Origin of the sequence: Flaviaestuariibacter amylovorans, assembly GCF_039541815.1 — a bacterium.
Lineage (GTDB): Bacteria > Bacteroidota > Bacteroidia > Chitinophagales > Chitinophagaceae > Flavisolibacter > Flavisolibacter amylovorans.
In genome coordinates this window covers 1-55,023 of record NZ_BAABGY010000020.1, presented here as the reverse complement: position 1 = coordinate 55,023, position 55,023 = coordinate 1, and the positions used below count along the sequence as shown (strand labels likewise).

Annotated in this window: 57 protein-coding genes (1 of these 57 only partly in view); 16 read left to right on the top strand and 41 right to left on the bottom strand. The window is 60.8% G+C overall.

The features are described 5' to 3' along the window. A protein-coding gene (gene dusB, locus ABD937_RS23340) for a tRNA dihydrouridine synthase DusB (protein WP_345258472.1) crosses the window boundary here: on the top strand, positions 1 to 471 show its final stretch. It extends 561 nt beyond the left edge of the window; only the last 471 of its 1,032 coding nucleotides appear in the window; its start codon lies off the left edge, out of view; it ends in the stop codon at positions 469 to 471. A gap of 287 nt (positions 472 to 758) precedes the next feature. Here dusB and ABD937_RS23335 read toward each other — a convergent pair whose 3' ends face one another. Both ABD937_RS23335 and ABD937_RS23330 read right to left on the bottom strand, forming a co-directional pair. Next, positions 759 to 2,246, bottom strand: coding sequence for a PAS domain-containing sensor histidine kinase (locus ABD937_RS23335; protein WP_345258471.1), 1,488 nt, complete (start codon positions 2,244 to 2,246; stop codon positions 759 to 761). 345 nt (positions 2,247 to 2,591) lie between these two features. Next, the gene (locus tag ABD937_RS23330) at positions 2,592 to 3,596 is read right to left on the bottom strand and encodes a bifunctional methionine sulfoxide reductase B/A protein (protein WP_345258470.1); all 1,005 of its coding nucleotides are present in this window, start codon (positions 3,594 to 3,596) and stop codon (positions 2,592 to 2,594) included. A gap of 170 nt (positions 3,597 to 3,766) precedes the next feature. Between ABD937_RS23330 and ABD937_RS23325 the strand changes: the two genes are divergently transcribed. After that, the gene (locus ABD937_RS23325) at positions 3,767 to 4,450 is read left to right on the top strand and encodes a porin family protein (protein WP_345258469.1); all 684 of its coding nucleotides are present in this window, start codon (positions 3,767 to 3,769) and stop codon (positions 4,448 to 4,450) included. A gap of 302 nt (positions 4,451 to 4,752) precedes the next feature. Here ABD937_RS23325 and ABD937_RS23320 read toward each other — a convergent pair whose 3' ends face one another. The 15 genes from ABD937_RS23320 to ABD937_RS23250 form a co-directional block, all read right to left on the bottom strand. After that, on the bottom strand, positions 4,753 to 5,217 hold the full coding sequence (locus tag ABD937_RS23320) for a DUF1801 domain-containing protein (RefSeq protein ID WP_345258468.1): 465 nt from the start codon (positions 5,215 to 5,217) through the stop codon (positions 4,753 to 4,755). A 153-nt stretch (positions 5,218 to 5,370) separates the two neighbouring features. Further along, a complete protein-coding gene (locus ABD937_RS23315; protein ID WP_345258466.1) occupies positions 5,371 to 6,441 on the bottom strand; it encodes a 3'-5' exonuclease in 1,071 nt (356 codons plus the stop codon). A gap of 80 nt (positions 6,442 to 6,521) precedes the next feature. Next, positions 6,522 to 7,109 (bottom strand): hypothetical protein, encoded by a 588-nt coding sequence (locus ABD937_RS23310; protein WP_345258465.1) that lies wholly within the window; start codon positions 7,107 to 7,109, stop codon positions 6,522 to 6,524. Then, a complete protein-coding gene (locus ABD937_RS23305) occupies positions 7,100 to 7,474 on the bottom strand; it encodes a cupin domain-containing protein (protein ID WP_345258464.1) in 375 nt (124 codons plus the stop codon). Before ABD937_RS23305 ends, ABD937_RS23310 begins: the two co-directional genes overlap by 10 nt. Next, the gene (locus tag ABD937_RS23300) at positions 7,471 to 8,073 is read right to left on the bottom strand and encodes a GNAT family N-acetyltransferase (RefSeq protein ID WP_345258462.1); all 603 of its coding nucleotides are present in this window, start codon (positions 8,071 to 8,073) and stop codon (positions 7,471 to 7,473) included. Before ABD937_RS23300 ends, ABD937_RS23305 begins: the two co-directional genes overlap by 4 nt. Continuing rightward, entirely contained in the window at positions 8,070 to 8,591 is a 522-nt protein-coding gene (locus tag ABD937_RS23295) for a DinB family protein (RefSeq protein ID WP_345258461.1), read from the bottom strand. The genes ABD937_RS23300 and ABD937_RS23295 overlap by 4 nt, the downstream gene beginning before the upstream one ends. A 100-nt stretch (positions 8,592 to 8,691) precedes the next feature. Then, positions 8,692 to 8,889 (bottom strand): hypothetical protein, encoded by a 198-nt coding sequence (locus tag ABD937_RS23290; RefSeq protein WP_345258459.1) that lies wholly within the window; start codon positions 8,887 to 8,889, stop codon positions 8,692 to 8,694. A gap of 45 nt (positions 8,890 to 8,934) precedes the next feature. Continuing rightward, positions 8,935 to 10,095, bottom strand: coding sequence for a vWA domain-containing protein (locus ABD937_RS23285; protein WP_345258458.1), 1,161 nt, complete (start codon positions 10,093 to 10,095; stop codon positions 8,935 to 8,937). A gap of 46 nt (positions 10,096 to 10,141) precedes the next feature. After that, positions 10,142 to 11,311 (bottom strand): hypothetical protein, encoded by a 1,170-nt coding sequence (locus ABD937_RS23280; protein WP_345258457.1) that lies wholly within the window; start codon positions 11,309 to 11,311, stop codon positions 10,142 to 10,144. 124 nt (positions 11,312 to 11,435) lie between these two features. Further along, a complete protein-coding gene (locus ABD937_RS23275) occupies positions 11,436 to 11,771 on the bottom strand; it encodes a hypothetical protein (protein WP_345258456.1) in 336 nt (111 codons plus the stop codon). Positions 11,772 to 11,983: 212 nt separating this feature from the next. Next, positions 11,984 to 12,577: a glutathione peroxidase gene (locus ABD937_RS23270; RefSeq protein ID WP_345258455.1), complete on the bottom strand. Its 594-nt coding sequence runs from the start codon at positions 12,575 to 12,577 to the stop codon at positions 11,984 to 11,986. Between the two features lie 435 nt (positions 12,578 to 13,012). Beyond that, complete coding sequence (locus tag ABD937_RS23265; protein WP_345258453.1) at positions 13,013 to 14,392, bottom strand: aldehyde dehydrogenase; 1,380 nt, start codon at positions 14,390 to 14,392, stop codon at positions 13,013 to 13,015. 414 nt (positions 14,393 to 14,806) lie between these two features. Beyond that, positions 14,807 to 16,132 (bottom strand): alpha-amylase family glycosyl hydrolase, encoded by a 1,326-nt coding sequence (locus ABD937_RS23260; protein ID WP_345258452.1) that lies wholly within the window; start codon positions 16,130 to 16,132, stop codon positions 14,807 to 14,809. A gap of 54 nt (positions 16,133 to 16,186) precedes the next feature. Further along, the gene (locus ABD937_RS23255) at positions 16,187 to 16,420 is read right to left on the bottom strand and encodes a hypothetical protein (protein WP_345258451.1); all 234 of its coding nucleotides are present in this window, start codon (positions 16,418 to 16,420) and stop codon (positions 16,187 to 16,189) included. 488 nt (positions 16,421 to 16,908) lie between these two features. Then, positions 16,909 to 17,196, bottom strand: coding sequence for a membrane lipoprotein lipid attachment site-containing protein (locus ABD937_RS23250; protein ID WP_345258450.1), 288 nt, complete (start codon positions 17,194 to 17,196; stop codon positions 16,909 to 16,911). Positions 17,197 to 17,264: 68 nt separating this feature from the next. On the opposite strand from ABD937_RS23250, the gene ABD937_RS23245 reads away from it, so the two are divergent. Both ABD937_RS23245 and ABD937_RS23240 read left to right on the top strand, forming a co-directional pair. Continuing rightward, a complete protein-coding gene (locus ABD937_RS23245; RefSeq protein WP_345258449.1) occupies positions 17,265 to 17,954 on the top strand; it encodes an alpha/beta fold hydrolase in 690 nt (229 codons plus the stop codon). A gap of 26 nt (positions 17,955 to 17,980) precedes the next feature. Then, positions 17,981 to 18,430 carry a GNAT family N-acetyltransferase gene (locus ABD937_RS23240; protein ID WP_345258448.1) on the top strand — a complete coding sequence of 150 codons (450 nt, stop codon included), beginning with the start codon at positions 17,981 to 17,983 and terminating at the stop codon, positions 18,428 to 18,430. A 139-nt stretch (positions 18,431 to 18,569) separates the two neighbouring features. Here the strand turns inward: ABD937_RS23240 and ABD937_RS23235 are convergent, their stop codons facing one another. Then, the gene (locus tag ABD937_RS23235) at positions 18,570 to 19,085 is read right to left on the bottom strand and encodes a GNAT family N-acetyltransferase (RefSeq protein WP_345258447.1); all 516 of its coding nucleotides are present in this window, start codon (positions 19,083 to 19,085) and stop codon (positions 18,570 to 18,572) included. A 107-nt stretch (positions 19,086 to 19,192) separates the two neighbouring features. On the opposite strand from ABD937_RS23235, the gene ABD937_RS23230 reads away from it, so the two are divergent. Then, positions 19,193 to 19,744 carry a pyruvoyl-dependent arginine decarboxylase gene (locus ABD937_RS23230; protein ID WP_345258446.1) on the top strand — a complete coding sequence of 184 codons (552 nt, stop codon included), beginning with the start codon at positions 19,193 to 19,195 and terminating at the stop codon, positions 19,742 to 19,744. A gap of 383 nt (positions 19,745 to 20,127) precedes the next feature. Here ABD937_RS23230 and lptB read toward each other — a convergent pair whose 3' ends face one another. Next, positions 20,128 to 20,910 carry an LPS export ABC transporter ATP-binding protein gene (gene lptB / locus ABD937_RS23225; protein ID WP_345258444.1) on the bottom strand — a complete coding sequence of 261 codons (783 nt, stop codon included), beginning with the start codon at positions 20,908 to 20,910 and terminating at the stop codon, positions 20,128 to 20,130. Positions 20,911 to 21,459: 549 nt separating this feature from the next. Between lptB and metF the strand changes: the two genes are divergently transcribed. Continuing rightward, positions 21,460 to 22,416, top strand: coding sequence for a methylenetetrahydrofolate reductase [NAD(P)H] (gene metF / locus ABD937_RS23220; protein ID WP_345258443.1), 957 nt, complete (start codon positions 21,460 to 21,462; stop codon positions 22,414 to 22,416). Between the two features lie 37 nt (positions 22,417 to 22,453). After that, positions 22,454 to 23,020, top strand: coding sequence for a hypothetical protein (locus ABD937_RS23215; protein WP_345258442.1), 567 nt, complete (start codon positions 22,454 to 22,456; stop codon positions 23,018 to 23,020). Positions 23,021 to 23,132: 112 nt separating this feature from the next. Here the strand turns inward: ABD937_RS23215 and ABD937_RS23210 are convergent, their stop codons facing one another. Next, positions 23,133 to 25,055, bottom strand: coding sequence for a peptidylprolyl isomerase (locus ABD937_RS23210; RefSeq protein ID WP_345258440.1), 1,923 nt, complete (start codon positions 25,053 to 25,055; stop codon positions 23,133 to 23,135). A gap of 5 nt (positions 25,056 to 25,060) precedes the next feature. Continuing rightward, positions 25,061 to 26,572 carry a DUF5106 domain-containing protein gene (locus ABD937_RS23205; RefSeq protein WP_345258439.1) on the bottom strand — a complete coding sequence of 504 codons (1,512 nt, stop codon included), beginning with the start codon at positions 26,570 to 26,572 and terminating at the stop codon, positions 25,061 to 25,063. A 206-nt stretch (positions 26,573 to 26,778) separates the two neighbouring features. Here ABD937_RS23205 and ABD937_RS23200 point away from each other — a divergent pair, with 206 nt between their 5' ends. Continuing rightward, positions 26,779 to 27,384, top strand: coding sequence for an energy transducer TonB (locus ABD937_RS23200; protein WP_345258437.1), 606 nt, complete (start codon positions 26,779 to 26,781; stop codon positions 27,382 to 27,384). Between the two features lie 55 nt (positions 27,385 to 27,439). Here the strand turns inward: ABD937_RS23200 and ABD937_RS23195 are convergent, their stop codons facing one another. The 7 genes from ABD937_RS23195 to ABD937_RS23165 form a co-directional block, all read right to left on the bottom strand. Continuing rightward, entirely contained in the window at positions 27,440 to 27,919 is a 480-nt protein-coding gene (locus ABD937_RS23195) for a GyrI-like domain-containing protein (RefSeq protein ID WP_345258436.1), read from the bottom strand. 538 nt (positions 27,920 to 28,457) lie between these two features. After that, positions 28,458 to 28,916, bottom strand: coding sequence for a GNAT family N-acetyltransferase (locus tag ABD937_RS23190; protein WP_345258435.1), 459 nt, complete (start codon positions 28,914 to 28,916; stop codon positions 28,458 to 28,460). A gap of 338 nt (positions 28,917 to 29,254) precedes the next feature. Next, a complete protein-coding gene (locus ABD937_RS23185; protein ID WP_345258434.1) occupies positions 29,255 to 29,815 on the bottom strand; it encodes a hypothetical protein in 561 nt (186 codons plus the stop codon). 97 nt (positions 29,816 to 29,912) lie between these two features. Further along, positions 29,913 to 30,335: an inner membrane protein YiaA gene (gene yiaA, locus ABD937_RS23180; protein ID WP_345258433.1), complete on the bottom strand. Its 423-nt coding sequence runs from the start codon at positions 30,333 to 30,335 to the stop codon at positions 29,913 to 29,915. Positions 30,336 to 30,528: 193 nt separating this feature from the next. Next, on the bottom strand, positions 30,529 to 31,911 hold the full coding sequence (locus ABD937_RS23175; protein WP_345258432.1) for a serine hydrolase: 1,383 nt from the start codon (positions 31,909 to 31,911) through the stop codon (positions 30,529 to 30,531). 332 nt (positions 31,912 to 32,243) lie between these two features. Beyond that, entirely contained in the window at positions 32,244 to 32,807 is a 564-nt protein-coding gene (locus ABD937_RS23170; protein WP_345258431.1) for a Crp/Fnr family transcriptional regulator, read from the bottom strand. Between the two features lie 199 nt (positions 32,808 to 33,006). After that, positions 33,007 to 33,528, bottom strand: coding sequence for a toxin-antitoxin system YwqK family antitoxin (locus ABD937_RS23165; RefSeq protein ID WP_345258430.1), 522 nt, complete (start codon positions 33,526 to 33,528; stop codon positions 33,007 to 33,009). Positions 33,529 to 33,652: 124 nt separating this feature from the next. Between ABD937_RS23165 and rlmD the strand changes: the two genes are divergently transcribed. The 5 genes from rlmD (at position 33,653) to cysS (ending at position 40,162) form a co-directional block, all read left to right on the top strand. Further along, positions 33,653 to 35,143, top strand: a complete 1,491-nt coding sequence (rlmD, locus tag ABD937_RS23160) for a 23S rRNA (uracil(1939)-C(5))-methyltransferase RlmD (RefSeq protein WP_345258428.1) — start codon at positions 33,653 to 33,655, stop codon at positions 35,141 to 35,143. Beyond that, the gene (locus tag ABD937_RS23155; protein ID WP_345258427.1) at positions 35,140 to 35,868 is read left to right on the top strand and encodes a rhomboid family intramembrane serine protease; all 729 of its coding nucleotides are present in this window, start codon (positions 35,140 to 35,142) and stop codon (positions 35,866 to 35,868) included. Before rlmD ends, ABD937_RS23155 begins: the two co-directional genes overlap by 4 nt. Positions 35,869 to 36,207: 339 nt before the next feature. Next, positions 36,208 to 37,131, top strand: a complete 924-nt coding sequence (locus ABD937_RS23150) for a rhomboid family intramembrane serine protease (protein ID WP_345258426.1) — start codon at positions 36,208 to 36,210, stop codon at positions 37,129 to 37,131. 188 nt (positions 37,132 to 37,319) lie between these two features. Continuing rightward, positions 37,320 to 38,441 carry an endonuclease/exonuclease/phosphatase family protein gene (locus tag ABD937_RS23145; RefSeq protein ID WP_345258424.1) on the top strand — a complete coding sequence of 374 codons (1,122 nt, stop codon included), beginning with the start codon at positions 37,320 to 37,322 and terminating at the stop codon, positions 38,439 to 38,441. Positions 38,442 to 38,668: 227 nt separating this feature from the next. After that, positions 38,669 to 40,162: a cysteine--tRNA ligase gene (cysS, locus tag ABD937_RS23140; protein WP_345258423.1), complete on the top strand. Its 1,494-nt coding sequence runs from the start codon at positions 38,669 to 38,671 to the stop codon at positions 40,160 to 40,162. A 174-nt stretch (positions 40,163 to 40,336) separates the two neighbouring features. On the opposite strand, the gene mnmC2 is transcribed toward cysS, so the two are convergent. After that, the gene (gene mnmC2 / locus ABD937_RS23135) at positions 40,337 to 41,032 is read right to left on the bottom strand and encodes a tRNA (5-methylaminomethyl-2-thiouridine)(34)-methyltransferase MnmC2 (protein WP_345258421.1); all 696 of its coding nucleotides are present in this window, start codon (positions 41,030 to 41,032) and stop codon (positions 40,337 to 40,339) included. A 93-nt stretch (positions 41,033 to 41,125) separates the two neighbouring features. Here mnmC2 and ABD937_RS23130 point away from each other — a divergent pair, with 93 nt between their 5' ends. Together ABD937_RS23130 and ABD937_RS23125 are read left to right on the top strand one after the other, a co-directional pair. Further along, positions 41,126 to 41,911, top strand: a complete 786-nt coding sequence (locus ABD937_RS23130; RefSeq protein WP_345258420.1) for a nucleotidyltransferase domain-containing protein — start codon at positions 41,126 to 41,128, stop codon at positions 41,909 to 41,911. Positions 41,912 to 42,030: 119 nt separating this feature from the next. Further along, on the top strand, positions 42,031 to 42,630 hold the full coding sequence (locus ABD937_RS23125) for a DNA-3-methyladenine glycosylase family protein (RefSeq protein WP_345258418.1): 600 nt from the start codon (positions 42,031 to 42,033) through the stop codon (positions 42,628 to 42,630). Positions 42,631 to 42,959: 329 nt separating this feature from the next. Here ABD937_RS23125 and ABD937_RS23120 read toward each other — a convergent pair whose 3' ends face one another. The 3 genes from ABD937_RS23120 to ABD937_RS23110 are packed head-to-tail and all read right to left on the bottom strand — an operon-like array spanning position 42,960 to position 45,633. Next, complete coding sequence (locus tag ABD937_RS23120) at positions 42,960 to 43,622, bottom strand: metallophosphoesterase family protein (protein WP_345258417.1); 663 nt, start codon at positions 43,620 to 43,622, stop codon at positions 42,960 to 42,962. A 14-nt stretch (positions 43,623 to 43,636) separates the two neighbouring features. Then, positions 43,637 to 44,512, bottom strand: coding sequence for a hypothetical protein (locus ABD937_RS23115; protein ID WP_345258416.1), 876 nt, complete (start codon positions 44,510 to 44,512; stop codon positions 43,637 to 43,639). Then, on the bottom strand, positions 44,509 to 45,633 hold the full coding sequence (locus ABD937_RS23110) for a dipeptide epimerase (RefSeq protein WP_345258415.1): 1,125 nt from the start codon (positions 45,631 to 45,633) through the stop codon (positions 44,509 to 44,511). The genes ABD937_RS23115 and ABD937_RS23110 overlap by 4 nt, the downstream gene beginning before the upstream one ends. An 85-nt stretch (positions 45,634 to 45,718) precedes the next feature. On the opposite strand from ABD937_RS23110, the gene ABD937_RS23105 reads away from it, so the two are divergent. Beyond that, positions 45,719 to 46,258: a Riean_0653 family protein gene (locus ABD937_RS23105; protein WP_345258413.1), complete on the top strand. Its 540-nt coding sequence runs from the start codon at positions 45,719 to 45,721 to the stop codon at positions 46,256 to 46,258. Between the two features lie 257 nt (positions 46,259 to 46,515). Here the strand turns inward: ABD937_RS23105 and ABD937_RS23100 are convergent, their stop codons facing one another. The 9 genes from ABD937_RS23100 to obgE form a co-directional block, all read right to left on the bottom strand. Beyond that, a complete protein-coding gene (locus tag ABD937_RS23100) occupies positions 46,516 to 47,055 on the bottom strand; it encodes a hypothetical protein (protein ID WP_345258412.1) in 540 nt (179 codons plus the stop codon). A 67-nt stretch (positions 47,056 to 47,122) separates the two neighbouring features. Then, positions 47,123 to 47,692 (bottom strand): hypothetical protein, encoded by a 570-nt coding sequence (locus tag ABD937_RS23095; RefSeq protein ID WP_345258410.1) that lies wholly within the window; start codon positions 47,690 to 47,692, stop codon positions 47,123 to 47,125. A gap of 110 nt (positions 47,693 to 47,802) precedes the next feature. Further along, positions 47,803 to 48,471, bottom strand: coding sequence for a hypothetical protein (locus ABD937_RS23090; RefSeq protein WP_345258409.1), 669 nt, complete (start codon positions 48,469 to 48,471; stop codon positions 47,803 to 47,805). A gap of 11 nt (positions 48,472 to 48,482) precedes the next feature. Continuing rightward, positions 48,483 to 48,776: a hypothetical protein gene (locus ABD937_RS23085; protein ID WP_345258408.1), complete on the bottom strand. Its 294-nt coding sequence runs from the start codon at positions 48,774 to 48,776 to the stop codon at positions 48,483 to 48,485. Positions 48,777 to 49,086: 310 nt separating this feature from the next. Further along, on the bottom strand, positions 49,087 to 49,569 hold the full coding sequence (locus ABD937_RS23080) for a hypothetical protein (protein ID WP_345258407.1): 483 nt from the start codon (positions 49,567 to 49,569) through the stop codon (positions 49,087 to 49,089). Between the two features lie 199 nt (positions 49,570 to 49,768). Further along, entirely contained in the window at positions 49,769 to 50,164 is a 396-nt protein-coding gene (locus ABD937_RS23075) for a DUF2251 domain-containing protein (protein WP_345258406.1), read from the bottom strand. A gap of 405 nt (positions 50,165 to 50,569) precedes the next feature. Continuing rightward, positions 50,570 to 52,744 (bottom strand): S46 family peptidase, encoded by a 2,175-nt coding sequence (locus ABD937_RS23070; RefSeq protein ID WP_345258404.1) that lies wholly within the window; start codon positions 52,742 to 52,744, stop codon positions 50,570 to 50,572. 318 nt (positions 52,745 to 53,062) lie between these two features. After that, positions 53,063 to 53,215 carry a hypothetical protein gene (locus tag ABD937_RS23065; protein ID WP_345258403.1) on the bottom strand — a complete coding sequence of 51 codons (153 nt, stop codon included), beginning with the start codon at positions 53,213 to 53,215 and terminating at the stop codon, positions 53,063 to 53,065. A gap of 286 nt (positions 53,216 to 53,501) precedes the next feature. Next, on the bottom strand, positions 53,502 to 54,497 hold the full coding sequence (gene obgE / locus ABD937_RS23060) for a GTPase ObgE (protein WP_345258402.1): 996 nt from the start codon (positions 54,495 to 54,497) through the stop codon (positions 53,502 to 53,504). Positions 54,498 to 55,023: the final 526 nt, after the last annotated feature.

Sequence of the window (55,023 nt, the reverse complement as noted above, 5' to 3'; positions counted from 1 at the left end):
ATCGCCCGCGTCAAGAACAACCCCCGCATCCACATCCCCATCTTCGGCAACGGCGACATCGACTCGCCGCAGAAGGCGCTCGACTACAAGAACCGCTTCGGCGTCGACGGCCTCATGATCGGCCGCGCGGCCATCGGCTATCCCTGGATCTTCCGCGAGATCAAGCACTTCGTGGCTACCGGCGAAATGCTGCCCCCGCCCACCGTGCAGCAGCGCGTGGATGTGATCCGCCAGCACCTCCACCGCTCCGTGGAGTGGAAAGGCCCCATCGTCGGCATCAACGAGATGCGCCGGCACTACACCAATTACCTGAAAGGCCTGCCCAACATCAAGGAGTTCCGCGCAAAGCTGGTGACGCTGCCGGTGGTGGAGGAGATCGACGCCGTGCTCGACGAGGTGGTACGCTACTACGGCAGCATCGAGCTGCCCCGCCCGGAGGAATATTTCTACGCCGGTACCTGCCGCGGCTAGGTGCACGCAAAAGAATCAGGACGACATGATTTTACGATAAGGCCCCGCCAACGGCGGGGCCTTATCGTTATTGCGAGGCACGAAGCAATCTCCACAACTTGCGGAGTGTTCCTAAGGCCGTGGCTTTGAGGATCACTCCGCGTAACATAGGAGATTGCCTCGTTGCACTCGCAATGACCCTTGCGTGCTCCGCGTCTTAGCGTCTTTGCGAGAAACCCGCGTACCGCTTTAAGAAATGCCAGCCGCTTGCGTCGGACAATATAAGCGATGATTTTCTACATGAACCCTTATCGCAGCGGGATGCTCACCTTGATCATCGTGCCCTTGCCCGGCGTGCTTTCGATGCGGAAGGTGCCGTTGAGGTGCTCGGCGCGCGAGCGCATGTTGGTGATGCCGATGCCCGTGTGCCGGGTGTTGATGTCGAAGCCGCGGCCGTTGTCGTAGATCTGCAGGTTGAGGTGTTCCTGCCGGCGGCTCAGCAGGATGGCGGCGCTGTCGGCATCGGCATACTTGATGCTGTTGTTGAGCGCTTCCTGCACGATGCGGTAGAGCGCCAGGTGCATGTCGCGCGAGATCTCCGCGTCGTTGATGCCTTCGATACAATGCCGCACCGCGATGCGGCCGGTGAGGTTGATGGATTCCACCAGCTCGCGCAGTGAGTCGGTAAGGGAGATGGAGCCCAGGGTAGGCGCGGAGAGGCGCTTCGAGATGTTGCGGATCTCGTCGATGCTGTCTTGCAGGTGGCCCATCGCGCGGTCGGCCAGGCCTGCCGGGCTGCCGATACCGTCGCGCAGCATTTCCATATAGAGCTTCACGGTGGTGAGCACCTGGCTTACGTTGTCGTGCAGCTCCTGCCCGAGCTGGGCGCGCTCGCTTTCCTGGGCCTGGATCACGGCGGCGGTCATCTCCCGCTGCAGCGACCGGGTCTTCTGCTCGAGCTCTACTTCCAGCAGCACCCGGTCGGTTACGTCGTGGCTGTTGATCACGAGTCCGCGGATGGCATCATCCTGCAGCAGGTTGGAGCCGTAGGATTCGATCCAGCGCCAGGAGCCGTCGGCGGCACGGAAGCGGTAGGGTGCGATGGTCGCCCGTTCGTGTGCCAGCAGTTGCCCGAAGGCCCGCTGCACCCGGCCCAGGTCGTCGGGGTGGATAAAGCCGGAGAAGTCGCGCTGGCGGAAGTGTTCCGTGGTGTACCCCAGGATGGCCGTTACCGAAGGACTCGCATAGAGGTAGTTGCCGCTGTCGTCGAGGATGGCGATCATGTCGGAGGAGTTCTGCACCAGCGACGTGAATTTCTGCTCGCCTTCGCGCAGGCGGCGCTCCGCTTCCTTACGCTCGGTGAGGTCGCGGATAAACGCGCAGAAGAACGACTGGCCATCTTCCCGGATGGGGGTGATGATGAGCTCCACCGGGAACTCGCGGCCTTGCCGGTCGATGGTGGTGATCTCCATGCGCTGGTTGAGGGTGCTGCCGTCGCCGGTCTGGAGGTAGCGGTCGAAGCCTTGCTGATGGCGGGCGCGGAAGCGCTCCGGAATGAGCGTGGTGGTGAGCGGAGCGCCCAGGATCTCCGGTCGCTTCCATCCGAAAAGGAGTTCGGCCTGTGGATTCCAGAGAATGATCCGGCCACTGGTATCGATGCCGATGATGGCGTCGAGGGCGGCCTCGATGATGAGGCGCGTTTTCTCGCTCAGGTCCCCGTAGAAGTCCGGTACCGGCGGGGGCGGCACAGGGCGCAGGGGAACGCGTGAAGTAGTATGGGGTTGGGCGTGTTCCATGCAGTCAGGTCTGTATTGAAGTTACAATCCCGGCTGCGGATCCCCGCACATCTCCTAGGCGATTTTGGAGGGTTAAGCAGTAATACCTAGCCCTGCTCCGGCGCCAAGGCAGTAGGCTCCCTTAAAGGCTGTTTCAATTGATCAAGATCTCCGAGACTTTGAAAAGGTCGGCCGCAAGCGGCCTTTGAACGCAACGGCGCGACGAGGAAACGCGTGGTGTTGTTCAGCTTATAGGCTTCGCTGCGTCGCCCTTCGCTGCGGCGCAGCGCAAAACAGGCCGCTTGCGGCCTTGCCAGGCCCTCTACTAGCTTTTAAGATCGTACCACCTAAACAGTGCGTGTCCCGTCAGGCCCCCTGCGTTTTCAGGTGCCCCTTGAAGTACTCGCGCATCTTCGCCAGCTTCGGGTTGATCACCGACTGGCAGTAGGCGCGCTGCGGGTTGGTACGGTAGTAGCCCTGGTGGTGGGCTTCAGCGGGATAGAAGGCTTGCAGCGGCTGCACCTCGGTTACGATCGGCTTTTCGAAATAAGGCTGCAGCTCCTGCATCACCGCCTGCGCGGTGGCCGCCTGCTCCTCGTTTTCGGTGAGTACAACGGAGCGGTACTGCGTGCCCACGTCGGCGCCCTGCCGGTTGAGTGTGGTTGGGTTGTGCATGATGAAGAAGACCTTCAGCAGGTCGGCATAGGAAAGGGCGCGCGGGTCGAAGCGTACCTGGACCACTTCGGCATGCCCGGTGCCGCCGCCGCACACCTGCTCGTAGGTAGGGCGTTCGGTGCTGCCGCCCGCATACCCGGAGACCACGCTTTCCACGCCGCGCAGCTGCTCGAGGTAGGCTTCGATGCACCAGAAGCAGCCGCCGCCCACGGTGGCCGTTTCCAGCACTTTTTCTTTTGTCTCGGTATCGCCGTCTCCGCTCTCCGTTTTGCGCAGCGAGGCCGAGTTGATGCAGAAGCGGAGGCCCGAGGGGCGCGGTCCGTCGGGAAACACATGGCCCAAGTGCGCGTCGCATATGTTGCACAGTACTTCCACACGGTCCATGCCATACGAGGTGTCGCGCTTGTAGCGGATGACGTTGTCCTGCACCGGCTCCGTAAAGGAGGGCCACCCGGTGCCCGACTCGAACTTGGTGGTGGAATCGAAGAGCGGTGTGCCGCAGCACACGCAGGCATAGATGCCGGGTGCGTGGGCTTCGCAGTATTCGCCGGTAAACGCACGCTCGGTGCCGTGTTGCCGCGTTACGCGGTATTGCTCGGGTGTGAGCAGGGCTTTCCATTCGGCGTCGGTCTTTTCGACACGGGTGTCAGGGGTAGCAGGGTTGCGGCTATGGTCAAGGACGTCATTCCAGTTCATGGGTATTGCTTTACAGATCAACGAATGTAACGAGGTGCCGGTTCACTGGGTGACGTATGGCATCGGGCAGCAACGGGTGTTTAACAAAAGCTTTGGGCGTGCCGGTTAATCCATCGGGAGCCGTGGCCTTCTTACCTCCGAAGCGCACCAACAACCGCCTTCCCTAACTTATGAAAAAACAGTTTCTACTCCTTGCCGGCCTTGCGGCTGTGCTTTCCGCTGCTGCCCAACAGAAATCCGCAGGCCCCGAAAAAGTATCCTTCGGCATCAAGGCCGGTCTTAACTCCGCTTCGATAAAAGGCGAGGCGAGCGAGAGCCTCAATGGCATGGTCGACTACACCGATGGCATCTTCAATACAGAGAGCCGCACGGGCTTCTATGCCGGCGGTACCGTCAATATCCCGGTCGGTGGTGGCTTCTCCATCGAGCCCGGCATCCTCTACGATCAGAAGGGCTATGTGCTTCAGGGCTCCTATGGACTCAAGGACGCGGAGTTCCTCTCGCTCAATGGCAAGGCCCGCCTCAACCTCAATTATATTTCGCTGCCCGTGCTGGTTAAGGGTACTTTCGGCGGCTTCCAGGCCTTTGCCGGCCCGCAGGTGTCCTACCTCGCGCAGGCGCAGCTCCATGCTACTGCCGGCGCATTAGGATTCAACGTATTCAACAAGCGCTACGACGTGGCCGACCAGTTCAATAAGGTCGACTTCGGCCTCACCGGCGGTATTGGCTACCAGTTCAATAATGGCTTCCACATCAATGCGGCTTACGACCATGGCCTGGGCAAGATCGACGCGGACCGCAGCCTCGATGCCTATAACCGTGCCTTCAAGGTGGGCGTCGGCTTCCGCTTCTAACCGGACTCGTGTTTTACCTATAGAGAGGCCGCCTCCGGGCGGCCTTTCGTGTTCCGTGTCGGGTGCCGTATCCCGGGATTTCTCAACCAGCCCATGGCTTCAGCCATGGGTTTTCGATTTATAACCAGCCCACGACTTTAGTCGTGGGGAAGAAGAAACAAGGAACAGGGAACAGGGAACAAGGAACAAGGAACAAGGAACAAGGAACAAGGAACAGGAATCCGTAGAAGTACGGCAACGGACAAGGCCAAAAAAGACGCATCCCTGCGTCTTTTTCAATGTAGTTGCGCGCTGCGGGGCGATCACTTCCGCGAAGCGGCGAGCTGCGATTCGTATACCTCGATCCAGCGCTGCGGGGACATCTTGCCGGCCAGCTGCTCGAGGAGGGCAAAGGGGATGGCGTCGGGCTTCTTGAAGCGAATGCAGGACTTGCCCATGTCGAGCTTCGTCTTGCTGTGTTTCGGGTATTCGGATACGAACCAGTCGAGCAGCTCCGGGTCGCTGTACATGCCCATATGATACAGGGCGATGAAGTTCTTCTGCGACGCAACGGAAATAAAGGGAAGCGCCTGCTTCGGGTTGCAGTGATAGCCGTTGGGATACAGGCTGTGCGGCACCACGTAATTCAGCATGCCGCCGGCCATGCGCTCCTCGAAGCCGGGCGGCAGGTGCGCTTTCAGGATCGAGCGCAGGCGCTCCATGGCGGCTCTGCGCTCTTCAGGAATTTCGGCGAGGTATTGCTCGGGGGTGGCGGCGTTGGAGGTCATTGGTTAATGTGCTAATGAGCGAATATGCTAATGTGCTAATATAGGGAAGCCCGAAATAATGGAACTCGAGATGACCTAGAGAAAATGCGGCAGTGAAAGATTTACGACTACACGACTTTAAAAAACGGTCGCAACTAGAAAAGTATGTTCGACCTAAGTTCCCCCTACGGGGGACAGGGGGCCGGAACCGTGGCCGGTGCCCTTGATCTCTTCTTCGAGCAGCTGCAGCATGATGTCGCGGGCGTCTTTGTGCGGGAACCTGTACGATGAGGGCGGCTCGGTGGCGTAGGTCACCACGAGGTGCGCGCCTTCCTGGTGCGTGGTGAAGGGGAAGTCGCCGGTGCCGAACTTTAGCTTCGTGTAGAGCGCGCCGGCAAGCGCCACGTTGTTGGGGATGCCGTTGGCCTCGAGCCAGGCCACGATCTTGTTCTTCCAGAGCAGGTTGTAAAAGATACGTTGCGCGGCAAGCTTCGTTTCGGCGCCGAAGTCGCTCTTCTCGTAGATCCACTTGAGGTAGTCGACGTCTTCCTCCACCCGCTTGCCTTTGTTCTTGCCGAAGGTGTACACGATGTGTCCGCCGCCTGCCCGCTGGAACTTGCGCCCGAGGTCGAGGTAGTGGTTGTCGCCGAGGTAGTCGTGCAGGAAAGAGGTGTTGCCTTTGAGGTCTTCGTAGCGAAGCAGCTGGTGCTTCAGCACATCGATGGTGGCCAGTACGTCGGCGCGCGCGCCGTGGGCGCCCTCGTGCTCGCGGTTGCAGTAGAAGCGCACGGCCGCCGCGAGGTCGCGCTTTTCCTTGTGGTGGTAGATGGCCATCACGTCCACCAGCTTCGTTTCGCTTACCTTGATCGGGTAGCGCTTGTAGCGCGCGAATTCCTCGATGAGGAAGGGTACGTCGAAGCGTTTGATGTTGTAGCCGCCGAGGTCGCAGCCGGCAAACCAGGTCTCGAGCTCGGGGGCAAGGCTTTCGAACGTGGGCTGCCCGGCAACATCGGCGTCGGAGATGCCGTGGATGGCGGTGGCTTCGGCCGGAATGGGAACAACGGGGTCGATGAGGTGGTAGCGCTCCTCCTGCGTGCCATTGGGGAGGAGCTTGATGGCGCACAGCTCGATGATACGGTCCTGCCCCGCGTTGGTGCCCGTGGTCTCCAGGTCGAAGAACACGATGGGCCGCTCGAGGTCGAGGAAGGTGGTGGCCGGCTTTGGTATGAAATACGGTTGCTCCATCAGGCGTTGAAAGGGCAAGGTACGAAAAAGGGCTTGCACGGGTTATGGGCACTTATGCACAGGCGCGGCGTCCGGTCCCATCAGCGCGGGGTGATGTGCAATTGAAAGGAGCGCAGCAGGAGCAGGAGCTCGATCGGCCGCAGGGCTGCGAAGCATTCGAGGATGCCGGTCATTTCCTTATCCGCATCGGATGCTTCCCAGAAGGAATAGGGGCCCGACCGGAGGCGGCATTGCAGCTCGCCATTCATCGTCCAGGCATAGGCAACTCCCGCACCGAGTGCACGGCGCTCATCGCGTTTCAGGCGCAGCAGGTCGAAAGGATGTGCCCGCCAGCAGGAATGCACATGGTAGGAATCTGGCCCGAGGAAGTGCGTGCGCCGCTCCGTATAGCCGACCTCGCGGCCGGTTTCGTCGCGGAACTTGAGCGTGCGGAAGTGGTGCCTGAAGCGGTACTGGTCAAGGGAGTACGTGTGCTCCTCGCCAATCACTTTTGCCACCGCCTCGGATTCGCTGGTGGCGATGGCGGCGATCAGGCGCTCCTCCTCATAGAGCTCGAACTTATCCGAACCGTCAAGGCGTTTGCCGATGTCGCTGAAGTACACGCTGTAGGTGGGGCGGCGCTTGAACGTGTAGGTCTTGCAGGGAGCGAGGGCCGGACTCAGATCCATTCGAGCTCGTTTCGCGTCAGCACGCTTTCCGCATCGCCGGTGTTGAGCGTGCCCGCCGGCTCGAAGAGCAGCACCGAGCACTCGTTGTCGGCAACGGGCCGGTGCTCCACGCCACGCGGCACGATGAGCAGCTCGCCGGCGTTCAGCTCCACGCTGCGGTCGCGGAACTCCATGCGGAAGCTTCCCGCGATCACGAGGAACAGCTCGTCTTCGTGCTCATGCTGGTGCCATACGAATTCGCCTTTGAGCTTTACGAGCTTCACGTGCTGCCCGTTGAGCGCGCCTACGAGGCGTGGATGCCAGTGGTCGCCGAAGCGCGCGAGCTTTTCGGCAAGGTTGATCTTGTCGGGGCCTGGTCCGGTCATCGCTGTTGGTTTGGGGTTTCGCCCTGGGTGCGTTGCAGCCATTCCGCGCGCAGCAGCCCGAACACCACCGAGTGCTCATGGCGGCCGTTGGTGAAGTAGTGCTCGCGCAAGAGCCCCTCGCGCACAAAGCCGTGTCGTTCCATCAGCCGGAGCGAAGGCGTGTTGCCGGGGCCCACAAACGCTTCAATGCGGTGCAGCCCGAGCTCCCGGAAGCCGTACGCGAGCACGGCGCCGAGGGCTTCGCTCATATAGCCCTTGCCCCGCTGCGTTTCGTCGGTGAGTACGTAGCCGATCTCGGCGCGGGCATGGTCGGTATACCACGTGTGGAAGCCGCACCACCCGATGGCGACGTCACTTCCCTTGGGAAGCAGGTGAACGAAGAGGAAGGTCTTGTTGAAGGTGGTGAAGCCGCCGGCGAACTTCGCTTTCTCGCGCTGGTAGGCATCGGCCGGCAACCCGAGCAGGCGCGCTCCTTCTGCTGCCGTGCACTCATTGTATAAATACGAGAGCGCGGCCGCGTCGGCCTTGCGCAGGTGGAGGCGCTCCGTGTCGAGGAGCACGGTCAGCGGCGCCGCGGTAGTGTTGGCGACGGTACTCATGCGATGGGTGTGCTGAGGTGAAGGGATTCGCGGAGCGCTAACAGGTGCCGCTGCGTGTGCTGCACCATGAAGTGAAGCCAGTCGATCATCGTGAGCTCGCCCAGTATCGGGTGCCGGTAGGTGCGGTCGTCGGGCCGGATGCGGCCGCTGCTGAGGTCTTCCTTCAGTTGCGTGCGTTGCTGTTGAAAGCGGTCGATGAATGCGTCGACGGTAGTGAGGCTGCCCTTCGGCTGCACGATCTCCGGCGCCACGATCTTGTATTGCCGGCCCTGCACCAGCAGTTTTTCCAGCTTGGCGTCGCCAAACAGCTCGGGCACGCCCGCGCGCGTTTCGGTGCCCCGCTGCAGCAGGTGCCACACGAGGCCTTCGAGCAGGCACACATGCTCCAGCTCCTGCACGGGCGACCACCTTCCTTCGGCTCCTTCCGGTGCGCGGTGTTCGGGAATGCTGCGGGCAAGCTCCACCATTTCGGCTTCCTGGCGGTCCAGCCGTTCGTAATAGGCGTCGAGGTCCATCATGGGTGTTTCGTTCGCCTAAAAGTACGGCTTCCGGCCCGCATACAACGACCCGGCCGCACGGCGGGAGGGGCTGTGCGGCCGGTCTTGATCCGGGGCAACGTTATTGGTCGCGGAAGCCGTTGGCGCGGTTGCCGTCGTTGCTGTTGAGGGCGTCCATCTCGTCGGTATCGGAGCGGTCGCCATGGCCGAAGTGCGGCTCTTCCGCATGGGGCGCGGCGGCCCCCTGCGCATTGGCGTCGGGAGTGGTGCCTTGCTGGGTTTGCTCCGGAGGGGCGGGATGTTTCTGCTCTTCTTTCATATGCCTGCGTTTGCTGCCGGTACCCGTGCAAACGAGATGCCGCGCTCAGCGGAAGCGGAAGCCCCGGGCGCCAGCCTGCTGCTTCAGGAGGCGCGCCATCTCGCTGCCGAGCGTGGCCGTTCCCGTCGTGGCGCGTTTTTTCCGCTCGGCCTGGAGCCAGGCATCGCGGCGCACACCCAGCGCGGCAATCTGGCGCTGCAGCTGCGCCCGCTCTTTATCGCTGTACCGGTACCGCACCTTTGGGGCGGCGGCCGCACTGCCTGGCGTGCCCGACTGACGGCGCCTATGGGTATTGACCTGCACTTCCAGGTCGTGCGGATCGTATTCGGGACTTCTTTCGGTGACTACGTACTCGCGAAGTGCATCCGGGTTATTGATGTCCCGTACTTCCACCGTATCGGGCGGTGCCAGCGTGCCCATAGCGCTGCGCGTTGTAATGCGCTCGGCCTGGATGCCCGGACTATAGCCTCTGATTGTAGTGGGCGCGTTCATCGCGAAGGCGCCGCTCCTCCTGGCACCGGCGTTCACCTTCTCATTCAGGGTAATGAGCTGGCGGTCGAAGGGCGTTTCGGGAAGCTCCTCGGCCTCATCGGCGTTGATGCTGGTAAAGCTGCCGCCGCCGCATTCCGCGCCAAGGTCCCAGAACTCATTGTAGGCCTGTGCCCGGTAGCCGCAATAGATCGTGTTCACCACGATCCCTTTGGCTACGGCTTCGGCGCAGGCGGTCGCATAGGGGTAGCGTCCCTGGCGGAAGTTCTCGTTGCCCGCGATGAAGATCGCTTTGTAGGAGGCCGGCGAGGGATCCCACTGCAGCTCCGTTACGGCAGCATGGATCGCCTCGGCGCAGTATTCCTCGCCCCCGTCGGTACGCAGCCGGAACAGCTGGTCCGAAAGGGCGTCGAGGTTGCTGGTAAACGGGCTCAGCTGCCGCACGTAGCCGGCAGCGGCGCCGTTGGACGGTCTCCCGTATTCATACAGGGCGATCTCCACGGTCGGGCGCCCGGCTTCGCACTCACTGCGCGCGAGCATCCGCGCGGTGCTCCAGAGCTGCGTCTTCGCCTGCTCGATCAGGCCTTCCATGGTGAAGCTCACGTCGAGCAGCAGGGCTACCTGCAACTTGGGTACCGCTTTTTTCTGTGCCTGGGCAGGGTGAGACAGGAGTAAGGCGAGCAGGCAGGCGCCGGCTATACGGGAGAAGGAGCGCATAGGTAGGTTGGTTTAGTATGAGTACGAAACGCTGCCTGTTGCCGGTTTATTGGATGCGGTAGCCGAAACGTCCTGCCTGCTCTTTCAGGATCTTTTCCATTTCGGTTTCGAGCGTGGCTTCGTTGGTTTGCTGTGCGCGCTTGCGGCGCTCGGCGGCAAGCCACTGCTCGCGCTCGGCGCTTGTTTTTTCGATCGCCTGCCGCACGGCCTCGCGCTCCGCGTTTTTCGCGCGCACAAGGCGCAGCAGCTCGGCGTTCGACTTCTTCTTCAGGCTGTCGGGTAGCTCGCTGCGGTTCATCTTCGCCACGTAGATGCTGTCGCCCTGCTTATCGTCGGTGGCAGCGTCGATGAGGTCCCACTGCACATTTTTGTACAGCGATTTCTTACCCTTTACCGCGATGCGTGCGGCCGCCGTTTTGCGCGAATGGGCAACGTTGGCCACATCGGCCGTTTCCATGCTCATGAAGCCGCTGGCGCCGACGCGGCCGTAGGCGATGTGCGTGCCGTTGAAGCGGCTGTTGAGCGTGATGAGGGTGCTGTCGTAGGGCGTCGGGATGTCTTCGAGCTTCGAGTTGGAGTTGATGCTGGTGAAGTTACCGGTACCGCACTCGGCGCCGAGGTCCCAGAAATCGCGGATGCCGCTCATGCGGTCGCCGCAGTAAATGGTATTGAGGATGATGCCGCGCTGCCGCGCTTCGAGGCAGGCCTGCGTATACTGTACGGAGCCCTGGCGGAAGCTTTCGTTGCCGGCGATGAAGGCGACCTTGTAGGTGCCCGCGGCGGTGTCCCAGTCGAGCTCTTTCACGGAGGTGCTGATGGCCTGTCCGCAATACTCTTCACCGCCGTTGGTCTTGAGCGCGAAGAGCAGCAGCGAGAGCGAGTCGAGGTTGCTGGTGAACGGGGTGATGCGCTTCACGTAGCCGGCAGCGGGGTTGTTGGATGTGCGCCCGTATTCATACAGGGCGATCTCGATCTTCGGCGCTCCTTCCGGGCATTGGGCGCGGCCGAGCAATTGTACCGTGCTCCAGAGCTGGGCCTTCGCCTGGTCGATGAGTCCGTCCATGCTGTTGCTGACGTCGAGGAGGAGAGCTACCTGCACCCGTGGATTTTTGGGTGCCGGGGCGGGTGGTGCTTCGGAGCGCGGGCCGCGGAAAGAGAAAACGAGCGGAGTGACGGCGGCCAGCAGCAGGCCAAGGGCCAGGTATCGGTTGCTCATGTCGGAAGGTTTCCAGAAAGATGTAACCTTTCGCGCGATTGCACAAACGATAAGCAGCGGGTGCGGGTGGTTTTAGGTTGCTTTTAACACGGGGCGCCAGGCTCGTGCACGGCGTAAGTAGCGGTTAACAGGGTGTTTTTAGTCCGGCGGGTACCACCGGGGCGCCGATGCTGATCGTTTCTTCCTGCCAATCGGGATGATGCCAGAGCTTCTGGTCGCAGGGGCGCCGGGTGGCGGGGTCGGTCCACCCGATCCGGAGGTAGCCGCCGCGCCCGACGCGGGCCTTTGCCTCCAGGCGGGGCCAGCTGCCGTCGGCATTGCGGGTGAGCTCATACTCCTCGGCTACCGGTTTGCCGGGAAGCAGGCGTGCGGGCGATAGCGGCGCGCCGTCGGCATAGAGAAAGTAAAAGATCCTGCCGATGGCCTCCACTTTCAGCGATAATACCGGGGGAAGCAGCATATCCGTTGGTTTGCCTGCAAGATGGGCCAATCATCAAAGCCGGACAATGGTGTTTCTACGATATTTTACCGGGGAGGAGCGGTTTTGTTCCGGAGGTTTGGGAGGAGGCGAAGGGTTTTGTGAGGTTTTGAAAGGTTTTGTGAGGTTGGTTTTTTGCGGTGGTTGCTTCGAACACCAGGGCCCGTGCCTTGCCGGATTTGCCGTGACTTCGGCTACCTGCGCTCCATAGCCTGGATGACCGCGTCGGAATCGGGCGTGATGGCGGGGTCGAAGTAGTGCGTGAGGCGTCCCTGTTCGTCGACGAGGTACTTGGCGAAGTTCCAGGTCGGGGCCTGGCTGTTCCAGCCGTTCTGCGCCGGGTCGGTGAGCCAGCGGTACACGGCTTGCTGGTCCGCGCCGGGCAACACGGGCGCTTTGCGCGCCACCGGGAAGGAGATGCTGAAGGCGGTGCGGCAGAAGGCGCCGATCTCCGCATCCGAGCCTTGCTCCTGCTCCTTAAAATCATTGGCCGGAAAGGCGATGATGGCCAGCCCGATGGAGCGTGCTTCCAGCTCGCGGAGCGTTTCGTAATGGCTTGTATAAATACAGTTGCTCGCCGTATTCACCAGCAGTAGCTTGCGGCCGCGGAAGCGCGAAAGCGGCAGCCGCTCCCCGTTGCTGAGCGTGAGCTCGAGATCGTACAGGGATGCCGGCGGCGTTACCGCGGGCTCGCGGTGCAGGACCTTGCGGTGGCGGCCGGTCAGGCGCGCTACCGCCTGGTAAACGGGATAGAGGGAGCGGAGCAGTCGTTGCCGGAAGGTCATCATGGGAGCGAAGGTAGGGTGGGGGATCTCAGATGTGTGATCTCAGATTTCAGATTTCGGCTGGCGCCCGATAAGGATCCCGGATGTTTGATCTCAGATCTCGGATGTGTGATCTAGGATCTGGCTGACGCGCGACAAGGTTCTGAGAGAAGGCGACTTTAGTTATATCTGTATTCGCCGATTGGCGAGCGGTTCGAATGTCATTATCGGGTCTTTGCACCTTTGCGGCTTTACGTGAAACCCGCGTTCGACTTTAGGAAATGTCAGGCGCCTGCGCCGGACTGCCCGAGCGGACACTGCGCGTAACGCAGGAGATTGTCCCGAGGCTTCGGGACGCTACGCTCGCAATGACGGCCGATCCACTCGCAACTACTTTGCCGCTGTGAACGACCCCTTACCAATAAACTAATAAACCAATAGACAGCCGCGCAGCGGCTTCTACCGGATCACCTTCTTGAACCATTTGAGCTTGCCGGCAAAGGGCGGGTACTTGAGGTCCGGGTCGAACCAGGTGGGTGTTTTCAGGAGGGCCTTCCGGTGACTGAAGGTTTCGAAGGAAAAGCGGCCATGGTAGGCGCCGATGCCCGAGGGGCCCCGGCCCCCGAAGGGCAGTGCCGGGTTGGTGAGGTGCCAGGAGGCGTTGTTGATGCAGCCGCCGCCGAAGGGCACGCTTTCGATCCACGCGCGCTCGGCAGCCGCGCTTTCCGTGAACAGGTAAAAGGCCAGCGGGTCGGGGTGGCGGCGGATGAGCGCACGTGCTTCCTCGTCGCTCGTATAGGTGAGGATGGGCAGCAGCGGACCAAAGATCTCTTCGCCCATCAGCGCGGACTCCGGGGAGACGCCTTCCAGCAGCGTGGGCGCGATGTAACGGGTAGCGGCGTCGTGCTGCCCGCCGAACAGCACCGTGCCCTGCTGCAGGTAGCCCGTGAGGCGCGCGAAGGCGCGGTCGTTGACGATCTTGCCATAGTGACCGCTGCGCGCCGGGTCGTCGGTGAAGAACTGCAGGATCGTGGCCTTGAGCTGGTCTACGAAGGCGTCTTTTACGGATGCGTGCACCAGCACATAATCGGGCGCCACGCACATCTGCCCGGCGTTGGAGAACTTGGTAACGGCAATGCGGCGGGCCGCCACGCGCAGGTTGGCGTCGGCAGCCACCACGCAGGGACTCTTGCCCCCGAGCTCAAGGGTGACGGGAACGAGCCGCTCCGCCGCCAGCGCATAGATCTTTTGCCCCACGGCGGTGGAGCCGGTATAGAACACATGGTCGAAGCGGAAGCCCCGCATCAGCGGCGGGATCACTTCGGCGCCGTCGCCTTCCACGATCAGCACCTGCTCCGGCGGGAAGGCATCCGTAATAATACGGCGCAGCAGGGCGGCCGTGGCGGGCGCGAACTCGGAGGGCTTCAGCACAGCGCAGTTGCCGGCCGCGAGCGCACCCACGAGCGGCGCCAGCAGCAGTTGCAGCGGGTAGTTCCAGGGGGCGATGAGGAACACGACCCCCAGCGGCTCGCGGTGGATGCGGGAGCGGGAGGGTAGGTTCAGCAGGTTGGTCGGCACTTTTTCGGGGCGCATCCAGGCTTTGAGGTGCTTCAACGTGTGCCGGATCTCACCAAGCAGGAAGCCGGTCTCCGTGACCCAGGTCTCCTCCACGCTCTTGCCGAGGTCGGTCATCAGCGCCTCGTTGATGGCGCCCTCGTGCCGGAGCACCGCGGCGCGCAGGGCCTCAAGCGCCGCTACCCGTGCGGCGTAGGGGCGGGTGGCGCCGCTGTCGAAGTGCGCGCGCATTTTTTCGAGGGAATGCTTCAGGGCTGCTTCCATGGCTACAAGGTAGGGAACAGAAGAACAAGGAACAAGGAACAGGGAATAAGGAACAAGGAATGTTGAATGACGAAGGAGGTAGAGAAAGAACGCGGATTTTTTATGATTGATACGATTAGCGCCAATCCATTTACCGGGACCGCTCATCGGTTCAGCCGCTTATGCTGCATCTTTTCATCAGGATCAATAGGCCGCTGCCGGGATATTCCGAATCGTACCAGTAAATCATACCGGCAAAGACATCGCAGCCAGGAGTCGAGCAGCATGGTAGTATCCATCCGCGCTCATCGTATAAAATCCGTATCATCTGCGTTCCTTCTCTCTCGGGCCCATCATCACCACAGTGCTTGTATAAAAAAGGAGGAACGTCTGTCCCTCCTTCCCTTCGTTATTCGATATTCCTTGTTCTGCGGTTCACCGGCTTTCATACACCGCGTAGCCCCAGGGCTCAATGCCGAAGCCGTTCTTCACGGGCTCGGGCAGTCCGCCGAAGACGTTCATCCACACGTTCTGCGAAGGCTGCTGCTTCCAGGTGAGCTGCTGCGGCTTGCCCGAGAGGTTCAGGATCACGAGCACCTTGCCCGTGCCCTTGCGGCGCTCGAAGGCGAACAGGGCGTTGTCGTTGCCCGTGGCGAGGCGCGTGAACGTAGCATCGGAGGCCATGGCGGGGTTCGTGCGGCGCAGCGTCAGCAGCTGCTTGTAAAAGGGCGCGCGGGCATATTTGCGGAACCCGATGGTGTCTTTCCAGAAGAAGGAGAGCGAGTCCATCACCGGCTCTTCCTGCCCGCTGTATACGAGCGGCAGCGTCTTCTTCATGGTAAACGTCAGCACGGCAAAGGGTGCATGCACGGAGCCGGGCATCGTGCCGTAGTCGGCCTTGTTCCAGGTGTTCTCGTCGTGGTTGGAGGTGAAGTACAGGCGCATCGCGTTGCGCGCGAAGGCCGTGTCCTCGCGCGTCAGCAGCGAGTCGAGCGCGGAGGCGGAGCGCTTGCCGGCGGCGATGTCTTTCATGATCGAGAAGGGCTCCCAGGCATAGGTGGCGTTGAAGCCCACCTCGTGCATCCAGGGCTCGTTGCTTTCGGCCAGCATAAATACGGGCTTCACGGTGCGCAGCTCACGGATGCAGCGGCTCCAGAAGGCTTTGGGGACTTCGCCGGCCACGTCGCAGCGGTAGCCGTCGATGCCGGTCTCGCGGATCCAGTATTTGAGCGTGGCGATCATGGAGTCCACCATGCGCGGGTTGCTGTAATTGAGCTTGCGCACGTCGGTCCAGTCGAAGGGCGACACGGCCTCGCCGGTTTTCGGGTCCTTTACGTAGAAATCGGGGTGCTTGGTGAGCCAGTAGTGGTCGCCACCGGTATGGTTGGGTACCCAGTCGATGATGACCTTCATCCCGAGGCTATGGGCCTTGTTCACGAGGCGCTTCCAGTCGGCGAGGGTGCCGAACTCGGGGTTGATGCCGCGGTAGTTGGCGATGGCATAGTAGGAGCCGAGACCGCCTTTGCGGTCTTTCTTGGAGATGGGGTGGATGGGCATGAACCAGAGCGTCTGCACGCCCATGTTCTTGAGGCGGGGCAGGTGGGCTTCAAAGGCGCGGAAGGTGCCTTCGGGCGTATACTGGCGTACGTTGACCTCGTAGATGTTGCCGGACAGGATCCAGGAGGGCGGAGCTACAGGCGACTGGGCAAGGGCACTCAGCGAGAGGCTGCACAGGAGCAGGAGGGAAAGCAGGGGGCGCATAAGCAAGACTTTGTGCTAAAGTAAGCCAAAGCCCCCAATGTGTACGCCGGACACTTACACGGCACGGAGCTGGGTGCCGTTGTTGCTTTTCTGGTAGAAACGGGAGATCGCTTCCTGGAGCTCTTCGGCGAGCAGGCGCTGGGCTTCATCGTCGGATACGGAGGGGGCGAGGCGCATTTCCTTTACGTTGATGACAAAGGAGGTGCCTTCGTAGCGGGTGAACACGGAGATCATTGTCTCGAAGGTCGTATCGGCGACCTGCACCTCGGAGCAGAATAACTTGACCATGAACGGGCGGTTTCCGGGGTGGGTAAAATAATCGTGCCACCGGCCGAAAGGGCGCAGGGTCAGGGGATTAGGACGGGAATCGGGAGCGTGAATCGTGAATTGGCAATCGTGAATGGGGCAGGGGTGGGAGGTGCATGGGGCAGATGCGTATAAGGCGCATCGTTCCTTTAGCTGGTGATCGATCCAGATATCGCGTGACAGTTGCTCCCGACCCAGGGTTTCAACGGAAACCCAGGCCTCCGGGTATGTAGTGGCCACCCGTGGTTAACGCAGCAATCCGGAACGCCGATCCATACTCTGTTTCCCTGTAAAGATCAACAGTTATACAACTTTCGACACGTCCTGCGATCGTTAGAATCCGGCTCGTTGTGAAATACCTGCCACAGGATTTCCGGTTCCTGGCCTTTCCCGACACGGTCGCCCGCATTTCTACGAGCGTCTCATCGCCACATCGCTCCATTCGCGATTGCCGATTGCCGATTCCCGTCTCAGTACTGCCGCTGCCGCGCCGAATCGTTGCCTGGGGTAGTGGAACGGTCCTGCGTGGGGCTGGGCGAGGAAGAGCGCACGTCGCCCTTCACGTTGTGCTGCGGGATGGTATCGTTCGGGTACTCGCCGGAGGCGGTGTTGATATGTTTGGCCGTATCGTTGACTGCGCTGGCAGCGCCGGTGTCGGGGGAGAAATTCGTAGTGTCGGTATTCGCGTTGCCGTCGGTTGCATTGCTGCAGCCTGCCAGTGCCAGCCCGATGAGGGCGCTGAAGAGGATCCGTTTCATAGCGTTTGTTTTATCCACCCTCTCTTCTTACAATAACTTTGCCGCCAACCACCTCAGCCACACCGCTTATGAAGTCCCTCCTGCTCCTCCATGGCGCGCTCGGCAGCGCCGATCAGCTCCGGCCCCTTGCCGAAGCCCTGCCCGGTCACTACGACCTGCACTCCCTGCAACTGCCGGGGCATGGCGGCGTACCGGCCGGCGACGGCGGCTTTTCGGTGCCTGCCTTCGCCGGTTTCGTGGAGCGATACATCCAGGAGAAAGGCCTCGACCGGCCGTCCGTATTCGGGTACAGCATGGGCGGCTACGTGGCCCTGCACCTCGCTGCTACCCGCCCGGAGTTGATCGGGGCCGTTGCCACGCTGGCCACCAAGCTCGACTGGACGCCCGAAGGCGCCGCCCGCGAGGCGGCCGGGCTGCAGCCCGACGTCATCGAGCAGAAGGTGCCGGCCTTCGCGGCGGCGCTCCGCGAGCGGCACTACCCGCTCAACTGGAAGGAAGTGCTGGCCAACACCGCATCGCTCATGCAGGAGCTCGGCCGTGCTCCCCTGCTGACCGATGGGGTACTCGCTTCCCTCACGCTTCCCGTATTATTACTGCTCGGCGACCGCGACAACATGGTGACGCTTGAAGAGACGGTCAACGCCCGGCGTACGATCCCGGGTGCGCAACTCGGTGTGCTGCCCGCAACGCCCCACCCGCTGGAAAAAGCGGATCCGAAGCTGCTGGCCGCCCTGCTGCAGCGTTTCTTCGGCTCCTGACCTCTATTACCTCAAACCATCGCTGTATGATCCATTACCGCCCCGCCACCGTTCCCGACATTCCCGGCATGCAGGTCGTGCGCCGATCGGTAACGGAGAATGCGCTCTCCAACCCCGACCTCGTGCGCGATGCCGACTACGTTCCCTTCCTTGGCACCGAGGGCACCGCCTGGATCGCCCTCGACGGCGACCGCATCGTAGGCTTCTCGATCGCCGACGTGCCGGGCCGGAATATCTGGGCGCTTTTTCTCTTCCCCGAGTACGAAGGCCGGGGCATCGGCAAGGAGCTGCACCGCCTCATGATGAGTGGATATTTCGGGCAAACGAAGGAAACCGTATGGCTCAGCACGGCTTTCCACACGCGCGCCGAAGCCTTTTACCGCCTCCGCGGCTGGACCGACAAGGGCGCCCACAATGCCATCGAGCGCCGCTTCGAAATGACGGCGGAAGACTGGAAACGGATTTCAGATTTTTGATTTCAGATTTGAACCAATGCAACAGGCAAGGAACCGGGTGCTCCTGCAACGGAATGCCACCGACAAGCCTGCTTCGTACCAGCATCGCCTGCACGCTTACTAATAGACTAATAGACCAATAAACCAATAGACCAATAAACTAAACCTTCCTCCGCATCAGCCAGTCGCGCTGGACGTCGGTACCCAGCAGGAAGTCGCATTCGTCAAACTTTTCGAAACCCCAGGCGGTGTAGAAGTCGATCGCCCGCTGGTTCTGCGCCCAGACGCCGAGCCACACCCACTCTTTACCGCGCTCCGCGGCCACCCGCAGGCTTTCGGCCATAAGGACCTTGCCGGCGCCTTTCCCGATATAGGAAGCGCAGGCGTAGAGGCGTGCGATCTCGAGGGCGCTCGTGCTGCCGAGCGTGGCCGGCGTTCTGCCCTCGCGCAGCTTCACATAGCCCGCTACCTCGGGGCCGTCGTAGGCCAGTACGAAGTGGTGCTCGGGGCGTCCTACCTCCAGCATGAGGCGGCCCTTGGTGAATTGCTCGTCGAGGAAAAGCGCCATGTCTTCCGGCTTGTTGTCGTTGGCGAAGGTGTCGTAAAAGGTCTGCCGGCTGATGTCGGCTACCAGCGCCGCATCTGCAGCCGTGGCGGTCCGCAGGGTATAGGTCATGCCGCAAGTTAGTGCACAGAGGGGTTGCCCCGGCAGGCAGCGGCGCGGTGCGGGAGGCCGTTCATAAAAAGCATCTTCGGTGGCACAGCTTTTTTGCAACCAGCGGCATGCTCCTTCTTCCGAAACGCTTCTTCCTCACCAAAGGCATCGGCATTCATGCCCAGCCGCAACGGGCGGTAGCCGAGGCCCTGCGCGACGCCGGCATGGAACGTTGTAACCTGGTGCGTGTGTCGGGCGTGCTGCCGCCGGGCTGTACGCGCATGAGCCGCGACGAGGGGCTGGCGGCGCTTACACCGGGTATGATCGCCTTCGTGCTCCAGGCCCAATCCGTTGCGCAGGGTGCGGGCACGCTCGCAACGGCCGGGATCGCGGTTGCCTGTCCCAACGACGGGTCGCAGACCGGCTACTTCGCAGCGCTCGACGGTACGGGGCGCGATGCGCATGATGTGCAGCAGGAGGCGGAGGAGCGCGCGGCCGGGGAGCTGCTGGCGCATTGGGGGCTGGAGACCGAGCCCAACGAGTTCGTGCGCCGCGGGCAGAAGCAGTATGAATACGGGGAGCAGGTATTCGGGGTCGATTCGCTGATCGCCTCGGCGCAGGGCCACGAGGCCCACCTCAACACCGTGGTGCTGGTGATGGCGGTGTTCCTGTTGGAGTAAGGCAGGCGAAGGAAAAAAAGAGTTTTTTAACCGCTAAGAAAAGAAGGGGCTAAGGTACTCGCTAAGAGTACGGTCTATTTGTCTATTGGTTTATTTGTGAAGAGTTCGTCGATGTGCGACCTTCCTGATCGTACTGGAAGATATCTTACCTGGAAGCGTGGCTTGCCAAAGCAGCGCCGAAAGTGCTATAGGTACGTATCCGCGTTCATCGTATCAAATCCGTATAATCTGCGTTCTTTCTCTTTCTCTGCCCATCGTCAGCGCAAAGGCCATTTCGGAAAGTACGCCTTGCTCCTCGTTCCTGGGTTGGGCGGTTGTGCTGTTCTGTGACGCATGCAGCACCCGGAATAAATCTGAAATCTGAAATCACAAATCTGACATCCTCACAAACTGTCCGGCAGGCTGTCGGGATTGATCTCCTGCAGCAGGTAGTCCTTGCGCTTCAGCTCGAAGTTGCGGCCGAGGTAGAGGCGCTTCACCTGGTCGTCTTCGGCGAGCTCCTCGGCGGAGCCGTGGCGGAAGATCTTGCCCTCGATGAGGAGGTAGGCGCGGTCGCAGATGGAGAGCGTTTCGGTTACGTTGTGGTCGGTGATGAGGATGCCGATGTTCTTGAACTTCAGCTTGGCCACGATGGCCTGGATGTCTTCCACCGCGATGGGGTCGATCCCAGCGAAGGGCTCGTCGAGCAGGATGAATTTCGGGTCCACCGCGAGCGCGCGGGCGATCTCGGTACGGCGGCGCTCGCCACCGGAGAGCACGTCGCCGTTGCTCTTGCGCACATGCTGCAGGCGGAACTCGTCGAGCAGCGTTTCGAGCTTTTCCTGGCGCTCCTTTTTGGGCCGGCCGGTCATCTCGAGCACGGACGTGATGTTCTCCTCCACGGTGAGCTTGCGGAAGATGGACGCTTCCTGCGGGAGGTAGCCGATACCGAGCTGCGCGCGCTTATACATGGGCAGCTGCGTAATGTCGGTATCGTTGAGAAACACGCGGCCCTCGTCGGGCTTGATGAGGCCGACGGTCATGTAGAAGGTGGTCGTCTTGCCGGCGCCGTTGGGGCCCAGCAGGCCCACGATCTCTCCCTGCTTCACTTCGATGGACACATGGTTCACCACGGTGCGGGTGCGGTAGCGCTTGACGAGCTCGCTGGTATGGATGCGGATGGACAAAACGGGAATGTTTGCGGTAAAAATACGGCAGGAGGGGCACGTGGCAGGGACAATTAACTTCCTGTTTTGCCGGCGCAAGCGCCTGGCTTTTCCTATAGTAGGACGAGGGTTTCACGCACTATCGGCCGAAGCCTTGTGGCGCGGCGGCCAAAGCACCTCAAATTCTGGCTACGATTCCCGTTTAGCCGCCGCAAGCGGCTGGTATTTTCTAAAGCACAACGGGGACTTCGCGCGGTGACGCAAAGACGCGGAGCACGCAGCGGCATATTCGTTGCGTGGCGACCAGTTATCATACTCGCTTAGGCTTTTTAATCGGATATCCTGTCGTTGTGCCGTCGTGTCGTCGTGCCGTTGTGAGACAGCCTGCCGCAGGCAGGGCGCATCATGAGCGCAGCGAATGTCCCCGCGTCCCCGCGTCTTTGCGTGAAACCCGCTTGCCGCTTTCGGAAAGCAGGCCGCCTGCGGCCGTGTTAATAATGTCGGATCCCGCAAACGTTGCCGGACCCCAACCCCTTCCGTTTGCCGTTCCGGGCGTACCTTTGCGGCCGTATGAAAGTTACCGAGCACCTGGACGCCGCGCAAGGCCGTACCCTCATCTCGTTCGAGATCCTGCCGCCCCTGAAAGGCAAAGGCATCAACGCCCTCTGGGAACACCTCGATCCCCTGATGGAGTACAAGCCCGCCTTCATCAACGTCACCTACCACCGCAGCGAATCGATGTTCAAGCGGAAGTCCGACGGCACCTTCGATAAGGTGGAAGTGCGCAAGCGCCCCGGCACCGTCGGTATCTGCGCCGCCGTGCAGAACCGCTACGCGGTGGACGCGGTAGCCCACCTCATTTGCGGCGGCTTCTCCAAGCAGGAGACCGAGGACGCCCTCATCGACCTCAACTTCCTCGGCATCGACAACGTACTCGTACTCCGCGGCGACGCGCCCAAGAACGAAGCCATCTTCGAGCCCCAGCCGGGCGGTCACAAATACGCCATCGACCTGCTGGCCCAGGTGCAGCGCATGAACTCGGGGCTCTACCTCGAGGAAGACCTCAAAAGCCCTGTCAAGACCAACTTCTGTATCGGCGTCGCGGGCTATCCCGAAAAGCACTTCGAGGCACCCAACCTCAAGACCGACCTGCAGTTCCTGAAGGCCAAGGTGGACGCAGGCGCCTGCTACGTCACTACGCAGATGTTCTTCGACAACCAGAAGTATTTCGCCTACGTAGATGCCTGCCGCGCCGCCGGCATCAACGTGCCCATTATCCCGGGCCTGAAGCCGCTCACGACGAAGAAGCAGCTCTCCATCATCCCGCGCACCTTCCACGTCGACATTCCCGAAGCCCTTTCGGAGGCCGTGCTGCGCTGCAAGACCGACGCCGACGTAGAGCAGGTGGGCACCGAGTGGATGCTCCAGCAATCCAAAGAGCTCAAGGCCGCCGGCGTACCCGTGCTCCACTACTACACCCTCGGCAAGCCGCACGTGGTGTCGAACGTGGTGAAGGAGCTGGTTTAATAGTTTATTGGTCTATTGGTAAGGTCGTTTCTATACTATGCGGCTTACAAAACTGGGCATTTCGTTGACGGCAATGGCGATCGAGGCGGCCCTGTGTGCCTTATGGTCCTGCAGCCACGACGTTCCCTTCAGCGGGCGGGGGCCTGATTGCCTGGCGGCCTACCAAGCCCGCAAGACGGAGATCAGAAACACCGCAAGCTTCCTGGCGCAGTTCCGCGACACCGGCTTTGCGCTCGAATTGTGGGGAAGAGAACGCATCCTTAAGTTTCGGTATGTCGATAACCGCCACGGGCTCTATGGCGCCGGATCCGATATCCGCCTCGACGAGCCGCTCCGGCACCGGTTGCAATCCTTTCTGCGCGCCGCGGATTCGAGGGGGTTTTATAAAGAGCCTGGGAAAGACTATATCGAAATGGACCTGCCGGTAGCGCCCACGGCACGCCTGCGCCTGCTGCTTCCGCCCGGCCGCATTGCCCCCGGCATCGGGTTGGGCAAGTACTATCCCGGTCATCTCCGCACCGACTTCAACCGGCACTCCTTCATCGCCGTCGACAGCGACGCCGTGTTTGTACAACTTAATGCAGCGGATGCGGTGCTACACTGAAGATTGCTTCCTTCATGATGCTCCAGAAAACAAAGGAAAAGGTCGCCCTAAAGCGACCCTTTACCCGCCTCCGCTACTGCGAGCGGAGCAAATAGACCAATAAACCAATAAACTACTTCCCCTTCATCAGCTCCAGCAACACGGGCTGGTTGATGGTGACCGGGTAGCGGGCGCGGAGCTCGTTGATCCACTTCGCCTCCAGCTCTTTCTGGTAGTCGGCGATCACGAGGCCGCGGGCTTCGGCGAAGCTGCGGGGCGCTGTGCCCGGGTGCTCCTTGAGGATCAGCGCGAACGCCGCGGAGTTGTCGCTCGCATTCACGAGGGGCGCCGTTACCGTGCCTGCTTTCAGGGCCGTCTTCGCGCCGTTCGGGATGGCGCCGCGGTCGAAGCGGTTGGAGTCCACAGCGATCTTGTCGTCGTAGGTGGCCAGCACGGTGGCCCAGGCCGCAGGCTTCTTCGCGATCTGTGTATGCGCGGCCCTGGCCGTGGCGAGGTCGGGTGCATAGAAGATCACAGCATCCACCGGGTCGGTCCATTGGTACGACGACCTATGTGCGTTGTAGTAGGCTTCGAGGGCTGCCGTATCGTTCTGCGCGGGGCCCCATACCTGGCGCTGCATGATCTCGAAGAAGAGGTTGCCGTCGCGGAACTCCTCCATCTGCCCGCGGAAGGTGGCGTTGAACTGCTCGAGGTGGTTCTTGTAATACTCGATCGCCGATGCCTCGCGGAACTCGTCCCACAGCTGCGGGTAGGGTTTCGCGCCGGAGCCGTCGGCCTTGAAGCGGTTGGCGCCGATATACTTCAGCCAGTCGGCGGTGGTGAAGGCCTGGTCGCCCACACGCAGCAGCGGCGTAGTTTCGGTGATGGAGAGGGCGATGCCCGGCTTCTTGTATTCGAGCAGGGAGTCGCTGTACAGGAACAGGTGCTCGTTGTTGAAGGAGTGCGGGGTGCTGCCTACCTGGGCGCCGATCTTTTGCGCCAGTACGCCGCGTACCGTAGCAATACGGTCGGAGGCTTCCACGCTGGCGCGGAGGGCCTGCAGCACTTCGGGGGTGGCGGTGGCAGGGCGCGGTACGAGGGAGCGGCGCTTCACGATGTGCCAGCCGTGTTCGGTGAGGAAGGGTGCCGTGAGCGCGCCATCCTTTGCAAGGGCGAACACCTGGCGCTCAAATACCGGGTCGTATTGACCGGCCGTGAGGTCCTGCAGCTCACCCTTGTTGTTGGCCGATACCACGTCGTTCGAGAATTTGGTGGCCAGCGTGGCGAAGTCGGCGCCTTTGAGCAGGCGGGCGTGGAGCGAGTCGGCGCGCTTTTTAAGGGCGGCCTTGTCGGCCTCGGTGGCGCCGGGCGGGAAGGCGAGGAGGATCTGCGCCGCCTTCAGCGTGCCGGGATCGGGGCGCTCGGCGATGTTCTTGAACAGGTGGTAGCCGGCTTTGCTGCGTTGCACGGCCGACAGCGCTCCGGGGCGGGTATTATAAGCGAGGTTCTCCAGCGTGTAGGGCAGGGTAAATACGGCGATCCAGCCCAGCTCGCCGCCGTTGTCCTTTACCGAAGGATCTTCGGAGTAGCGGCGGGCCACGTCGGCAAAGGGCTTGCCCGACCCGAGCTCACTAACGGCTTGCTGCATCTTCAGGGCAGCGGCGGCTGCGTCGCCCTTTTCGGCAATGAAGATGTGGGCAAGGCGGATGTTCTTCTTCGAGCGCTCAAAGGCTTCCTGCACGAGGCCGTCCACCCCGGCGAGGTCATTGAGGTAAGTGGGCAGCAGCTGCTCGCGCAGGTTCTGCAGGTCGGCCACCATATTGGGCAGCGTATCGTAGCCGAGGCGGCGCGCCTCGCGCACCTTGAGGCGCGAGGTGATGTAGAGGTCGAGGTAGTCGTTGAGCGACGTGGTACCCTTGCCGGCGTTGTTCTTCTTATAGGCGGCCAGGAAATCGGGCACGGTCACGGTGTCGCGCCCATACGTGAAGAGGGTCTGCGCGGAGGCGACCGACGCCAGGAAGAGGAAGGCGGCGCCGGACAGGATGCGTTTCAGCATAAGTGTTATTTGGATGCGGAGGTTTTGTTCTTCTTTTCGAATTCGGCCAGGATCTCGTCGATCTGCTTCTCGGCGAGCTTCTTGGCGATGATCTTCTTGTCCTTGTCGAGGAGCAGCATGGTCGGGAACGACTGCACGTCGAAGAGCTGCGAGTAGCTCGGGATGTTGTTGTCCAGGCGGGCCTTCTCGGCTTCCTTGGAGTAGTACACGTGCACCCAATCATTAAGCTTGAACTTGCTGATGAAGCTTGTCCAGTCCTTGCGGGTGCCTTCGGTCTCCTTGGCGAGGGCGAAGATCTTGACGCCGTTCTTCCGCCACTTCTGCTGGTACATCGTGTCGAGCTTGGGCAGGGTCTCCTTGCAATGGCCGCAGGTGGGATCCCAGATCACGAGCAGGGTGTAGGGCGCCTTCACGTTGTAGAGACGCTGTGCCTTGCCGGTGGAGTCGGGCAGGTCGATGTCGGCCGCAGGCTCGCCGGTGATGTTCATCATGAGCGAGTAGGCGCGGTCCTGGATGATCTTCTTGCCCTTGTCGGTGAGCCACTCGTAGTGCTTGTCGGCAAAGTACTTCTGGTACAGGTGCACGAACACGCGGTCTTCCCACATGTACTTCATGTTGAGGTAGCGGTTCACGAATTTGAGCAGGAAGAACTTCTGCATCTCCTTGTTGATGGAGGCGAAGCTCAGGATGTAGTCGAGCTCCTTGATCACCGAGTCGGCGGCGGGATAGAGGAGCTGGTCGATGTAGCGGTCTACGCGGGCCTCGAAGAAGGGCGTGCGCGAGAGGCGCTCGTCGTAGAAGTTGATGCCGTCGAAGTAGTGGTCCTTGTAGTAGCGGTAGGCGGCGAGGGAGTCTTCGCGCGTCTTCGGGTTCTTGATGGGCGACTCGGGCTCCTTCATCGCTTTGAGCAAGGTGGCGAGGAGGCTGTTGGGCGTTTCGGTCATCACCGTGCTGCGGTACTGCTGCACGCGCTCGGTCACGGCGTTGATCTCTGCGGTGAGGCGGGCGGAGTCGGCCGGGTTGGCGCTGCGCAGGCGGCCCAGGGAGTCGGCGGTGCGGCCGGCGGCGGCCATGGCGTTCTGGTAGGCATGGAATTGCGTGTTGTCGTCGGAGCCGGTGAAGGAGAGGCCGCGGGGCAGCGTGGCCGTATCGGCCTGGATCGCGAATTTCTGCTGCTTGTCGATGAGGATCTCGAAGTGGCGGGCGCGGTCGGGGAAGCCCACGAGGTAGATGCCGCCGCCGAGGGGCTTGGATCCCCGGAAGGTGCCGGTGCTCTGGTCGTTGAGCTTTACGGAGTCGATGATGGGCAGCTGCTTGCCAAAGTAGTGGCCGAGGTAGATCCACTGGTTCCTGAACGGCTTCAGCGTGACCTGGATCTCGTACCCGCCTGCGCCTGCGGCTCCGGTGGAAGCAGCCCGCTTTTCAACAGGTTTCGGGGTGGGGGTAGCTACGGGCTTTTTCTGGGCAACGGCGGCCGTGGAGAGCAGCAGGGCCAGGAAGGGAGCGATTCGCATCATATATCGTTCGGTGGCTTTCAGTTAAGTCGTAAAAATAGCCCAAAAGGGTTGGATACGCCCCCGAACCGGAAGGTTTTGAGGGGTTTTAAGGGTTTTGAAGGTTTTGTGGGTGGTGGGCCGGTGAGCCGGCAGACACGTGGGATTGCACCCGCTCCGGATGACGGGTGGAATCGATACCTTTAGGAATATCACAAATGCGCTTCGCCATGACCTCAATCGTTGCCTTCCTGCGTCCGGTGCTGTTCGGTTTCTTTATCCTCGCCGGCCTTGACGGCAGCGCCCAGTCGGGAGCCCGGAAAAAGCAGGAGCCGAAGCCAGCTGCGCGGCCACAGGTGCCCACGCCGCAGGCCATCCCGGTAAAGCGTGCTACCCCGGCGCCCGACCCCGAGGCGGTACCGGGTGATGCGAAACAAGGTGGCAGCACCGTTGACCCGGAAGCCAAACCGCCGGCAGCCGGCAATCGCCCGGCAGCGCCCGGCGGTGACCCCGAGCAGGTCGTGAACGAAGTGGAGGTGCCGCCGGCCTTTCCGGGTGGGATGGAGGCCTGGGCTAATTACCTCCGCAGCAACCTGAAAGCCAGCGTGCCGGAAAACAATGGCGCACCGTCGGGCACCTACCGGGTGCGCGTGCAGTTCGTCGTGGACCGGGAAGGCAATGTATCCGACGTGAAAGCCCTCAACGATCCCGGTTATGGGATGGCGGAAGAAGCGGTACGCGTGATCCGGCGCGGACCTCGCTGGACGCCCGGCGTGCAGTATGGCCGTACCGTGAAGGCGCGGTTTACCCAGACGATCGCCTTCGGCGTTTCGTAGGTGCGCGGGTGTTTGGGGCGATTGTTCCGGCTGCTGCGGCAGCCTTTTTTGTGCCTTAGCGCGGCCGCACCGGTATCCAGATCGTTTCTTCCGCGTCAGGGTCGTCGGGGCGGTAGCCGTACGGCATCAGCGCAAAATGCGGGCGCTCGTCGACCCGGTAGTTGCTCGCAGGCAGCCACTGCGTGAAGATATGGGCGTAGGTGGCGGGCGCCGTGGCGGCCGGGCCGCGGTGGGTGAACACGGCATAGGTGCCGGCCGGGATCGCGAGCCGCTCGAGGCCTTCGGGCAGGGGCGCATCCGGTGCTACGGCCACCGCTGCCCATTTGTCGAAGAGGCGCTGCGGGTCGTAGGCGTCGAAGTGGCCGGGGTCGTATACCTCCACCGAGTACAGGCCCCCGCTTGCGGCCGCCAGCGCGCGGCGGCGCGGCATGAACGACTGCCACAACTGTGGGATCCGGTTGTCGGATGCCGACATGCGGACGCGTAGTCCGGCTAGGGTCGTGGCATCGAGTTGTCGGATGATCGGGGCTTCCATAGCGGGGGCTTGATGGGGGCAAGATAAGATAGCTTGGCCGACGCAGGCGCTTGTGGCTACAGCCAATATCGCGAAGGCGCAAAGGATTTTTTGGACGCGGAGGAGGCAAAGGACACAAAGAAGGATTTCTAAACGGTAAGCTTCCCTGCAGTGTGCAGTCAGCTTGCTTTTCGTAAGCAGAGCGCCTTGCTGCGCAAGGCATGCGCGGAGGGCCTTCCGAAAGCACCGGATCTATACCTGATTTCAGCACGCGGAAAAAGGATTGCAGACTTTCCGGCGCCGGCGCAACCCGGCAACTGCAGGAATGAGGCAAGCTGTCGGAGTGCCTCCGCGCATGCACCGCACCGCGGTGCGCTCCGCTTACGAAGGGCGGGAGAGTACAAGAGTTCGCATGCATCTGCCACTTTCGCTCACTACGTTGCGTCCTTTGCCTCCTCCGTCTTTCTTTGCGCCTTCGCGTTACCAGGGTCGGCAAGTGGTCAGTGCGGGACTGCCAAAGTTCAATACGTACCCATAAACGAATAAACCAACACCCGCCTCACACCTTCATCCGCATTTCTACAAGCAGCGGTGCGAAGCCTGCTTTCTCATAGGCGCGGATAGCGGCAGCGTTCTCCGCATACACTTCGAGGCGCAGCTCGGTGAGTCCACGGCCCCGGGCGCGTGTACGCAAGGCCTCGAGTACCTGTGCATTCACACCCTGGCCGCGGTATTCCGGCCGCACGTACATAAATCCCAGGTAGGCGTATTCCGGGTGCGCATTGAACGCCTTGGCCGCCTGCACCCGCGCATAGCCGGAGCCGATCACCCTGCCTTCGTGCTCGGCCACCACGAGGTCCACCAGCGGGTCGTCGAGCATCGCGGCGAGGTCGTAATAAGAGATATGTCCCGGCCGCAGGGTCGGATCAAAGGGCCGCTCGGCGGCGATGACGCCCTGCTCAAACTCATAAAGCGTGTCGAGATCGGCGACCGTAGCCGTGCGGATGGAGACGGACAAGGGATTTCAGATTTTAGATTTCGGATTTCAGATTTGTGGCTGACGCACGACAAGGATTTCGGAAAGTGGATGTACTCAGGAAGGTACGCATCGTTCATTTGCTGCACATCATGTATACCAAACTGCGTCTTTGCGCCTCCGCGTCTCCCCTTGAAACCCGCCGCCGCTTTAGGAAAAGTCAGGCGCCTGCGCCGGGGCCTCCAGCCAGACACTCCGCGTAACAGGGGAGATTGTCCCAAAGCTTCGGGACGCTGCGCTCGCAATGACCTCCCATCCCCGCAATAACTTTTCCGCTGTAAACGACCATTACCAATAAACCAATAAACCAATAAACCAATCTACTTCCCCGGCGGGGCCGCCTCGAGCGCTTTGAGCTGCTTGATGAGCCGGAAGAGACTTTGCGCATCCTTCGGATCCACGGCGCCGAAGAGTACGTTCACGGCCGAGCGGCCATAATCGACCCGGGTGGCCTTGTAATACGTAGACAGGCAGGCCTGCGTGTTGGCGAAGGCGAAGGCGCCGAGCGTGAAGTAATCGCCGCCGCCCTCGGGCGGAAGGCAGTCGGTATAAGCGCGGGTATGCTTCGCCCGGCGGCGGGCCAGGGCCGAATCCTTCAGGGCATAGATCTCGAAGGCCATCCGCGGCTGCAGCACCACGGCATAGGGCCGCGACGTCGAATCCTTGATGGGCTCGGTGCGCCAGAACGTGATGGTGCCCAGCGAAGGGTTGCTGCGGTGCCGGCGCGCCGTATCGATGGCGTAGCGCCACTTCGAGAGGTCGTCGCGGTACGAGAAATCGATGCGGGCATAATGCTTCTCCTTGGTATCGTAGAAATGCTTCTGGGCCCCGGCAAGGGCCGGGAGTGCAAAGAGCAGGAGGAAGGGGAGCAACTGTTTCATAAAATAGGGAGCATGGAGCAGGGTAACTGCTACAATATTGAGGCCACGGAAGGAGCGATGATAGTTTGTCGTTGGCTGATACCGGCCCCGGTTCCCTTTATTCGCCGGGCTGCCCGAAGGCTGCGGCGTCGCGCGTGTTCTTTTGCACCGCAATGGCGGAGAACAGGCTCAGCAGGAACGACATCGCGTAAAACCCTTTCTCGCTGCGCAGGATCGTCGCATTCCACAGTCCCACGGTGAGCAGCACGATGGAAGCGATGGTGGCGAACCAGGCAATGCCGTAGTACAGTCCCGACACCGGGATGCCCTCGTCGCGGTCGCGGACGGCCTTCTGCACCGAGATGGCGGAAAAGAGCCCGAAGAGCAGGATCGTAAAGTAATAGCCCTTCTCGTTCAGGAGCATGTCGGCATTCCAGAGGCCGATGATATAGCCGATAGCGCCGGTGAGCAGCGCCAGCCAGGAGGCGCCGATAAAGGCAGGGGTGGGGGGGTGAAGGCTCTTTTGGGTTTGCTGTTGCATGATGCGTTTTGTTTAGGCAACAAACCTAGCCGCTCCCACTGCGCTTCTTTTTGACATCCGTCAAAAATGCGGTGGGCCCTTGTTAAAGGCAGCTAAAGGAACACGGATAAAGCGGATGCGACGGATGTGCACGGGTAGCTGATCCCGAATTTATCCGTACCATCCGTGCCATCGGTGTTTCTGCGCGCGTTCGTCAGGGAAGCTTCTTCAGCTCGGTGCGGATGCCGTTGTTGATGAACCAGGCCCGGTGTACCCGCCCGTCGGGGTCGGTGGCAAATTCGAGCTGCCGGTCGGAGCCGTCGCCATAAAAGAACTTGGTGGCCGACTCCGGCTTCAGTTGCACCGGCACGCGGCCCTTGCGGTACAGCTTGCCGTCCTGCACATAGAGCTCCAGGAGCCCGACGCCCGTGTAGCGGCCCACGTAGCGCTCGAGCAGCGCCGTCTCCATCGGGATCTCGGTATGGACATAGGGAAACTCCACGGGGAGGCCGTGCAGGAGGTGGGCGAGCGCCGTAGCCACCGCCGGTGCGTTGGAGCCGTTGTTGGACAGCACGATGATGCTGAAGTCCTTGTCGGCCGTGTGCGAAAGGTAGGTGGTGTAGCCGGGCCAGCCGCCCGAGTGGTACCGTTGGGGGCCGTACGGCGCAGGCCCCAGGAAGACGCCGTAGCCATAGGCGGTGCCGGCGGTGGTATCGACCGGGAAGTGCGCGCGTAGCATCTCGAGCTGCCGTCCGGCCGGTAGCAGCGTGGCCGCCTGCAGTGCCCGGTTCCAGCGCAGGAGGTCGCGCGTGGTGGCGTTCACCACGCCGTCGCCCACGATGCCGTCGAGCGTATGCACGTAGCGGTAGCGGGGCAGGCTGTCGGGAATCATCCACCGCCCGGCGCTGTCGGACCACACATAGCCCAGTGCATAGTTGGGAATGGCCTCCGGCGCCGAGCGGCGCGTGTTGTACACCCGCGACCGCTTCATGCCGAGGGGAGAGAAGATGCGGTTCTTGAGGAAGGCCTGCAGCGGCTGACCGGACACTTTTTCAATGATGGAGGCGAGGAGGGCATAGCCGGTGTTGGAATAAGACCATTTGGCGCCCGGGGCGAATTCGGGTTTCGGCTTTTCGGTGGCCAGGAAGCGGATCATGTCGGCGTTGAAGGCGATCTTGTCCGGGTCCCAGTGCTGCGCCATCAATGACTCGTAGTCGGGCAGCCCCGAGGTATGAGTGAGCAGCTGGTGCAGCGTGACGTTGCGGTAGGGCAGCTCCGGGAAGTACCGGTACAGCGAATCGGTAAGCTGCAGGCGGCCCTCCTCGCGCAGCATCAGGATGCCCATCGCCGTGAACTGCTTCGACACCGAGGCCAGGTCGAACAGCGACTCCGCGTCGAGCGGCTCTTTCGTGTCGAAGTTGCGGTAGCCGAATGAGCCTTCGTACAGCACCTTCGACCCGCGGGCCACGAGCACGTTGCCGTTGAAGCGCTTGTGGGCTGCTTCGGCTTTCATAAAGGAATCAAGGAGGGCAACGGGCGCATCCTGGGCCAGAAGAGAAGCGGGGAGGAGCAGCAGGAGCAAAAGGGGACGCAGCATGGGGGAGGCCGCTTTGAGGCGACGTCTTTCGAAGGTAGCGTTTTCAGCATTAAACCTCCCGTTCTCAGGAGGAGCGGTCGCGCATCCCCGGCGTCTGCCGTGCCGAATCTGTGTGACGCGGCGAGCGCCCACGTTGCATCCCGAAGCCCCGGGGCAAAAAGACGCGACGGTGCGACTGTCGCCGGAAAGGGGGAACGACTTGAATGATGCATATTCGTCGCGCAAAGGCTTCGGCCACGTTCCCGTTCGAGGAATAGGCCTTCTGCTTAGCGAATACCTTAGCCCCTTCTTTTCTTAGCGGTAGAAATCTCTTCTTCCCTTCCACTGCCTTGTTATAGGCGTGCCCGCACCCGCGACAGTGTTTCCTGCGAGATGCCGAGGTAGGAGGCGATGGCGCCGAGGGGCACCCGCTCCAGGATGTGCGGCGCCTGGTGCAGGAGGTCGGCATAGCGTTCGGCGGCGGTCCGGAACTGTGCGTTCACGAAGCGCTCCTCGAGGCGGATGTAGTAGTGGCCGTAGGCGATGCGCACGGTGCGCTCGAGCTCGTGGAAGCGATCCATCAGTTCGTGCAGGCGCTCGCGGGTGATGGTCCAGAGCACGGAGGCCTCCAGTAGTTGTACGTACTCCACCGACGGCCGCTGCGTGATAAAAGAGTGAAAGGAGGTGACGAAGTCGTTCTCGAAAGCGAACCAGTGCGTGATCTCCTTGCCCTCGAGCGTGTAGTAGCCGCGCACGGCGCCCTGCTGCAGGAAGTGGAGGTGGCGGCAGGTCTTGCCTTCCGACACCAGCAGCGTTCCCTTGGGCAGCACCTGCTCCGCGAAGGCGTCGCGCACGGCTGCCAATGCTTCGGGCGAAAGGGTGGTGAACTGGCGGATGTGTTGAATGAGGGCGTCCATCGGGTCGAAGGTAGGAGAAAGGTTCAGAAGGGTTCAGAAGGGTTCAGGAAGGTTGGGTTCCCAACCAGCCCACGGTTTTAACCGTGGGTTTTCGAAATGCACAAGCCCACGGCTTCAGCCGTGGGGGAACAGAGGACAGGCAAAAGGCCGGAAAAGATAAAAGCGCACCCGAAGAAAAAAGGGCAGTCGTTGGTCAGGGCTAATGGCGGTGTATAACCTGACCACTCATTTTTCCGGTAGTGAGATCGAAATATTGTGTCATCAACGCATCTCCGTTTACATAGGTAGTCTTCTTACGCAGTCGCCCGCTATCGAACTCTTCCAGCGGCCCAACGATCGTTCCCATGTGATACACGTTTCGCTCGGCAATCCGGCTATAGGTGTCGAAAGCTCTTTCTTCTCCGTGGCGTTTACCGTTTTGATAAAAGCTTTCCCTCATAAGGCGATCCCCAACATACATCTTGTAAGGGCCTTGCCGGATGTTGTTTTGAAAGAATTGAACACTGTGCAACAGCGTCGTGTCATCGAAAGGGCTTTTGCTGGAGGTCTTCTTCATTGTAACAGACCTGTCGTCGACATGCCGATAAGTAATCACGAGAGTTTCATGATCCTGTTTCCGTTCTAGCTCGTCAAAATTTCTTTCGGAGTAGGGGTCTTCATTGCTGGTATGGCACCCAGCCGCCACTATCGTCAGGAACAGAAAAAGATAGAGTATTCTCATCGGCTTCGGTTTCGCTTCCAAAGTAGTGTTTCTTCCGAACCCAATAGAGGCAAAATGTTAATCTGGCCGGAGCCGACCAATGACAAACCAACAACTACAAACTACAAAGGGGTACTTTTGAGCCGTGAGAAAAAAGCAGAAACCGCGTATCCTGGAGGGCATCACCGTGGAGGCCTATGCCGCCGAGGGCAAGTCGCTCGCCCGCCAGGAAGGAAAAGTGATCTTCATCGAGGGCGCCGTGCCCGGCGATGTGGTGGACGTGCAGCTCGGCAAGAACAAGAAAGACTGGGCCGAAGGCCATGCCGTCCGCTTCCACCAATATGCGGCCGAGCGCGTGGCGCCCTTCTGCCAGCACTTCGGCGTGTGCGGCGGCTGCCAGTGGCAGATGCTGCCCTACGAAAAGCAGCTCCAGTACAAGCAGCAGCAGGTCGTCGACAACCTGACCCGCATCGGCAAGGTGCAGCTCCCGCCCTTCGAGCCCATCCTCGGCGCCCCGGAGGACCGCTTCTACCGCAATAAGCTGGAATATACCTTTTCGACAAAAGAATTTACGCCCGGCAAGCCTCCCCGCCGCGATGCGCCCACTTCTGAAGGGGAGGGAGGCGCTCCCCTCCGCGTGGAGAAAAGCGCAGGTTTGCCGCCCGCGGGCGAGTCCTACATCGACCCCCAGCCAGGCGCCGCCGGCTTCCACGCCCGCGGCTTCTTCGACAAGGTGGTGGCCATCGACAAGTGCTGGCTGCAGGATGACATCACGAACAAGATCCGCAACGGCGTGCGCGACTTCGCCCGCGCCAACGGCATCTCCTTCTACGATATCCGCAACCACGTGGGCGCGCTCCGCACCATGCAGGTGCGCCTCTGCACCACCGGCGAGCTGATGGTCAACATCGTGTTCGGCAACGACAACGCGGCCGAGCGCACGCCCGTGATCGAATACGTGAAAAGCAATTTCCCGGAGATCACGACGCTGCTCTATACCGTCAACCTCAAATGGAACGACTCGCTCTTCGACCTCGACCCGCAGGTGGCGACCGGCTCCGGCTACGCCATCGAGGCGCTTGAGGACTTCCGCTTCAAGATCGGGCCGAAGTCGTTTTTCCAGACCAACTCGAAGCAGGCCGAGCGCCTCTACCAGGTGACGCGGGAATTTGCGGAGCTCGACGGCTCGCAGGTGCTGTACGACCTCTATTGCGGCACCGGCTCCATCGGCATCTTCTGCAGCCGCGGCGCCAGAAAGGTGGTAGGGGTAGAGCTCATCGAAGCCGCCATCGACGACGCGAAAGAGAACGCCGCGCTCAACGGCATCGATCATACCTTCTTCACCGCCGGCGACGTCATCGACGTGTGCGACGATGCCTTCTTCGCGGAGCACGGCCGTCCCGACGTACTCATCACCGACCCGCCGCGCGCCGGCATGCACGAGAAGCTTGTGCGCAAGATCCTCGACATGGAAGCGCCGACCGTGGTATACGTAAGCTGCAACCCGGCCACACAGGCCCGCGACCTTGCCCTCCTCGACGAGAAGTACGCCGTCACGCGCGTGCGGCCCGTCGATATGTTCCCCCACACCCACCACATCGAGAACGTGGTGCAATTGAAACTGCGACAGTCATGAACATGTATTACCGGCCCAACAACTTTCCCCCGCTGATCAAGAACCTGATGATCATCAACGCCCTCGTGTACCTCGTGCAGGTAACGGTGGGCAAGAAGTTCGGGTTCAACGAGCACGGCACCCTGTATCCCATCATGCCGAAAGGACTGCTGGCCTACGTGCAGGAGCAGCTCGGCACCGATTACGTAGGCTTTCAGCCCTACCAGATCGCCACGCACATGTTCATGCACTCGGAGGCCAACTTCCTGCACCTCGTGTTCAACATGTTCATGCTCTGGAGCTTCGGGCGGCAGCTCGAGTCGCTGTGGGGGCCGAAGCGCTTTCTCTTTTTCTACCTCGCCTGCGGTGTGGGCGCTGCGGCGCTGCACCTCGGCATCCAGTCGCTCCGCTGCTTCGAGCTCTGGGATGCGATCCAGAGCAACCCCGCGGCCGTTGCCGGCGGCGTGGATGCGATCTCGCCGATGCTCGGCGCCTCGGGCGCAGTGATGGGCGTGCTGGCGGGCTATGCCTTCCTCTTTCCCAACACCGAGATGTCGCTGCTGTTCATCCCCTTCCCGATCAAGGCGAAGTGGTACGTGCTGGGCGTGCTCCTGATGGACGTGCTCGGCTGGCTCAACTTCACCGGGCAGGACAACATCGCCCACCTGGCCCACCTCGGCGGCGCCGCCACCGGCGCCCTGCTGGTGTTCTATTGGAACAAGACCGGGCGGCGCAGGTTCTATTGATCTCAGATCTCGGATCGCGGATCTGTGATCTCGCTGGCGCGCGTCAAGGGGAACTGGAGCTGCGGCAACGCCGCGCCGTCATTGCGATCCGCCAGCTGGCGGAGAAGCAATCTCCTCCGTTACGCGGAATGATTCTCAAGACCGCACCTCCAGGAGCACCCCGCGGGTTGTGGAGATTGCTTCGCGGGGCTTGCAATGACGTTTGTAGCGCCCGCAATGTCGGACAGCCATTCAACCAAGGTCGATGTTGAAGCGAATCCTGCGCTGTGAACGACCGTTTACAAATAAACCAATAGACCAATAAACCAATAGACCCGCGCAGCGGTGTACTTTTGCACCATGGCTTACTATCCGCAGCAGAACCGAAGAAAGTTGACCGTGGGGGCTGATGGGAACGCCCTGATGAACCTGATCGCCATTCTCCTGATGATCTTCGCGGTCTTCGCCTTTGTGCAGGTGGTCTACACCTTCACCTATACGAAGCAGGGCAGCACCCGCTACCACGACGAGGTCTTCCCCTGGATCGCCCTGCCGGCTAATCTGGGTACCCTGGCCTCCCGCCCGTGGACGCTGCTCACGCATCCCTTTATCCACGACGACATCTGGCGCGTGGTGTCGAACCTGCTCTGGCTCTGGGCCTTCGGCTATATCTACCAGGACTTCACCGGCTACCGCAAGCTGATCCCGCTGTTTCTCTATGGCTCCCTGGCCGGCGCGCTGTGCTTTGTAGCGGCCTATAACCTGTTGCCGGGCCTTACACCCGGTACGGCCATCGCCTTCGGCGCATCGCCGGGCGTCATGGCCATCGCGGTGGCCACCACCGTGCAGGCGCCGCGCTTCCGCATCTTCCCGATGCTCAACGGCGGCATCCCGCTCTGGGTACTCACCGTGATCTACGTCATCATCGTCTTTGCCTCCATCCCCATCAACCGCACGCCCGAGCACCTGGCCCACCTTGGCGCCGCAGTGCTCGGCTACATCTTCCAGGCACAACAGCAGCGGGGCCGCGACTGGGCTACCCCGTTGAATCGATTCTGGGATTGGGTCACCAACCTGTTCAACCCCGACCGCCATGGCAAGGAGCGCATCCCGAAAGACGAGCTCTTTTACAAGGCCTCGGTGCCCCCTTACCAGAAGAAGCCGAATTACACGCAGCAACGCGTGGACGAGATCCTCGACAAGATCAACCAGAAAGGCTTCAAGTCGCTCACCGAAGAAGAGCGCGAGATCCTCCGCCGCGCGAGCAGTGACGGCAACGTATAGGATCTCAGATGTGAGATCGCGGATCTGAGATCGATTGCTTGCGCACGAACTAGATTCAAGATCCTAGATCAAAGATCCAAGATCCGAGATCACAGACCAGAGATCGATTGCTTGCGCACGAACAAGATCCAAGATCCGAGATCACAGATCTGACATCCCACATGGGGGATTCTCCCTAATTTGCACACATGGCAGGCAAGGCAAGAAGATTGGCCCGGCGCGCGTTTCTGATCCTGATCTGGACGCTCGCGGCCGTATTTCTGCTGTCCTGCGCTGCCCCCTACCTCGATCCCGCGCGCTGGTGGCTCGTCTCCTTCCTCGGCCTCGGCTTTGCCGCCACCCTCCTCAGCCTTCTGCTCGGGCTCGTGTTCGCGCTCGTCATCAAGCCGCGCTACGCCCTCATCCTCCTCGGCGCCCTCATACTGGGCATTCCCAGCATCGCCGTCTTCTTTGCGCTCAACACCGGCAGCGGGGGAAAGGTCCCGCATGCGCCGGGCGCCCGCCACCTGCGCGTGGTGCAGTGGAACGTAGCCCGCTTTATCGAGCAGCGCCGCAACAACAACCAGGGCAGCCAGACCCGCCAGAAGATGCTCGAGCAGATCCGCGCACAGAACGCCGACATCCTTTGCTTTCAGGAGTTCAGCCAGGCTACCGACTCCGACCACTACGACAACCTGGGCTACGTGCGCGAAACGCTCGGCTATAAGTATTTCTACTTCCCGCGCGGCGCCGGCTTCAAGAACTGGTACGGGCAGGCCATCTTCTCGCGCTATCCGCTCATCGACAGCGGCTTCGTGGCCTTCCCGCGGCCCGGCACCCCCGAGAAGCTCGTGTGGGCCGACGTCGTGATCGGCAGGAGCATCCTGCGTGTCTACACCGGGCACCTGCAATCCTACAAGCTCGAGAAAGACGACTACGAGCGCATCGAGAAGATCAAGAACCGCGAGGACTCGCTGATCCCGCACTCGCTTTCGCTGTGGGAAAAGCTCCGGCGCGCCACCGTGCTCCGCGCGGAGCAGGCCCGCATCGTGCGGCAGCAGCTCGATCGTTGCAACTACCCCATGATCGTGACCGGCGACCTCAACGACGTGCCCAACTCCTACACCTACCACCACGTGCGCGGCGACCTCCAGGATGCCTTCCTCGAAAAGGGCTTCGGCATCGGCCGCACCTTCAACGGCCTCGCACCCACCCTCCGCATCGACTACATCTTTGCCACCGACCAGTTCAAGATCCACCGCTTCCAGCGCATCGCCCGCACCCTCTCCGACCACTATATGCTCGTGGCGGACCTGGAGTGGAAGAGATAGCAGCAAGGTTTAGAAGGTTTAGGGGGTTTAGAGGGTTGGCTGGCGCCCGCAACCTTCTAAACCCCCTAAACCTCCTAAACCACCTAAACCCCTGAACCTTCTAAACCCCCTAAACCTTATCTTTGGCCCTATGATCGCCTACCGTTTCCTCCGCTGTTGTTGTTGCTGAGCGCCTGCTCCGTGAACGGTATTTATTTTTTCCACGATCATCACCTCCCTCCATTTCTATGAGTACACTCAAGGTTTACAATTCGTATACGCGCGAGAAAGAAGAGTTTCAATCCGGTACGCCGGGCCACGTAGGCATGTACGTCTGCGGACCCACCGTGAGCGGCGAGAGCCACCTGGGCCACGCGCGGCCCTACATCACCTTCGACGTGGTGTACCGCTACCTCACCCACCTGGGCTACAAGGTGCGCTATGTGCGCAACATCACCGACGCCGGCCACTTCGAAGAAGAGGGCCGCGAAGCCGAAGACAAGATCTCCAAGAAGGCTGTGCTGGAAAAGCTGGAGCCGATGGAGCTCGTGCAGAAATACACGAACCTCTTTCACTGGGCCATGGAGCGCTTCAACACGGTCCCGCCCTCCATCGAGCCCACGGCCACCGGCCACATCGTGGAGCAGATCGAAATGATTAAGGACCTCATCACGAAAGGGTACGCCTACGAAGTGAACGGGTCGGTGTATTTCGACGTGCAGCAGTATGCGGCGGGCCACGACTACGGAAAGCTCTCCGGGCGTGTGCTCGAGGAGCTGCTCACCACCACGCGCGACCTCGAAGGACAGGAGGAGAAGCGCAACAAGGAGGATTTCGCGCTGTGGAAGTCGGCGCCGCCCGAGCACATCATGCGCTGGCAAAGTCCCTGGGGCGAAGGCTTCCCGGGCTGGCACATCGAGTGCTCCGCCATGGCCACCAAGTACCTCGGCACCCGCTTCGACATCCACGGCGGCGGCATGGACCTGCAGTTCCCGCACCACGAGAGCGAGATCGCGCAAAGCCATATCTGCAACGGCGTGGAGCCCGTGCGCTACTGGATGCACAACAACATGATCACCATCAACGGGCGCAAGATGGGCAAGAGCTACAACAACGTGATCAAGCTCACCGAGCTGTTCAGCGGCGACCATCCCGAGCTCGAGAAGGCCTATGCGCCGATGACGGTGCGCTTCTTCATATTACAGACGCACTACCGCTCCACGCTCGACTTCTCCAACGAGGCCCTGCAGGCGGCAGAGAAAGGACTGAAGCGCCTCATGGAGCCCTATGCCTGGTTCAAGGCGCTGGAACTCCCGGTCACCGACGGCGGCTCCGACCCCGAGCTGGATAAGAAGGTGCGTAGCCTGCTGGTGGAGCTCGACGACTTCATGAACGACGACTTCAATACGGCGCGCGTGCTTGCCAACCTGTTCGAGCTGGTGCCGGTGCTGAATTCGTTTAAGGACAAGGTGCTGCCGATAGCGTCGCTCTCCTTCGAGACCCTGCAGTGGATGCAAACGAAGTTGAAGCTGTACGTGGAGGATATCCTCGGCCTGCGCAACGAGAGCAGCGCCGACGACGGCAAGCTCAAAGGCGTGCTCGACATCCTCATCGGCCTGCGTAAGGAAGCCCGCTCCAACAAAGACTGGAAGACCTCCGACGCCATCCGCAACCAGCTCGCGGCCATCGGCATCCAGCTGAAGGACGAGAAGGACGGCGAGATGAGCTGGACGGTAGCGTGAGGCGTTTATTAGTTTATTTGTCTATTAGTTTATTGGTAAGGGTCGCTTCTGTGCGGCCCTTATATTTTTCTGCACCTTGCCTGTTGCGGTTGATGATTCCAACGAGTGACTTAACGTTTAGTCCTACAACCGTTGACGGTAAAAATCTTCCTATCCTCCTGCTGCCTTCCGGTTCTACGGTTCCTTGTTCCCTGTTCCTTGTTCCCGTGTTCGTTCCGCCCGCACCATCTCCCGCTTCCCCCAGGGGCCTGGCGGCTTAGTAACCAGGAGCCCCGCGTCCTCCATAGCTTTGCGCACAACGCTCTTGGAGCAATAGGTGGTGAGCACACCGCCGGGCAGCAGCAGGTCGTGCAGCTGGCGAAAGCGCTCCGTGGTCCAGAGCTCGGGCTGCGCAGAAGGCGCGAAAGCATCGTAGTAGATGACGTGGAAGCGCTGCGTGCTGCGGAACTCCTCCAGCACCGCTTGCTCCTTGCGGATGGTAAAGAAAGGCGACAGCGCCACGTCGCCGCCCCAGTGGGTGCCGTGCAGCGCGGCAAAAAGCTCCGGCGCGCCGGCCGCTTCGCCGAAGTTGAGCTGCGTGGCCAGCCCCGCTGGCACGGGATGTGCCTCGATCGTCGTGTAGCGCACCGGCAGTTTCCGGCGCTCCGCCTCAATGGCCGTCAGTAAGGCATTGAGGCCCGTACCGAAGCCCATCTCGAAAATGCGCAGCGGCGTTTGCTGGAATCTTGCCGCCGCAAACCCAAGGCCCGTATGCACGAACACATGCCGCGACTCCTCCATCGCGCCATGGCGCGAATGGTAGGTAGTGCTGCTCCCCGGCAGCTCCAGGGTATGCGAGCCGTCTTTGGTGGCAATGATGCGGCGGTCCATGCCGCGAAGTTCGGGTAAAGACGTTCGTCGATTTTCGGATGCGCGCGCGCAGTAATGCGGTGAATTCCGTTTCTTGCAATACAAAGATGAACTATGATCCAGCAGGCATTTGCACAGGGAGTCATTGAGCGCGTCCGCAACGAGGAGGAAATACTGGGCGTCGCCGCCGCGGGCTCCTGGATCTCCGGCGAGCTCGACGAGTGGTCGGACCTGGACCTTGTGTTGGTAACGCGCCACAAGATCGGCGGCGACCGCGCGGCCATGCTGCCCTGGGCGGCCCGCTTCGGCAACCTGCTGAGCGGATTCACCGGCGAGCACGTGGGCGAGCCGCGCCTGCTCATCTGCCTCTACGACGAGCCCCTGCTGCACGTGGATATCAAGTTCGTGACGCTCGCCGAGTTCGGCGCCGGCCGTGTTGAAACGCCGGCGCTGCTCTTCGACCGCGACGGTGCGTTGCAGGCTGCGCTGGATGCTACCGAGGCCCGCTTTCCGCAGCCCGACCTGCAATGGATCGAGGACCGCTTCTGGACCTGGATCCATTACGGGCTGCTCAAGATCGGCCGTGGCGAATACCTGGAGGCGCTCGACTTCCTCGGCTACCTGCGGATGATGGTGTTTGGACCCCTGCTGCACCTCCGGCGCGGCAACCTGCCGCGCGGCGTGCGCAAGGTGGAGCAGCTGCTTCCTCCCGACGATCTCGATGCACTGAAAGCCACCATCGCCTCCCACGACCGCGCAGCCCTCGTCGATGCCGTGCTTGTGGCCATCCGCCTCTATCGCACGCTCCGCAACGAGCTCAGCGGTCCGGGCTTCATCGTGCAGGCACGCGCCGAGGAAGCCGTGCTCCGCTACCTCCACCGCTTCCGCTACGGCGCCTGACCCCTTCGCTACGGGCTGACAATGCTGCACCGTAGGCGGGACCAAGGGTGACAGCGCACCAGCGAAGCCCAACCTCCAAACCCGCTAAAACCACCAAAAAACCTCCAGAACCTTCTGCCATGGACTACATCGCCCACCTCTCCAAAGACCGCAAGCTGGCCACCATACTGCGCGCGCAGGATCCCATCGAGATCAGGCCGCGCAAGAACCTGTGCCTGCGACTTTGCGCGTCCATCATGAGCCAGCAGCTATCGACCAAGGTGGCGCAGGTGCTGTTTCATCGTTTTCTTGCGCTGTATGAAGGCAAGGAGCCGACGTCGCAACAGATCGTAGATACACCCTTCGAAACCTTGCGCGGCATCGGGCTCTCGAATGCCAAAGCGCAATACGTGCTCAATGTGGCGCAGTTCTTCATCGACCAAAAGCTCGACGACAAGAAGATCCGGAAGATGGCGGACGAAGAGGTCATCGACCTCCTCACACAGATCAAGGGCGTCGGCCGCTGGACCGTAGAAATGCTGCTCATGTTCACCCTGGGCCGCGAAGACGTATTTGCGGTCGACGATTACGGGATCCAGGTGGCGATGAAAAAGCTCTATAAGCTCGACGACTCCAACAAGAAAGAATTCAAGCAGCAGATGCTGTCCCTCTCTACCAAATGGGCGCCCTACCGCACCTATGCCTGCCGCCACCTCTGGGATTGGAAAGACGGTGAGTAATGTGCTGATGTGCTAATGGGTTAATGTGCTAATGGAAAGAGAGGGAACGCAGATTCTATAGGATTTATAAGATTGGAGCAGATGTCGGGCAGCATTCTTTACGCTTCTGCAATCGTTTCTGGCAGGTTATTGTCAACCACCAATAGATATTCGGATTAGGTGCAATACAGCATCTTTAACTATCTTATCGTACGGTCAATCCTATGTAACGGCTAAACCGGCAGGAGGGGCGGCACCAGCTGAAATGCATCCGCGTTCATCGTATCAATCAAAAAAGATCCGCGTTCTTTCTCTTCATCAGCACATCAGCACATTAACCCATTAGCACATTAAATTTCATCGCTCTGCACGTATTCCTCCGTTTCGATGTTCATCATCGTGAGCTTGCCGCCCCGGTAGGCGGCGCCGGTATCGAGATTCCAGATGCCGCCGCGGAGCATCGGTGCATTGCCTTCGAAATTGAGCGTGGGCGTGTGGCCGATGAACACGCGGGTGCAGGGCTCGGCAAAGCGCAGCGGAGCGGAGCCCGACGACACCGCCTGTTCCCACAGCTTGCGGTCCCACGCGAAGATGTCCTCGTCCTGGTCCTCCAGCAGCTTGTGGCGGTCGAAGCCGCCGTGCGTGAATACCTGCCCCCCGGCGTTTTTGTACCAGGGTTGCTGTTGCCCGAAGAAGGATTCCACGCGCACCTTGTCGGAAGGTGCGAGCGTCATCCACAGGTCGATGGTGGCGCGTACGCCGTTGCGGCCCATGAAGCGGTCGGTGCCGGTGCGGATGAAGTACAGGAAGTTCTCGTCGTGGTTGCCGCGTATGCAGACGAGGTTGGGCAGCTCGTGGAGCGCGAAGATGCATTCAAAGGGACGCGGGCCGCGGTCGACCAGGTCGCCGAGGCAGATGAGGGTATCGCGGGCCGCAGTAAAGCCGCTCCGCTCCAGCACCTGTTGCAGCGCCTTGTATTGCCCGTGAATGTCGCCGACGACCCAGGTAGCCATAGGGATTTCGGATTTCAGATTTTGGATTTCGGTGCGTAGGTGATCCGGCGTTCCACGAGGAGGTAGCGTTGCTTCGGCTGCCGCTCATCGGCCACGTATTGGTGCGTCCAGTTGCCGCGGGCGTCTTCCTGGTACGAGAACACGTAATGCGGATCCCCGGGCGTGGGGTCATACCGCGACTCCCGTACCCGCCCGGCGGCGTCCAGCTGCTCGAATCCGTCCACCTCCTTGCGGAACTTCGGGTCCTTCGCCTTTTCATACCGGTAGTGCGTTTCGGTGCGCCCCGCTGCCGGATAGCGCAGCGTCCGCGTTACGGTTTCCCAGGGGCTGATCATCACCTCCTGCTTCTTGCGCCCTTGTGCGTCGTAGGTATACACGGTGCGTTCCGACTCCCTGCGCACATAGGTCTCACGGGTCTTGCCGGTGCGGCGGCCCTTGGCATCGTAGGTATACGTGGTGGTGGTAAGCGGAACGTTGCCGGGCATGGTTGCCTCCTCGCGCAGCAGGTTGCCGTCCGCATCGTAGAAATACCGGGTACTCACTTCGCTGCGGGGGCGGGTGGGCTCAAGGCCTATGCGTTGCTGCAGCCGTCCGCGGGTGTCGTAAAGAAAGCTGTCGAGGTGCCCGGTGCTGCCGTCGGTGCGGATGATGCGCTCGGAGAGCAGGTTGCCTGCCTCGTTGTAACGACTCAGCTTCGTATACGATAGCTTCGGCCTTCCGCTATCGCCGCGCGGCAGCATCCATTGGTACTGTGCCTCCGACAGGACCTGAACGGGCCCGTTAAGGCCCGCAGCCTCCAGGTGGTTCGGGTACTTCTTTTCCTGAACCCATACCTGGGCCTGCGCGGCAGGAGCGAGCACCAGTAGAAATACGGAGAGGGTCAGGTTCATAAACGGGCGGTAGCGTTCGTTACGGAAGCCTCCAGCCAGGCCGGGTCCACGGTGGCGCCGAGGCCGGGTACTTCGGGCACGTCGATAACGCCGCCTTCGCCGTAGCCGATGCCGCCGAGGATCGGGTCTTCGGTGAACATCAGCGGCGTATCGAAGTCGCAGTGGTGAATGGCGTCGTTGGCGAGCGCGAGGTGGGCCGCGGCGGTCATGCCAAGCCTGCTTTCCATGAAGCCGCCCACCTGCAGCTCCATGCCGGCTGCCTCGCCCATCTGCGCTACCTTCAGGCCTTTGTAGAAACCGCCGGTCTTACCGAGCTTGATGTTGAACATCGGGCAGGCCTTGATGCGGATCAGGCGCTCCGCGTCGTGGGCGTCGCCGCAGCTTTCGTCGGCCATGATGGGGATCGGGCTTTGCGCCGAGAGCGCGGGAAGGTCGAGGAACTGCCAGCGCGGGATAGGCTCCTCGCAGTGTTCGATGTTGAAGGGCGCCAGCGCCTGCAGCACCGCGAGCGCATAGCTGGCGTCGCGCCAGCCCTGGTTGGCATCCACGCGCAGCGGTGCGTCGGGACCGATCGCTTCGCGGATGGCGCGGATGCGTGCGGTATCGGCTTCCAGCTCCTTGCCGAGCTTTACCTTGATGGCCGCAAAGCCCTGCTTCCAGAAGCGCGCGGCGTCGGCAGCCATCTTTTCCGGCGAACCGATGCTCACTGTCATATCGGTGGCCAGCACCTTGTTGCGGTGCCCGCCGAGGTAGGCATAGAGCGGCTGCTCCGCGCGCTGCGCGGCCAGGTCGTACAGGGCCATGTCGAAGGCACTCTTGATGCTCGAGTTGGCATAGATGACGCCGTCCATGGCGCCGATGCAGCCGGCGATGTCGGCACTGTCGCGTCCCCTGAGGAGCTGCGCGAAATAGCCACCCACCACCACGCAGGTATCCATGCTTTCGCCATTGATGGTCATATACGGGCTGCATTCGCCCCAGCCGGTACGCCCGTCGGCGGTGCTGATCCGCACCACTACGTTCTGGACGGTTTCGATGGGACCGAGGGAGATCACAAAGGGCTCGGTGAGGGGCACGCGGAGCGTATGAAGGTGTATGTCGGTGATGAGGCTGTCGTTCATAACGATTCGTTTGGTTAAAGCAAAAGCGGAACAGCCTTTGCAGCATGGTTTTGGATAACCGGGTGAAAATTATAACAATCCAGCTATGAAACACCTTTTCGTGCTTGCCGCCACGGTGCTGGCACTGGCGGGCTGCAGTAAAAAGATCGAAGAGCTCCCCGCGCCCACACAAACGGGTGCCAACACCTTCGGTGCCAGCATCGACGGCTCCCTCTGGGCACCGCAAGGCTTCGGCATCGTGCCTACGGCGCCGCTCATCGAGGCCTCCTTCGGCGGCAACAACTCGTACTATATCAACGCGCGCAACTTCAGCCGGTCGCCCACCGAAACCGAATTCGAGATCTATATCGAGAACGTAACGAGGGCAGGCACGTACTACTTCAACAAGACGACACAGATCCGGCCCAGCCAGAGCAACTCCTACGCCTACTACGTGGAGCGCCGCAGCACGCCGAAGCACCAGTGGATCACCGACGCTACGCACACGGGCAGCGTCACCATCACGAAGCTCGATATCCCGAACCGCATTATTGCCGGCACCTTCGAGTTCACCGCCAGGGATATGACGGGCGGCGCCGCGCCGATCCGCGTCACCGACGGCCGCTTCGATGTGAAGATCCAGTAAGGAGGTTGTTAGTCTATTGGTCTATTTGTTTATTGGTAAAGTCGTTTCGGTGTGAGTTGCTTTACGTAGCCGATACAGCTTCCGTGGTACCCGCTTTTGCGGCCGACAGTAAACATCGCTTTGTCCCTTCACCCTCAACCATAAGAGCGGCCTTCCGGAAACGGAAGGTCGTTCGCTTTTGGGGTCAGGAGGGGATGACTGACACTCCCAAATCACCCTTTTAGCACATTAGCATATTATCTCATTAGCATATTCGCTCACGCGACATCGGAAACGGCTGCGCTGAAGCGCTCGCGGAACACGCGTTGCATACCGCTGCCGGGAAAAGGCAGGCGCGCGGGATGTACATTGAAGCCGGCCCCGGTGAGCGGACGGTAGCACAGGTCGTAGGTAGAGGCTTTGATCAGCAGGATGGGCGTACTGCGGGTGATGAGTTTATCGAGGCGCGGAACGAGATCAGCCAGGTAGCGCGCCACGTCCTGGTGGCCAAGGCTCCAGGGAACCTCGCAGAGGTCGGTGAGGAAGTAGCCGTCGGACTGGAAATGCCGGAGCAATTCCTCCTTGAGCAGCGGCGAACGCTTCGATTCGAGGAACTTCTGCTTCAGCCGCGGGTAGAGCACGCCCATGATCTCCAGGAAGAGCGCGTCTTGCCGCCGTACGTCTTCGAAATAGAAATGGCGGTCGAGCGCCTCGGGCGGGGCTTCGGCCAGCAGCAGCACGCGGATCGGGACCGGCTTGTACTTGTTGCTCGCCAGTGCGTATACGTCCCGTATAAATTCAATGTCGTGTGCGTCCATCCTCCTTGCTTTATGTTGCATTCAGCCATTTCCATACCGGTTCGCCTGGCACAGGATCCGGATCGCCTTACTCTTCGAAGCGCAGCACGAGCTCGTTGCTGCGCAGCGTGATGCGCGGCACCTGCCGGAGCAGGACATCGAGTTGTGCCTGCGCAGCGGAACCCTGCGGCAACCAGCGGGATGTATGAAAGCCATCGTTCGTGCCATCAGTGCTGTAGTAAAAGCGGATGCGGTAGGTGCCAGGGTTGCGGTAGCTTTCTTTTTGGCGGGCCAGGTGGTCGTCGAAGAAGCCGCTTCCCTGCGGGTCGAAATTCCCGCCGGGAGGCAGGAGGCGGAAGTCGTCGGGGGCGAGCGGGTTGTGGGTCTTGCACTGTGCGATGCGGACCGTGTCGGGCCTTGGCTTATCGATGGTAAAATACGCATGCGGCAAGCGGTCGCCGGCGGCGGAGCCATCGAGCGAGCCGGGCAGCAGCACGGCTTCCCTGCCGTTGTTGCGGATCGTGACCTTTAGCCGCGGCACTTCGCCCACGCGGTAGCAACTCTTGTCGGAGGTGATACTGCAGCTGAGGCCTTCGGTAGGCGGGTGCTGAAAGGATGCGAGCAGGAGCGCTGCGGTGCTGGCGGCAAGACGAATCATAAGCCTGGTGTTGATCCGGAAGTTACCCCATTCCGATGAAGTTGGGTCTGGTGGCAGGCTATCGGGCGAATATTTAAGGAAACGATTGGCGCTGGCGGAACGGGGCTGACTTAGCTGCCACCGGCTACCAGGAAGGCTTTTCGGGCTTTCATAAACTGAATAGGTTGCAGGTAATTTGCGTTCGCGGTATCCTGGTACACCTGCTCCATACGGGCGAGCGCATGGCTGCAGAGCGCCAGCGCGTCCTTGGGTCGCTGCGTGAGGATGAGTGCGTCCACCCGCTCCCGCTCCTGCACGTTGGCGCCCGCGGCAATCTTCTCCCAGCTGTTGTTCTGGTCGAAATAAGGCAGGGCCACGTTCCTGACGTTTTTGAGCAAATCGAGCATGATCCCTTCGTGATCTTGCCGGATGAAATCGTAGCCGAATCTAGGCTGGAACGATCGATCGAAGTTCGTCCATGCCGACCGGTCGCCGCCGATATACCCGCCACCGAGGACCGGAAGCTCCGGGAAATGAGTGGTATGCCATTTTTTGTAGGCCGTGCTGTAGATGAGGAAGTTGGGCTGGAAGTCGATAATGGCACCGGCCATATTATTCTTCGACCCGCGAAAGCTGATCTCCTGTCGGAAGCCACCCTCGCTGCGCGTGTATCTCAATTGCGACTCGCTGAAGCGAAAGCCTTGGCTTTGCAGGTATGCATCCGCAAACTGCAGGAGCGCTGTGGTCAGTACTTGTTTGGGCTGCGTCATATTCTTGTGAAGCGGTAGCTGCGGGCGCATCGGCCTGCGGGTTATTGATTGCTTTGAAACACTTTTTCCACGTCTGCAGGGTCGAGCCGGCGCAGGGCTTCGATGAATTCATCCGCCGGCAGCTCAGGGGGCAGGTAGTTGTAGTAGAGCGGGATGCTTTCTTCGGTATCCATCGACACCGAGGTGGCGGAGTATTCGTAATCATCCCAGAGGTGATCCTCCACGAAGTCGTTCACTGCGGTGTCTTCCACGATAAGGCAGTAGCCGTCGGCGCCCAGCGACACGAAGCGGACGTGCGGGATCTCGAAGAGGATGTTGAGTGCGGGTTGCTCCATGAGGGTGTATTGCGTGCGTCTGCCGGCACCGTGCGAAGGTAGGTAAGGTGCTTCTCCCGGCGCCTATTAGCGGCTGCTTGAGTTAAATGATCATCTGCAAAGAGTGAAAAGGTCGGCCGCAAGCGGCCTCGATGCACGACGGCACAACGGCACTACGGCGCGACGTAGAAAATCGATCTGGTCTTTCCACTTTTTCGTCGTGCCCCCCAAAGCTTCGGGAGCGCCATCGTGCTGTCGTGACAGGGGCGTCAGCCCCGCTCTCCGCGCTTGCGCGGTCAGATGAGAAGTGATCGAATATTCAAGCAGTTTCTTAGAACGGCGCCAGGGCGGCCGCCTCGTCTTCTTTCACGGCATCGAGCCAGTCCATGAAGATGCCGGCCATATCGCCTTCCTTACCATGGTAACCGCTGGGTAGTTTGTGATCGAGCTGCAGGCCGAGTGCTTCTTCGCGGGCGTTGTAGACGAGTCGGATGATGCGCGGCACTTCCTCTTTTTGTTTTTTGAACAGGGCCGCCACCGCCGCCAGCTGCAGTGCCGCCTGCGCAAAGAAGGCGGTGGCCCGCTCCGTGGAGAGGTCAACGGGCTCTTTGAGCACGGTATTGAGCCTCCGGCCCGATACGATCTCGCCGTTGATCTTGTAGAAGAAGTTGTTGAAGCAATTGTCGTTCGTTGGCGAGCCGAAGACGTAGATCGCGTCTAATTCGTCCTCGTTGAAGTTCACGTATTCAAACGCGATGGCCACAAGGCTTTGGGCAAGGAGACCGAATTGGTCGTCGAAGTCGGTGTCGGGCATACTGCTGGTTTCTTTAAGGGGCATTCAAACTTACGGCAATCCTACTTGCTGCGCCTCTGCCCGTCGGAACAGGCAAAGAAAGGAATGCCGCTTCGGTCATCTCCTGCAGGTGGTGCCGGCAATCGCGGTTCTATCGATCCCGTCCGGGCGAAGGGCTGCGTCTCCCCGTATGAATACGTGAGCCACTCCGCAGCAACTGCTAAAAGAACATCCGCACGATCTCCGGTGTGAGCGAGCGCTGTCGCACGCGGGCCCAGCCGGTGCCGTTGTCGGGCTTGCCGCTGTGGCAGTAGCCGCCGCGCGCCACGAAGTCGAAGAGGGCGTAGTAATTCTCGTTGAGGGCGATGGCTGCTGCCAGCCCGTTGGCCGACCACATGATCCGTACCCGGCAGGGGCGTGTGCGATCGGGCCCGCGGTCTGCGTCGTAGAGGTGCAGTGTGTCGAGCAGTTGCTGCCCGCTGCCCACGTCGATGGCATGAAAGAGGCCCTCGATGCCGTCGTCTTCGAAGAGCACGCCATACTGGCCGCCGGGGGCAATGGAGTCGAACGCGGTTTCTTGTCCTACCTGGAAGGTGCTGTCTACGTCTGTGGTCATGGGTTCGTTTTAAGGGTCATTTGCCGTCGCGGAACGTGTTAAATGTAGGCTTTTTACGGCCCCGGCCCGGCTCCCTGTCCCCCGAAGGGGGAACTCAGGCTGGACCTTGCAATACCTGTTCGGCCCCTTCCCTGGTTGAAGAAGAATACTTGAGCAGTTGAGTACATGAGTAAATGAGTACTTGAGGGGAGGGATGAATTGAGGGAGAGGAATTCATCTATTCCATCCTCCCTCTTCCTTGCCCTCCAAAATTCTATTGCACATGTACTCTATTGTTCATTTGCTCCTGACGTAGAAAGACCCGCCGGTGGCGGGTCTTTCGTATAAAACAACTTTAAGAACGGTTCAGCTAAGAAAAGCAGGTTCCACCTAAGTTCCCCCTTCGGGGGACAGGGGGGCGGGGGGTCATTTGCGCAGCGTCAGCTCGTTCACGAGGTGCTGGGCGCCGCCTACTTTGTCGACACACCACAGCACGTAGCGGATGTCGACACAGATGGTGCGGTTCAGGTCCTTGTCGAAGGCGAGCTTGTGGCTGAGGGCCTCGTAGTTGCCGTCGAAGGCAAGGCCGATGAGCTCGCCGTTGCCGTTGATGACGGGCGAGCCCGAGTTGCCGCCGGTGATGTCGTTGGTGGTGATGAAGCAGGTCACGAGCGTGTTGCGCTGCGCGTCCTTGTATTGGCCCCAGTCTTTGGCACGCAGGCGGTCGAGCACGTTCTTCGGCAGGTCGAACTCGTAGTCGCCCGGCTTGTATTTATCCAGGAGCCCCTGGGCGGTGGTCACATAATCATACTTCACGGCGTCGCGTGGGGCGTAGGCGGCCACCTTGCCGTAGGAGACGCGCATCGTGAAGGTCGCGTCGGGGTACATCATCTTCGCCTTGGCCGGATTCTGTTCCATGAGGCCCTTCAGGTAGAGGCGGCCCCACTCGTTGTTCTTCGTCACGAACTGCTGGTAGAGGGGCAGGTATTTGCCCTGCCAGTTGCGGAGGAAGGTGTTGGCGAGGTTGTAGGCGAGGTCCTGCTGCAGGCCGGTGGCATCGGGATTGCGCAGGAAGGCGGCCCACTTGCTGTCGTCGAGCAGCATCGTATTGCGGAAGATGGCCTCGGCGTATTTCTGATAGGTGCCGGCGTTGTCGAGCTTTCCGTACTCGTTGCGGATCGCCTCGTAGAAGCCCTGGGGCTGCTGCTCTTTCGGAACGTCGTTGTAATACATCTGGAGCACGGCGGCCACGATGTTCTGGTCGGAGGGGCGGTTGTGCGCGGCCAGGAAGTTCTTCCGCGCGCGGTCGGCGGCGGCTACGAGCTTCTGGATGTCGGCTGTGGAGGTGCCGGGCTTCACGAGCGCGTTCTCCACACCCTGCAGCGAAGCGGCGAAGGCGAGCAGCGGGGAGCCCGTGATGCCCTCGTTGATGTACTGGCGGTGCAGGGCGTAGGGGCGCCAGGCGCCGTATGCGGCCTCGAGGTCGCGGAAGATATTCCCGTACTCCGGCTTCGTGCTGGCCCATTGCGTGAACGTGGCTTCGTTCTTACGCTTTTGCCCGTAGATGTCGTACTTGATCAGCTGCTTCGACTCGCCCTCGTAGAATTTCCAGTAGTTGGCGATGGAGGCGTAGTCGGAAGCAAGGTTCAGTTTTACCGCCGGGTCCTTCTTCATCTCCTCGAACATGTACTTGAGGCGCATGTCGCGGAGCTTCACGAGGGTGGGGTTGTTGATATCGGTGGCCAGCTGCACGCCGAGCGACGACTCGTAGCGGTTAGTGGAGCCGGGGTAGCCCCAGGTCATGGCGAAGTCGCCTTCCTTCACGCCCTTGAGCGATACCGGCAGGTGCCACTTCGGCTTCAGCGGCACGTTGTCGGTGCTGTAGCGCGCGGGCTTGTTGGAGCGCGACGCGTATACGCGGAAGATGGAGTAGTCGGAAGTGTGGCGGGGCCATTCCCAGTTGTCGGTGTCGCCGCCGAACTTGCCGAGGGCTTCGGGTGGCGTGCCCACGAGGCGCACGTCGTTGTAGCGCTCATACACGAAGGCGAGGAACTGGTTGTTCTTGAAGAGCGGCGAGATGCGCGTCTCCACGAAGTTGGCGGTGTCGCTCATGCGGCGGTTGATAGCGGACAGCACGGCGGCCTGGCGGTTGGCGCGCTCGATGCCGGTGAGGCCCTTGAGCGAGTCGAGTACCTCCTTGGTCACGTCCTCGATGCGGAGGAGGAACTGTACGGAGAGGCCGGCGGAGGGGATCTCCTCGCCGGTGGTCTTGGCATAGAAGCCGTCTTTGAGGTAGTTGTGCTCCACGGTGGAGGCGCCGGCGATGGTGCCGTAGCCGCAGTGGTGGTTGGTGAAGAGGAGGCCTTTGGTGGACACGATCTCGCCGGTGCAGCCGCCGCCGAAGATGACGATGGCGTCTTTCATGGAGGCTTTGTTGAGCGAGTACAGCTGCTCCTTGGAGAGCTTCAGTCCTTTCTTGACCATGTCGTTGTACACCTGCTGTCCGAGCAGCAGGGGGAGCCACATCCCTTCGTCGGCGGCGGCCTTCAGGAGGCTGCCTACCGCAAAGAGCGCGACCAGGAGCGTTTTCTTCAGATTCATATAGGTAAACATTTAGGGACGGCAAACGTACGGAAAAGACCCCACCCCGACCTCACCCCCGGCCCTTCTCCAACGGAGAGGGGTGACTCTGTGGCGCGGTACCACAACTGGTTACTTTACTAAAATCGGAGATCCATTATCGAAAAGCCCCGCAGCGGAGCTGCGGGGCTTGGTTACAATTAAGTAGGTGATCCAATCCTCACTTGAACGTTCAAAAACAGCGTGCATAGGACTGTTCGACCTGAAAAAATTTCACTAGAATAAGTTCACTTCAACTTGAGTCACCCCTCTCCCCCTGGAGAGGGGCCGGGGGTGAGGTCACCGGAAGGCCCCGGAAAGCGCGCCGACGAGGCAGCTCAGCAGGATGGCCAGGTTGGCCAGGAAAAGCACGGAAACGAAAACGCGGAAACGGGGCGTGCGGTCGCGCAGCGCGATGTGGGTTTCGAAGACTTGTTGTACGTATTTGACCATTGGTTTCAGGGTGTGTGCCGCAAAAGTAAGCGCTGTTGTGGCTATTCTACTACCCTGCGAAGGGTATTTTTTAAGCTCGCCTGGAAAGCGTAGCTCAGAAAGCTCAGCTAATCAATGGGTTAGCTTTTAGGCTCCCGGGGCCGGCCGACGGCTTCTTCCCCAAAACAGGTAGGTGCTCCAAACAGTGCAGGCGAAGCCGGGACCTTACCTATACCCTGGCGCCATTCAAAAGCCTGGATGCCTTCCATCCCTGAATAAAAAAGGTGACGCGTTTGCGTCACCTTTTTTATTTGGCGTTCAGCTCGCTCCACAAGAGATCCTTCAACTCCTGCAGGCCGGTCTGCGTTACGGAGGAGAAGAATAGATGCGGCACGCCTTCGGGCAGCTCGGCGGCGATGGCGGCCTTCAGCTCGTCGTCGAGCATGTCGCTCTTGGAAATGGCGATGATGAAGGACTTGTGCAGCAGCTCGGGGTTATATTCTTCCAGCTCCTTCTTGAGGATCTCGAACTCGCCGCGGTGGTCTTTGCTGTCGGCGGGGATCAGGAAGAGGAGGATGGAGTTGCGCTCGATGTGGCGGAGGAAGCGGTGTCCGAGGCCCTTGCCTTCGGCCGCGCCCTCGATGATGCCGGGCAGGTCGGCGATGCAGAAGCTCTTGCCGTCGCGGTAGGGCACAATGCCCAGGTTGGGTGTCAGCGTGGTAAAGGCGTAGTCGGCGATCTTGGGCTTGGCGGCCGTGATCACCGAAAGGAGGGTCGACTTGCCGGCGTTGGGAAAGCCTACAAGCCCCACGTCGGCCAGCACCTTCAGCTCCAGCACCTTCCAGCCCTCGATGCCGGGCAGGCCGGGCTGGGCGTGTTCGGGCGCCTGGTTGGTCGGCGTTTTAAAAGCAGTATTGCCTAGCCCGCCTTTGCCGCCGGGGAGCCAGATGATCTCCTGGCCATCTTCGAGGATCTCGACCTCCTGCTCGCCCGTTTCCTCGTCGCGGGCCACGGTGCCGAGCGGTACTTCGATGATGATGTCTTCCCCGTCGCGGCCCGTGCGGTTGTTGTCGCCGCCCTTTTCGCCGTTCTCGGCCAGCACGTTCTTGTAGTAGCGCAGGTGCAGGAGGGTCCAGAGGTTGCTGTTGCCCCGCAGGATGATGTGGCCGCCGCGGCCGCCGTCGCCGCCGTCGGGGCCGCCGAGCGCGGTCAGCTTATCGCGCCGGAAGTGCTTGTTGCCGGCACCGCCGTGGCCGCTGCGCGCGAAAATGCGTATCTGGTCTACAAAGTTGCTCTTCTCCAATCCGGGTCGTTTAAGGGGCAAAGGTACCGAAAGGGAATCTCAGATCTCTGATCTCAGATCTCAGATCTGTGATTTCAGATTTCAGATCTAGGCTGGCGCACGCGGGGGATCTCAGATCTCTGATCTCGGATTTCAGATGTGTGATCTCATATTTCAGATTTAGCCTGACGCGCGCCATTACTTGCCGGGTCAAAGATGGGCTACTCTAGAAAAAGCATCGGGCGCAACTCGATTGAAGGCTTGCTGTAAGATAGTTGGCTTAATAAGGATCGTGAAACTGCGTCTTGGCGGCTTTGCGTGAAACCCGCGTCCTGCTTTCGGAAATGCCAGGCGCTTGCGCCGGGCTATCCGAGCAAAGATGGGACTTTAAGCAAGAGTAATTTCCACCGTGAACGACCCTTACAAATAAACCAATAGACAAATAGACTGAATAGTCCTAGAATAGGTTGACAGTTTTTAGAAGAGATCCCGGCTGCCTCAGGTGGCCGGGATTTTTGTTTTGTGCACCTGCTCAGGTGTTTTCATG

Coding starts and splice junctions, on each gene's coding strand:
- ABD937_RS23320 (WP_345258468.1), bottom strand. CDS start 5,217: ATGACCTCCAACGCCGCCACCCCCGAGCAATACCTCGCCGAAATTCCT.
- ABD937_RS23295 (WP_345258461.1), bottom strand. CDS start 8,591: ATGATGGACCTCGACGCCTATTACGAACGGCTGGACCGCCAGGAAGCC.
- ABD937_RS23095 (WP_345258410.1), bottom strand. CDS start 47,692: ATGATTCGTCTTGCCGCCAGCACCGCAGCGCTCCTGCTCGCATCCTTT.
- ABD937_RS23170 (WP_345258431.1), bottom strand. CDS start 32,807: ATGGACGCCCTCATTCAACACATCCGCCAGTTCACCACCCTTTCGCCC.
- metF (WP_345258443.1), top strand. CDS start 21,460: ATGAAAGTTACCGAGCACCTGGACGCCGCGCAAGGCCGTACCCTCATC.
- ABD937_RS23175 (WP_345258432.1), bottom strand. CDS start 31,911: ATGCTGCGTCCCCTTTTGCTCCTGCTGCTCCTCCCCGCTTCTCTTCTG.
- ABD937_RS23115 (WP_345258416.1), bottom strand. CDS start 44,512: ATGAACCTGACCCTCTCCGTATTTCTACTGGTGCTCGCTCCTGCCGCG.
- ABD937_RS23210 (WP_345258440.1), bottom strand. CDS start 25,055: ATGCTGAAACGCATCCTGTCCGGCGCCGCCTTCCTCTTCCTGGCGTCG.
- ABD937_RS23065 (WP_345258403.1), bottom strand. CDS start 53,215: ATGGTCAAATACGTACAACAAGTCTTCGAAACCCACATCGCGCTGCGC.
- ABD937_RS23280 (WP_345258457.1), bottom strand. CDS start 11,311: ATGAGCAACCGATACCTGGCCCTTGGCCTGCTGCTGGCCGCCGTCACT.
- ABD937_RS23195 (WP_345258436.1), bottom strand. CDS start 27,919: ATGGAAGCCCCGATCATCCGACAACTCGATGCCACGACCCTAGCCGGA.
- ABD937_RS23150 (WP_345258426.1), top strand. CDS start 36,208: ATGGCTTACTATCCGCAGCAGAACCGAAGAAAGTTGACCGTGGGGGCT.
- mnmC2 (WP_345258421.1), bottom strand. CDS start 41,032: ATGGACCGCCGCATCATTGCCACCAAAGACGGCTCGCATACCCTGGAG.
- ABD937_RS23105 (WP_345258413.1), top strand. CDS start 45,719: ATGAAACACCTTTTCGTGCTTGCCGCCACGGTGCTGGCACTGGCGGGC.
- ABD937_RS23240 (WP_345258448.1), top strand. CDS start 17,981: ATGATCCATTACCGCCCCGCCACCGTTCCCGACATTCCCGGCATGCAG.
- ABD937_RS23230 (WP_345258446.1), top strand. CDS start 19,193: ATGCTCCTTCTTCCGAAACGCTTCTTCCTCACCAAAGGCATCGGCATT.
- ABD937_RS23110 (WP_345258415.1), bottom strand. CDS start 45,633: ATGAACGACAGCCTCATCACCGACATACACCTTCATACGCTCCGCGTG.
- ABD937_RS23075 (WP_345258406.1), bottom strand. CDS start 50,164: ATGACCACAGACGTAGACAGCACCTTCCAGGTAGGACAAGAAACCGCG.
- ABD937_RS23315 (WP_345258466.1), bottom strand. CDS start 6,441: ATGGAGCAACCGTATTTCATACCAAAGCCGGCCACCACCTTCCTCGAC.
- ABD937_RS23235 (WP_345258447.1), bottom strand. CDS start 19,085: ATGACCTATACCCTGCGGACCGCCACGGCTGCAGATGCGGCGCTGGTA.
- ABD937_RS23205 (WP_345258439.1), bottom strand. CDS start 26,572: ATGATGCGAATCGCTCCCTTCCTGGCCCTGCTGCTCTCCACGGCCGCC.
- ABD937_RS23310 (WP_345258465.1), bottom strand. CDS start 7,109: ATGGATCTGAGTCCGGCCCTCGCTCCCTGCAAGACCTACACGTTCAAG.
- ABD937_RS23255 (WP_345258451.1), bottom strand. CDS start 16,420: ATGGTCAAGTTATTCTGCTCCGAGGTGCAGGTCGCCGATACGACCTTC.
- ABD937_RS23270 (WP_345258455.1), bottom strand. CDS start 12,577: ATGATGACCTTCCGGCAACGACTGCTCCGCTCCCTCTATCCCGTTTAC.
- ABD937_RS23080 (WP_345258407.1), bottom strand. CDS start 49,569: ATGCCCGACACCGACTTCGACGACCAATTCGGTCTCCTTGCCCAAAGC.
- ABD937_RS23260 (WP_345258452.1), bottom strand. CDS start 16,132: ATGCGCCCCCTGCTTTCCCTCCTGCTCCTGTGCAGCCTCTCGCTGAGT.
- ABD937_RS23275 (WP_345258456.1), bottom strand. CDS start 11,771: ATGCTGCTTCCCCCGGTATTATCGCTGAAAGTGGAGGCCATCGGCAGG.
- ABD937_RS23285 (WP_345258458.1), bottom strand. CDS start 10,095: ATGCGCTCCTTCTCCCGTATAGCCGGCGCCTGCCTGCTCGCCTTACTC.
- ABD937_RS23335 (WP_345258471.1), bottom strand. CDS start 2,246: ATGGAACACGCCCAACCCCATACTACTTCACGCGTTCCCCTGCGCCCT.
- ABD937_RS23090 (WP_345258409.1), bottom strand. CDS start 48,471: ATGCGCCCGCAGCTACCGCTTCACAAGAATATGACGCAGCCCAAACAA.
- ABD937_RS23185 (WP_345258434.1), bottom strand. CDS start 29,815: ATGAAACAGTTGCTCCCCTTCCTCCTGCTCTTTGCACTCCCGGCCCTT.
- ABD937_RS23130 (WP_345258420.1), top strand. CDS start 41,126: ATGATCCAGCAGGCATTTGCACAGGGAGTCATTGAGCGCGTCCGCAAC.
- ABD937_RS23155 (WP_345258427.1), top strand. CDS start 35,140: ATGAACATGTATTACCGGCCCAACAACTTTCCCCCGCTGATCAAGAAC.
- ABD937_RS23305 (WP_345258464.1), bottom strand. CDS start 7,474: ATGACCGGACCAGGCCCCGACAAGATCAACCTTGCCGAAAAGCTCGCG.
- ABD937_RS23300 (WP_345258462.1), bottom strand. CDS start 8,073: ATGAGTACCGTCGCCAACACTACCGCGGCGCCGCTGACCGTGCTCCTC.
- ABD937_RS23245 (WP_345258449.1), top strand. CDS start 17,265: ATGAAGTCCCTCCTGCTCCTCCATGGCGCGCTCGGCAGCGCCGATCAG.
- ABD937_RS23325 (WP_345258469.1), top strand. CDS start 3,767: ATGAAAAAACAGTTTCTACTCCTTGCCGGCCTTGCGGCTGTGCTTTCC.
- cysS (WP_345258423.1), top strand. CDS start 38,669: ATGAGTACACTCAAGGTTTACAATTCGTATACGCGCGAGAAAGAAGAG.
- ABD937_RS23145 (WP_345258424.1), top strand. CDS start 37,320: ATGGCAGGCAAGGCAAGAAGATTGGCCCGGCGCGCGTTTCTGATCCTG.
- ABD937_RS23265 (WP_345258453.1), bottom strand. CDS start 14,392: ATGGAAGCAGCCCTGAAGCATTCCCTCGAAAAAATGCGCGCGCACTTC.
- ABD937_RS23330 (WP_345258470.1), bottom strand. CDS start 3,596: ATGAACTGGAATGACGTCCTTGACCATAGCCGCAACCCTGCTACCCCT.
- ABD937_RS23125 (WP_345258418.1), top strand. CDS start 42,031: ATGGACTACATCGCCCACCTCTCCAAAGACCGCAAGCTGGCCACCATA.
- ABD937_RS23120 (WP_345258417.1), bottom strand. CDS start 43,622: ATGGCTACCTGGGTCGTCGGCGACATTCACGGGCAATACAAGGCGCTG.
- yiaA (WP_345258433.1), bottom strand. CDS start 30,335: ATGCAACAGCAAACCCAAAAGAGCCTTCACCCCCCCACCCCTGCCTTT.
- ABD937_RS23250 (WP_345258450.1), bottom strand. CDS start 17,196: ATGAAACGGATCCTCTTCAGCGCCCTCATCGGGCTGGCACTGGCAGGC.
- ABD937_RS23085 (WP_345258408.1), bottom strand. CDS start 48,776: ATGGAGCAACCCGCACTCAACATCCTCTTCGAGATCCCGCACGTCCGC.
- ABD937_RS23215 (WP_345258442.1), top strand. CDS start 22,454: ATGCGGCTTACAAAACTGGGCATTTCGTTGACGGCAATGGCGATCGAG.
- ABD937_RS23165 (WP_345258430.1), bottom strand. CDS start 33,528: ATGAGAATACTCTATCTTTTTCTGTTCCTGACGATAGTGGCGGCTGGG.
- ABD937_RS23200 (WP_345258437.1), top strand. CDS start 26,779: ATGACCTCAATCGTTGCCTTCCTGCGTCCGGTGCTGTTCGGTTTCTTT.
- ABD937_RS23100 (WP_345258412.1), bottom strand. CDS start 47,055: ATGGACGCACACGACATTGAATTTATACGGGACGTATACGCACTGGCG.
- ABD937_RS23290 (WP_345258459.1), bottom strand. CDS start 8,889: ATGAAAGAAGAGCAGAAACATCCCGCCCCTCCGGAGCAAACCCAGCAA.
- ABD937_RS23070 (WP_345258404.1), bottom strand. CDS start 52,744: ATGAATCTGAAGAAAACGCTCCTGGTCGCGCTCTTTGCGGTAGGCAGC.